The organism is Salinivibrio kushneri (assembly GCF_027286325.1).
GTDB lineage: Bacteria > Pseudomonadota > Gammaproteobacteria > Enterobacterales > Vibrionaceae > Salinivibrio > Salinivibrio kushneri_A.
This window is the reverse complement of sequence record NZ_CP114588.1, coordinates 113,831-171,501: the sequence shown is the minus strand read 5'-3', so window position 1 is coordinate 171,501 and position 57,671 is coordinate 113,831. Positions and strand designations below refer to the sequence as shown.

The window sequence follows — 57,671 nt, the reverse complement described above, 5'->3', positions numbered from 1 at the left end:
CAGTCAGATCCACTGGTGAGTCTTGGCACAGGGTTTCCAGCCGGCGCGGGTAAACACGCACATCATGATGGGCCAGTACCGGCTCATCATCTGCGCATGCCTCAGTCACAGTGACGGCCTGCGTGCGGCGCAAAATAGCACGCATCCTTGCCAGTAGCTCTCTATCGCTAAACGGTTTTGCTAAGTAATCATCCGCACCCAACTCTAGCCCCATCACGCGATCCACTTCCTCACCTCGTGCAGTGAGCATCAAAATCGCCACGTTGGAGGTGGCGCGTAGCTGGCGCAAGGTTTCCATCCCGTTGAGCACTGGCATCATCACATCCAGCAAAATGATATCGGGCGGTGACGCACTGGCCATCTCCAAACCCACTTGGCCGTTATCCGCGCAGCGCACCGAAAATCCTTCCAAGGACAGCAGTTCGCTCAGAAGACCTGTTAACGCTGTGTCATCATCGATGATTAAAACTTGATACATGCTTTTACACTCATTCCCAACGTGGCGTGTTTGTGACACCGCACAGGGTGTATTTCTATCATAGCGGCTCACGCACATGCGTGACTTTACCCATCTTTACACCCAATAACGTCACTTTACATCCCAGCACGTAGGCTAACAGGGTAAACAACCCACTAAAGGAGAAAGATGATGAAACGCTTGACCATTGGCTTGGCACTTGCGGCAGTGACCCTTCCCACCTTGGCTGCCCCGCACTTTGGCGGTGGCATGGACCGCGGTATGTGGCGTGACCTGAACTTGACCGCTGAGCAAAAGACGCAGCTTGAAGCATTGCGAGATGACTACCGAGCCCAGCGCCAACAAGCACGAGGCGACTTCCATACCAACATGCATACACTGCTCACCCAAGAGACGTTCGATGAAGCAGCGGTGCGCGACCTATTGTCGTCTCAGTCACAACCTAACCTTGAGAGTCGTTTGGCTCACGCTCGTCACCAACATGCGATGTTGCAAGTGCTAACACCTGAGCAACAAAGCGCCTTTTTCGATACCATGATGGAAAAACGGGACCAGCGCGGTCACGGTCACCGTGGCAAAGGGGGGCATCACCAGTCGGGTCAAAAAGGTGACTGTTGGCGCTAAACCTGCGCCGTGTCATACGTTTGCCGTCAAGGGCATATATACTTGAGGGCAGTGTTGATTAACCGACTGCCCTTAGTATGACAAAAAAGTATGCGTTTTGGGTCGAAGCCGCGGCGTGGGCAGCCACCTGTGTTGCGACCCTCCTCCTATTAGCCAAACTCATCGCGTGGTGGCTCACCGGATCGGTCAGTGTGCTGGCCTCGTTTGTTGATTCACTGCTCGACTTGCTTGCCTCCGTCACTAACTTGCTCGTGGTGCGCTATGCGGTTCAGCCCGCGGACAGTGAACACAGCTTTGGTCATGGTAAAGCGGAATCACTGGCCGCGTTGGCGCAATCCACCTTCATTATTGGCTCCGCCTCATTCTTGCTGCTCAGCGGGCTCGAACGTTTGTTCAAGCCCGTACCGATTGCCGCTCCTGAACTTGGCATTATGGTCAGTGTCGGTGCCACCGTGATCACCCTTGGTTTGGTACTGTTTCAAAAATGGGTGATCCGTAAAACCGCCAGCCCCGCCATCGCCGCCGATGCGCTTCATTACCAATCTGATTTATTAATGAACGTTGCGATTATTATTGCTCTCGGCCTCAGTTGGTACGGCTGGACGCAAGCCGATGCCTGGTTTGCGATTGCCATCAGTCTATTTATCTTATCGCAAGCGCTTAAAATGGCTTACGAGGCCATCCAATCACTGCTCGATAGGCAGTTACCGCTTGAAGAACAAGAAAAAATTGCCGTGCTCTCGAGCTCAGTGGTAGGGGTGCATGGCATTCATCAACTGCGCACTCGGCAGGCGGGCATGACAAAGTTTATCCAATTACACATAGAGCTGGATGACGAGCTACCCTTAGTGGATGCACACACAATTGCCGATGAAGTGGAAGATAGATTGCTCGTCGCCTTTCCCGGGGCAGATGTGATCATCCATCAAGACCCCAAATCCGTGGTGCCAAAAGAGGCAAAAGCGTGATTGATGGCATGAACAAAAGCTCATCGGGCTGACATGTATCAACTTTTTTTCTATAGCAATTGTAATACTATTACAGAAGTAGGAAAATTACAGTTTAAGCGATCGTCATTGCGGGTTCACTGGGGCAAGCAGGTTGCCATTACCGCAATCGGCACGAATTAAGTGACGAACAGTTAGAGGGTAACCATGGTTAGAAAAATTGGTGTTTTGACCAGTGGCGGTGATGCGCCAGGTATGAACGCAGCGATTCGCGGTGTGGTTCGCAGCGCGCTCAGCGAAGGCTTAGAAGTATATGGTATTTATGATGGCTTTCTCGGCCTGCATCAAAACCGTATTGAGCGCCTCAACCGCACCAGTGTTTCCGACGTGATTAACCGCGGCGGTACGTTTTTAGGCTCGGCACGTTTCCCTGAATTTGCCGACGAAAAAGTCCGTGAGCAAGCGATCCAAAACCTCAAGATGCACGGCATCGACGCCTTGGTCGTGATCGGTGGTGATGGCTCCTTTATGGGAGCGAAAAAGCTCACCGAAATGGGCTACCCCTGTATCGGCCTACCTGGCACCATTGACAACGACGTCGCCGGGACGGACTACACCATCGGCTATATGACGGCAATGAACACAGTGATTGACGCCATTGACCGCCTACGCGACACCTCATCGTCTCACCAGCGTATCTCAATTGTTGAGGTGATGGGACGCCATTGTGGTGACTTAACCTTGATGGCATCGATTGCCGGTGGTTGTGAATACATCATCACCCCAGAGATCGGCTTGGATAAAGACAAGCTTCTCGCCAAGGTTAAAGAAGGCATCTACAAAGGCAAGAAACACGCGATCATCGCGATCACTGAGCTGATGACCGACGCTAATGAACTCGCGAAGTTCATTGAGACAGAAACCGGCCGCGAAACACGTGCGACCATTCTTGGTCATATTCAACGTGGTGGCCAGCCCGGCGCCTTTGACCGCATTCTTGCCTCGCGCATGGGCGCTTACGCCGTTGACCTTCTTCAGCAAGGAGAAGGTGGCCGTTGTGTCGGTATTCAGAATGACAAAATGGTGCACCACGACATCATCGATGCGATTGAAAACATGAAGCGCCCATTCCGCGACGACCTGTACGAAGTCGCCGAAAAGCTGTTCTAAATAGCGGCATCATGATTTATGCATAACAAAACGGAGCCTGACGGCTCCGTTTTTTATTCTGAGATGGCTTGGGTGAGGCCCGCGCTTATGCATCGCGCTTATGCAAGCCGCGCTTCTGCAAGCCGCGTTATATCCCATCTCCCGAGATAAATGTCTTGTGCGAGCCATTAAATTCTTGATCCATATCCAGCGATGGCATGTGCGAGCTGGGCCGACCCACAATCTTTGCCGGTACGCCAGCCACCGTGGTATGAGGTGGTACTGGGTTAAGCACCACGGAGCAGGAGCCAATTTTCGCCCCCTCACCAATATCAATATTACCCAGAATTTTCGCCCCAGCACCGATCATCACGCCCGTGCGGATCTTCGGATGGCGGTCGCCGCCCTCTTTGCCGGTGCCGCCCAAGGTGACATCTTGGAGAATAGACACATTGTCTTCAATGACCGCGGTTTCACCGATAACAATACCCGTGGCGTGGTCGAACATAATGCCACGGCCAATACAGGCCGCAGGATGAACATCCACTTGGCTGGTCACCGAAATTTGGTTTTGTAAGTAGGTGGCCAACTCTTTTCGTCCTTGACGCCATAGCCAGTTAGCGACCCGAAAGCCTTGCAACGCATGAAAGCCTTTTAGGTATAAAAGTGGCGTTGAATACAATTCGACAGCCGGATCGCGCTCAACGGTGGCACAGATATCACACGCCGCGGATTCCGCCACGCAAGCATCATTAGCATAGACTTCTTCTATCACTTCTCGCACCGCCATTGAGGGCATCGAGGGCGTGGAAAGCTTGTTAGCGAGAATATAACTCAGTGCACTGGCTAAATTGTCGTGCTTAATAATGGTGGCATGGTAAAAACTCGCCAACATCGGCTCACGCTCTGAATGCTCACGCGCTTCTTTTTTCACTGCTTGCCAGACACGATCTTGTTGGCATTGTTTTTTGGCCTGATTCACTGCCTTCATCCTTATCCCAAATGATCTACCACTCAGGCGACAACACCGCCTCACGCCAGTGTATAAAAAAAACGCGCGGTTCTCACCCCGCGCGTTACTCTGTTCGTCTTTGCTGTTATTCGGACTTTTTGTCTCGTGCCAGCAAATCTCGCGCAGCATGATGGGCCAGTTTGCCTTGATACAGCACCTGGTAAATCTGCTCGACGATTGGCATTTCAACCCCCGCACGTTGGGCCAGTGCCCATACTTCTTTGGTGTTGCGATACCCTTCGACCACTTGCCCGATGTTGTCTTGGGCACCTTGCACATCCTCACCTTGACCCAAGGCCAAGCCAAAGCGTCGGTTACGTGATTGGTTATCGGTGCACGTGAGCACCAAATCGCCTAATCCCGCCATCCCCATAAAGGTATCTCGAGAGGCACCCAGCGCTTCACCCAGCCGGGTCATTTCGGCAAGCCCTCGGGTAATCAATGCCGTTCGTGCGTTTGCGCCAAAGCCAATACCATCGGAAATCCCAGCACCAATCGCAATCACGTTTTTCACCGCGCCGCCAAGCTGCATACCAATGAAGTCATGGTTTCCATAGACGCGAAAGCTGTGTTGGCAATGAATGGTCTCTTGTAAATCACTCACGAACTCTGCATCGGGCGAGGCCACCGAAATCGCGGTCGGCATGCCAGCGGCGAGCTCTTTCGCAAACGTAGGGCCAGATAAAACCGCGAGCGGAATATCGTCACCCAATTGTTCCCGCGCCACCTCTTGCAATAGGCGTCCAGTCTCGGGCTCTAGGCCTTTGGTCGCCCAACATATGCGAGAGTCGGCACGTAAGTGAGGGCGCACTTGGCTCAGTACATCAGCAAAAACATGGCTGGGCACGACCACAAGCAAATCGCGACTGGCATTGACTGCAACAGAGAGATCCGCACAGAGCACTAACGAGTCTGGAAACGCAACATCTGGGAGAAAAGCATGGTTGGCGCGATCAATCTCTAGCTGCGCGACATGACTCGGATCGTGCCCCCATAACACCACGTTGGCACCATTTCTGGCCAACGAGATCGCCAGCGCCGTCCCGTAAGAGCCAGCGCCCAGAACCGTAATGGCCGCATCTTGAGTGGGAGCAAGATCTGTCATCATCACACCTTATGCTTGTGCGTCTTCTTCGCTTGATGCCTCGCCCGCCTGCTGCTGCAGGTAGTTCATAAACAAGGCATCAAAGTTAACCGGTGCCAGGTTTAGCTGTGGGAAGGTACCTTTAACGACCAAGCTCGAAATCGTTTCACGCGCATACGGGAAGAGGATGTTTGGACAGAATGCGCCCAAGCAGTGTGCCAATTGTGGCGACTCCATCCCTGACACAGAGAAAATACCACCCTGCTGTACTTCACAAAGGAACGCATTGCTGTCTTGGTTTTTCACCGTCACGGTCAAACGCAAGATCACTTCATAGATACCTTCACCCAACTCACGGCTTTGCGTGTCCAAATCAAGGTTAACGTCTGGCGCCCAATCTTGCTGGAACACTTCTGGAGAGTTTGGTGCTTCAAAAGACACGTCCTTGAGAAAAACGCGTTGAATGGCAAAATTTTGCTCGGCTTGTTGGTTGTTTTCGGCTTCAGCCATGATGGTTCGTCCTTATTTAAAAAATTGCTAATGCGCCAGCGCACATTAAAAAATGCGAGCCACCGCGTCATGCGGTCGCTCGAGAATTGAGTGAAGGATCACTTTTTCTTTTTGCCTTTGCCCTTGCCGCTTTTGGCGCGAACAAGTGGCATTTTGGCATCGTTCCAAGAGGTCAAACCGTCTTTGAGAATATACACGGATTCGAAGCCAGCTTTTGCCAGTTGGTTGGCACTGTCAGCCGCCGTTTGACCGGTTTTGCATACCACAATGATGGGGTCATTTTTGTGTTTTTCAAGCTCACCAAACGACTGTGATTTGATTTCACTCGGTAACACATTAAGCGCGCCCGTGATGTGGCCAGCACGGAAATCATCGTGGCCACGAATATCAACGAACACCCCATTCTCTCGGTTGTTGAGGATCGCCGCTTCGTTGGGGCCCACCACTTTGTACGCTGCGTTTTTTTGTTTAATCAGCGACATCAATAACGTGGCCGCCAAACCCACCCATACCAAGGTGAGAATCATGTTGTTGGAGACAAAATCAATATATTCCTGCATAACCTTTGCTCTATACTGCTTGCTTGTCTCGCCGAGGGCGAGAGTCCATCAAGGGGTGAAAATGGTGTCGAGTATAACCTGCTCGCCATGGTTTTACAGCCTGCCGAGACGAAATCGCGCGTTTGCTCACTCATACGCACGCCCCCGCGTTTTCACCTTCCGCTCAATAACTTGAAAAGAAAGAAGGTTTCATCAATCGCAGAAATCGAGCCAAGCCATTCGCGCACAGCGGCGATCTTCGCCATAATGAGGGGAGTCAAGGGTCGAAGGCAAGTGAACCAAGGCTTGCTGGTTAACTTGTCAGCTGGGATAATTGATCTTAGCCTACATATCAGCCCGTAAAATGTTGTAAAATTACGCACACACTGAGTCCTGAAGCTAGCCATGCATCTGGCTCCATGCCTCAGTGGTTGCTCCATGACATCCAATGTCATTGGCATCCAATGTCAGTCTTTTGCTTGAATTAAGAGGACGTAACATGTCTGCGAAAAAACCACTTGCACTGGTGATTCTCGATGGCTGGGGTTATCGCGACCCTAAAAGTGACAATGCTATCACTAACGCCAGCACCCCTGTGATCGACAGCCTCATGGCCGAGAACAGCACACTGATTTCAGCGTCCGGTTTCGATGTGGGTCTGCCTGATGGTCAAATGGGTAACTCAGAAGTTGGCCATGTCAACATCGGCGCAGGTCGCGTGGTTTACCAAGACTTGACCCGTATTGGCAAATCCATTGCGGACGGTGAGTTTAACCAAACCCCAGCACTGACAGCTGCCGTTGATAAAGCCGTCGATAAGGGCAAAGCCGTACATATCATGGGCCTGATGTCGCCAGGCGGTGTACACAGCCACGAAGATCATATTGCCGCCATGGTTGAACTGGCCGCAGAGCGCGGTGCCGATCAAATTTATCTGCACTGCTTCTTGGATGGCCGTGATACACCGCCACGCAGTGCAAAAGCATCGCTAGAGCGCTTCGATGCCCTGTTTGAAAAACTGGGTAAAGGCCGTACCGCGTCGCTGGTTGGTCGTTATTATGCCATGGACCGTGACAACAACTGGGACCGTGTCGAGCGCGCTTATGATTTGCTCACCCAAGCGCAAGGCGAATTCACTGCGACCAGCGCTGTAGAAGGCTTGGAAGCCGCTTACGCACGTGAAGAAAATGATGAATTTGTCGCCCCAACGGAAATTTACCGTGACGGTGACAACAAAGCGACCATCAACGATGGCGATGCGGTCGTTTTCATGAACTTCCGTGCCGACCGTGCTCGTCAAATGACGCGCGCCTTTATGCCTGATTTTGATGGCTTTGCGCGTAAAAAATACGCGGAACTGTCTGACTTTGTGATGCTGACGGAATACGCCGCTGACATCGATACCACGGTGGCTTTCCCACCTGAGAGCTTGTCGAACACCTTGGGTGAATGGCTGTCGAAAACCGGTAAAACCCAGCTGCGTATCTCTGAAACCGAAAAGTACGCACACGTGACCTTCTTCTTCAACGGCGGCATCGAGACCGTGTTTGAAGGCGAAGAGCGTGCCTTGGTCGCCTCACCAAAAGTCGCTACCTATGATCTGCAACCTGAAATGAGTTCAGAAGAGCTGACCGATAAGTTAGTTGATGCGATTAAGTCTGGTAAGTTCGATATGATCATCTGCAACTATCCAAACGGTGATATGGTGGGCCACACTGGGGTGTATGACGCGGCAGTTCAAGCTTGTGAAGCCGTTGATCACTGCATCGGCCGTGTGTTGGAAGCCATCAAAGAAGTGGATGGTCAGATGCTGATCACCGCCGACCACGGTAATGCTGAGATGATGGTCAACGAAGAGACCGGCGGTGCGTACACGGCACACACCAACTTGCCAGTACCGCTGATGTATGTGGGTAGTCAGCCGGTCAGCTTGAAAGAGGGCGGTAAGCTGTCTGATCTGGCGCCGACCATGCTGGCCTTGACCGGGATGGAGATTCCTGAAGAGATGACTGGCAAGCCACTGTTCGATCTGAAATAATCCCCCCATGCGGGAGAAACGAACACGCTTACGCCAAACCCTCCGCGCCAGTGCATTATGCACTGGCGTTTTTCTCTGCCTGTTAGTTGGCGCTGCCCATGCTAATTCTGAGCTAGAGGGAGTGAGCGATGAAATTGCCCGCCAGCAATCGCAATTGGCGGCGCACAATAAAAAGCTCAATGCGTTACAAAGCGATCTAAAAGCACAGTCGAAACGCATTGACACCCTGTCTAAAAAAACGCGCCAAGCCCAGCAAACCCTGCAGCAGACTGATGCCCAAATCACGCGCTTGAGCAAAAAACAAGCGCGACTCAAACAAGAGATGATTGCCCAGCAGGCACAGTTGGCCGAATTAATTGACGCCCAATATCGCCAAGGCGAGCACGATCAGCTTAAACGCCTACTGAGCCAAGAGTCTCCAGCGAAACTTGACCGCCTCACAAAGTACGCAGAGGTGCTTGCAAGCACCATGAAGGCGGCGATCGAATCACTAGCCGCTACCCGCACCGATTACCAACTCACGGCCCATCAGCTCAAACAGCAACGTGATAAGCAGGCTAGCTTGGTCGCAGAGTTAACCGAGAAAAAACAAGCATTGGAACAGGAGCAAGCCTCGCAAAGCCAGACCGCGAAAAAAATCCGGGCTAAAATTGCCAGCGACAGTGCTTATTTAGCTGAGCTCAAAGCCAATAAACAACGCCTGCAAGAGCAGATCGCTGCCGCCGCAAGGCGCGCGCAAGTGAAAATGGCGGGCATCGGCAAGGCCAAGGGAAAATTACGTTGGCCGACCAAAGGCAAATTGTTGCACCGCTTTGGCGAGCGCCAATCCGGTGAGGTGTCATGGAATGGTATCGTGATTGGTGCCAAGCGCGGCACCGAGGTCCAAGCCGCCCATGCAGGAAAAGTGGTGCTGTCGAGCTGGTTGCGTGGCTATGGCCTATTGATTGCAGTAGACCACGGTAAAGGTGACATGACCTTGTATGGCTATAACCAAGCTTTGCTCAAAGACGTGGGCGATACCGTGACCGCCGGTGAGCCTATCGCCTTGGTCGGTGACAGTGGTGGCCAATCCACTCCTTCTCTATATTTCGAAATTCGCCGCAAAGGCAACACCACCAATCCGCTACCTTGGCTGGATTAAAAACGCCCACCATGCAGGCGGGCGTTTGTCACTCGTGCCTAGCGCGCATCAACACGGCTAAACATGGTTCCGGCTGTCGGGCATTAGTCTTGCCAATCGAGGATCACCTTGCCAGATTGCCCTGAACACATCACATCAAAGCCTTGTTGGAAATCATCCACGCTGTAGTGGTGGGTGATGATCGGGGTTAAATCCAAGCCAGATTGGATTAGCGATGCCATTTTGTACCAGGTTTCGAACATCTCCCGGCCGTAGATACCTTTGATCACGAGCCCTTTAAAGATCACCTGATTCCAATCAATGCCCATATCACTCGGTGGGATGCCAAGGAGGGCGATATTGCCACCATGATTCATGGCCGTCAGCATGCTATTAAACGCCGACGGTACGCCGGACATTTCGAGGCCAACATCAAAGCCTTCACTCATCCCCAGCTCTTCCATCACTGATTCCAGCGAGGTATTGGCGACATTGACCGCACGGGTTACGCCCATTTTACGCGCTAATTCGAGGCGATACTCGTTCACATCGGTGATCACCACATGACGCGCCCCAACATGACGGGCCACCGCAGCGGCCATGATGCCAATCGGCCCCGCGCCGGTGATCAACACGTCTTCGCCCACCAAATCAAATGACAGTGCAGTATGTACCGCATTACCGAATGGGTCGAAAATAGAGGCCAAGTCATCCGAGATCTCATCCGGGATTTTGAACGCATTGTAAGCGGGGATCACTAAGTACTCAGCAAACGCGCCTTCACGGTTAACCCCCACACCAACCGTGTTGCGGCACAGGTGAGTACGACCACCACGACAGTTACGGCAATGCCCACAGGTGATATGGCCTTCACCCGATACGCGGTCACCCAGCGAGAACCCGCGCACTTCTTGGCCAATGCCGACCACTTCACCGACATATTCATGGCCGACCACCATCGGCACCGGAATGGTGTTTTGTGACCATTCATCCCACTTGTAAATGTGCACATCGGTGCCACAAATAGCGGTTTTACGAATTTTGATCAGCAAATCGTTGTGCCCCAGCGCAGGAAGCTCGGTCTCGGTCATCCAAATACCAGGCTCCGCTTTGAGCTTGGCCAAGGCTTTCATGGTTGTTTGTGTCATGACATTACCCAATCAGTTGCATCTCTTTGCCTATTTTAATGAAGGCATCAATGGCACGGTCCAGTTGCTCACGCGTATGTGCGGCTGACATCTGGGTGCGGATACGTGCTTGACCTTTCGGTACCACTGGGTAGGAGAAGCCCACCACATAGACGCCCTCTTCCATCATCCGCTCAGCAAACTCACTGGCCACTTTGGCATCGCCGAGCATCACGGGAATAATGGCGTGATCCGCACCTGCCAAGGTAAAGCCAGCGTCGGTCATGCGTGCACGGAAGTGTTGGCTGTTATCCCAAAGCTGCTCACGCAAATGATCGCTTTCAGCCAGCATATCCAGTACACGAATTGATGCCGACACAATCGCGGGGGCCAGCGAGTTGGAGAAGAGATAAGGACGCGAACGCTGACGCAGCCAATCAATCACCTCTTTTTTGCCTGAGGTGTAGCCTCCTGACGCACCGCCCATGGCTTTACCCAAGGTGCCAGTGATGATATCGACGCGATTCATTACTTGATGGTATTCGTGGGTGCCTCGGCCATGCTCGCCCATAAAGCCCACCGCATGGGAGTCATCCACCATCACCAGCGCGCCATATTGCTCCGCAAGATCGCACACAGCCGGCAAGTTCGCGACCACGCCGTCCATCGAGAAGACACCATCGGTCACAATCAAGATATTTGCCACACCGGCCGCTTTCGCGGCTTTAAGCTGGGCTTCCAGCTCGTCCATATCGTTGTTGGCATAACGGAATCGCTTCGCTTTACACAAGCGTACGCCATCAATGATTGACGCATGGTTTAGCGCATCAGAAATAATGGCATCGTCTGGGCCGAGAATGGTCTCGAACAATCCCGCATTAGCATCAAAGCATGAGGAATAAAGGATGGTATCTTCCATCCCGAGAAAGTCAGATAACTTGGCTTCCAAGGTTTTGTGTGCATCTTGCGTCCCACAAATAAACCGCACCGACGCCATACCAAAACCATGCTCATCCATCCCTGCCTTGGCAGCCTTGACCAACTCAGGATGGTTCGCCAGCCCCAAGTAGTTATTGGCGCAAAAGTTCAGTACCTGCTGTTCATGATTGACGGCGACACTGGCCGCTTGTGGCGAGGTGATAAGGCGTTCACTTTTGTACAAGCCATCAGCTTTTACTTGCTCAAGCTGATGACGAATTTGCTGATAGAAGGCAGCCGTCATCGCAATCTCCGTGCTGTGATGATTACTTTGGGAAGGCCGTCGCACACATTGTGTACGACGAATGAATGCTTGCTATCATGGCACGTTCACGCGTTTTGTGCCAATAAGGGGCACCAGACAGTGATTCATATCGTGTAATCACTGACAAGCTGGACGAATATCGCGCAATGCGACGTCAGCCTAGAGAGATAACTCAGTTCAATGTATCCAGCGAGCGTGAGTCTTGGCGAACTAACTGCTGTTCGTAGTGGTCTATTAACGCACTGATGGCCATTTGCCCCTGTGCTGATGTCAGCGGATGAAGCAATGCCAACATCTGCAAAACGCCTTTGTAAATGACGCCTGCATGAATTTGCGTTTGGGGGGCTTGCGCACTTTGGTAGAAAATCCAGCTCGACGCCACTTGCTTAAGCGTTTCCCCGATCGCGGACAAGGCGCGGTCATTGAGGCTAAGCCAACCGGCTTGCCGATAGTGATGCAAGATGGTCATCAAGTTAGTTTGCAGCTGTTGTTGCGCACCTAGATATTTTTGCTGCAGAGCGTCGTCTCGGCGCAAAATGTCCGGCAAATTGGCGTAAAAAAACCGATAACGCCACATCAAGCTAAAGGTCGCGTCGAGATAATGCTGCAGTAAAGCTTGGGTATCGTCACGAGGCTGACTAGGATCAAAGGCAAGGGCAAGATCTTGCGCGTATTGGTCGAATATACTGTGTATAATCGCTTCTTTATTACGGAAGTGGTAGTAAAGGTTCCCCGGGCTTATCCCGAGATCTGCCGCGATATGGTTTGTGGTGATATTCGGCTCACCATGTTGATTGAATAAAGCCAGTGCAGCATGGATAATTCGGTCTCGGGTTTTCATGTATGGTTCAGTCCTCTGCCCGGTTGATGCTCAACCATACTATCACAGTCAACAGTAATGGCGACGAGGTCTGTCGTCAGATAAAAATGAATTAGGTAACGATATGATTTTTGTGACTGGTGGTGCTGGCATGATTGGCAGCAACTTAGTAAAAGCACTGAACGAGCAAGGCTACCGTGACATCGTGGTGGTCGATAACCTCAAAGACGGCACCAAATTCGTTAACCTGGTTGACCTCGACATCGCGGACTACATGGATAAGGAAGATTTTCTTACCCAAATCATGGCTGGTGAAAATTTCGGCCCAATCGAAGCCATTTTCCACCAAGGTGCCTGTTCGACTACCACAGAGTGGGATGGCAAATACATGATGCTCAATAACTACGAATACTCCAAAGAGCTGTTGCATTATTGTATTGACCGTGACATCCCCTTTCTCTACGCCTCGTCAGCAGCCACCTATGGCGGCCGCGACAGTGACTTCATTGAAGCGCCAGAGTATGAAGGCGCGCTGAATGTATACGGGTATTCCAAACAGCAATTCGACAACTATGTTCGTCGCGTGCAAGAAGATGCTAAGGCCCATGGCGAGACACTGCCACCGATTACTGGCTTCCGTTATTTTAATGTGTATGGTCCGCGCGAACAGCACAAAGGCAGCATGGCGTCAGTGGCCTATCACCTCAATCAACAAATTCTAAAAGGCGAGAACCCCAAACTCTTTGAGGGCAGTGATACCTTCAAGCGTGACTTTGTCTATGTCGGTGATGTCTGCGCAATGAATATTTGGTTCTGGCAGCAACAGATCAGCGGGATCTACAACTGTGGTACCGGCCGCGCTGAGCCCTTTAGTGCGGTTGCCAACGCAGTTATCGACTTCCACGGTCAAGGCGAGATTGAAGAAATCCCCTTCCCCGAACACCTAAAAGGTCGCTATCAAGCGTACACACAAGCTGATCTGACCAAGGTACGTGAAGCGGGGTACACCGCCTCCTTTAAGACAGTGGCAGAAGGTGTCGCCGCTTACCTAGCCGAAATCAATCGCTAATAAAAGCAATTCGTCCCCTTGATGGTGGGACGCGAGAAAGAGCAATGACAAAACAGCGACACGACTACGACACGCACGCGTATAACCCAGCGTTCTCGCGTGCTTACTTAGCGCCTAAATACTGGGGCACGTGGCTGATGCTACTCATCGCAATGCCTTTCAGCCTTCTGGTGCCGGCGCGCGGTAAGCATCGCTTCGCACAATGGGTGGCGCGCAAACTGGTTAAAAAGAAAAAAGGCACGATCCTTAACGCCTGGCTTAATCTGGAAGCCTGCTTTCCCGAGAAATCCGCGCAAGCACGCGAAGCCATATTAGTCGACACCTTGACCACCGCCGGGGCTTTTTTGCTGAGCTTTCCGCTGATCACCTTGCGCAGTCGCCAGTGGCTTCAAAACCACTGTGATGTGACTGGCATGGAACATATCACTCGGCACACTGATAACGGTGAGGCCGTGATCCTCTTTGTGCCCCATACTTGGGCCATTGATGCAGCCGCGATTTTATTTGCCTCACAAGGGCTCCCCGTGGCGGCATTCTCAAAACGGCAAAAAAATCAGCTGCTGGACTGGCTAATGCACCGTCAACGCGTGCAATATGGCGGCAACTGTTATGAGCGCGAAGCAGGAATCAAACCCTTTATCCGCGCAGTTAAACGCGGGTTTTTGGGCTACTACTTGCCCGACGAAGATATGCGAGATGAGAGCAGCGAGTTCGTACCGTTTTTTGCCGCGACCAAAGCGACCTTGCCAAGTTTAGGCAAGTTAAGCAAAGTCACCCGCTCGCATATTGTCCCTGTGCTTTCAGGCTTTGATGCCCAGACGGGACGGTTCGTCATCGAGGTACATCCTGCGTTTAATGACTTCCCAACGGGAGACAGTCGCACCGACGCACGCATGATGAACCAACAAATCGAGACCATGCTCGACGGCCAGTTAGATCAATACATGTGGATCTTACAACTGCTGCGCACCCGCGAGGATGGCCGTAATATCTACCAAGAGGCAAAGAGGAAACGGGCATCATGACACGCATTTTAATCATTGGCCCATCATGGGTCGGCGATATGGTGATGTCGCAGTCTTTGTACAAAACCCTCAAGCAACAGCACCCGGATGCCAAGATTGATGTGATGGCGCCCGCTTGGTGCGCGCCGATTCTCGCGCGCATGCCCGAGGTTAATCGCAGCATTGAAATGCCACTCGGCCATGGCGAATTGGCACTTGGTAAGCGCTACCAACTGGGCAGGCGCTTAGCAAAGCATAGCTATGACCGAGCCTATGTACTGCCTAATTCCGCAAAATCCGCGCTGATCCCCTGGTTTGCAGGAATACCGACGCGGATAGGCTGGAAAGGTGAAATGCGTTATGGCTTGCTCAACGACCTGCGTCCCAACAAGAAAGCGTTTCAATACATGGTTGAGCGTTATGTTGCTCTGGCCCACCCGCGCACCGAGATGCAAAGTTCTGCCTCGCTGGGCGGCCTAGACAGCCTCCCTAAGCCGGCGCTAGACATCGACCCAGACGCCCAAGCGGCCGTCATCGCCAAACTGGGATTAAATCAAGACAAACCTGTGATTGGTTTATGCCCGGGTGCCGAATTCGGGCCCGCCAAAAAATGGCCTGAGCAGCACTATGCTGAAGTGGCACGCCAAGCGCATCAACACGGCTACCAAATCTGGCTATTTGGCTCAGCAAAAGATGTTGAAACCTGTGAAAAAATTGCCGCTCTTGCAGAAAACGCGCCTAACATTCATGTATTGGCAGGCAAAACCAACTTAATCGAAGCCGTCGACCTCTTGGGTACGTGCCAAACCGTGGTCAGCAATGACTCGGGGTTGATGCACATCGCCGCGGCAGTCAACTGCCAAGTGATAGCCATCTACGGCTCAACATCTCCCGATTACACCCCACCGCTGACCAGTAAGGTCGATATTGTGCACACGGATATCGAGTGCCGTCCTTGCTTCCAGCGCGAATGTCCCCTAGGGCACTTAAAATGTTTAAACGATCTCGCCCCGAGCCGAGTTGCTTCTTTAATTAAGGTGGGTAATAACCAATGAGCAAAAACATCAACACGGTTGCTGCTGCACTCATCGTCAAGAATGAGGCAGATAACATTGAACAATGTTTACAGTCGGTATGTAATTGGGTAGATGAGATCGTCATTTTGGATTCAGGAAGCTCAGATAACACTGTTGATATAGCCAAACGTTTTACTGACAAAGTTTACGTTACCACTGATTGGCCTGGCTTCGGGAAGCAACGTCAGCGAGCCCAGTCCCACGTGACCAGTGATTTTGTACTTTGGCTTGATGCAGATGAAATAGTGACGCCTGAGCTTAAAGAGAGCATTCTTCATGCTCTTGATGAAGTTCGACCTAATTGTGTTTTTTATGTTAATCGACTATCTAAAGCTTTTGGAAAAGAGATAAAACATTCTGGTTGGCACCCTGATTGGATTTGTCGCCTTTATAAAGCATCAGAAGCGCACTATTCAGATTCTTTAGTACATGAACACGTTGTTGTGCCAAGCACCCATAAAAAAATATATCTAGGTGGTATATTAAAACACAATACCTTCAAATACCTTCATGAATATACAGCGAAAACCAATCAGTATATTAAGTTGTGGAGCGATCAGCGAGAAGGGAAGAAGACATCAAGCTTATCAAAAGCTATCTCCCATTCTATATTCAGATTTATAAAAATGTATTTTTTAAGGAAGGGTTTTTTAGATGGTAGACATGGGTTGGTTCTTGCACTATTGAGTGCGAACGTTGTTTTTACGCGTTACGCAGATCTATGGTTGAGAGAATATGTGAAAAAGGCGCCCTAAATGCACATTTGTCACGTCAATCTCGCGTCAGGCTTTAGTGGTGGGGAACGCCAAACCCTCACCTTAATCCAGCAACAAGCCCAAATGGGCTACCAGCTCACGGCGGTGGTGAACCCTAAAAGCCAGCTGCTCGACGAGCTTCGCGCGATACCTCAATGCCAAATCGTGCTTTGTCCGCACTACACTCGGCAACATGGGCGCTCAATCACTGCGACATGCGATCTGATCCATGTTCACGAAGGCCGTGCCATTTATTGGGCACTGTTTCAACACCTATTGCACCGCGTGCCCTACATAGTGACACGCCGCATCGATAACCCTTTAAAGAAAAAGTGGTTATCTCAACTGGCGTACCGCAAAGCCAGCGCGCTGGTCGGTTTGAGTTCGGAGATCATCCATCAACTAGAAAAACGCCACCCTGATGCCAAGTTAGTCAAAATCCCTAGCTCTCCTGTCACCTACCCTGTCTCGCAAGATAAGGTTGAGCAAATCAACGCGCACTTTCGTGGCAAGTTCTTGGTGATTCATGCCGCCAATATGTATGCGCATAAAGGCTTTGATGTCACGATTGAAGCTGCACGATTACTGGCTGATACATCACCTGACATTCAGTTTTGCTTACTCGGTGACGGCAAAGAGCGTGACGCTTTAGAGGCGCAAGCTCAGGGGCTCACAAATGTGCAGTTTATGGGTAAACAAGCCAATATGGGAGATTGGTTCGCGGCGGCCGATTTGCTCGTTCACCCGTCCTATACAGAGGGATTGGGCTCAGTCATTTTAGAAGCGATGGCGGCAGGGCTTCCCGTGATAGGCGCTCGCGCGGGCGGGATCCCTGATATCATTGAAGACAGCATTAGTGGCTATTTAATCACACCAGGGGATAGCGCATCTCTCGCTGCGAGAATTCACAATATCAGCAAAGATGATGTCACACTTTCCTACATAAAGGAAAACTCCGAAACGAGGATAGGCCAGTTTGGCATATCTGAATGCGCTAGAAAATATGAAGTTCTATATAAAGAAGTAAAGGATTAGCTTTTCAGCTTGTCGAGGCCATTGGAAGCCCAAAACGCTTCTTCTTGAACGGTTTTATGATAGATATCTTTGTTAGTTGAAGACCTCGGTAATTCGTGGTGATACATGTGTAACAACGCTGCGCCAAACTTGATAGCCTTGGTTCGTACGCCCACACCTTTCAGTCTGAATTCTATATCAGTATCTTCACCCACTGCTGGCGCCTCATAGTTCATATCAAAACCGTTTATCCTTTCTAGGTCTTTCTTATGTATAGAAAAATTACACCCTATAATTGATCTTGGCTTCGAGGAAATACTCATTAAACGTTGTAACCAAGGCAAACACAGGCCATTTTTAAGGTGTTTGCCCGTGTACTCTGTCGTGTTTTTCTCCCTTCGATTAACTAGATAGTCAACTAGCATGGATAGCATATACTTATGACTAAATGTCGACTTTTTATTAGTTTTCACCAGTAAATCCGTGTACTTCTTAGACAGCTCGACTCTACGTCCACACACCACGGTCCCCCGTTCAGCTGCTTGCAGATGATCTCTGACAAACCCATGCTGAGGAACACAATCACCATCAATAAAAATCAAATAGTCACTTTTTGAGGCGAGTATCGCCTTATTAAGAATTCTGTTTTTCCTAAACCCCTTATCCTCATGCCAAACATGTGTAACAGAAAATGGCAGTTGTTCTACTTTTACAGATAGCCAATTTTTCACCTCTTCTTTCGACCCATCATCAGCGACCACAACATTAAAATCATGATTCCACTGCTCAGTCAGCGACTGAAAAATCAACTCTAAAGCGTTTTTGTTATTGTAAAAGGAAATAATCAAGGTGGCAGATTTACTTTTCATAAAGAGCGCTGTTCAATAAATGCTGTGACAACTGTATCATAACACTCTTATTTGTGGTCAGTTCGAGAGCCAACTTGTGCGCTGGATATATACACTGTTACTCACGCTTGCCGCCCCTTTTCTGCTTTTTGGGCTTTATCGCAAACGGCCTGGTAAGCCTGTTGTTGGCGAGCGGTGGCGTGAACACTTTGGTGGCACGCCCAACGTAGACGGTCAGCCTATTTGGCTGCACGCAGTATCGGTGGGAGAAGTCCTCGCCGCAAAGCCGGTGATCAGCGCGCTGCAACAAGCCTATCCAGATGTCGCGATTCTTGTTACCACTACCACCGCCACAGGAGCTGAGCAAGCCAGGCGTATCGATGGTGTCATACACCGCTATATGCCGGTTGATTTCCCTTTTGCGGTAAAACGTTTTCTCCGTGCGGTCTCTCCCCGTTTATGCGTGATTATGGAAACCGAGCTTTGGCCAAATACCTTGCATCATGTGGGTCGAACGGGCATCCCCATCACGGTCATCAACGCCCGGCTTTCTCAAAAAGCTTGTCAACGCTACCAAAAAATCGCACCGCTCTTTCAAGCCATGAGCAAACATATCGACTTAATCGTTTGTCAGCATCAAAACGATCAGGCGCGTTTTGCAAGCCTCGGTGTTGCTGACGACAAGCTCGCGGTGGCTGGCTCGGTGAAATTTGATATTAAAGCCGTGGATCCGGCGTTGGGTGCCGCACTTCGTGAAACACGTGGAGAGCGTCCTTGTTGGATAGGTGCCAGTACTCACGCGGGAGAAGACGCCACCTTGCTCGCCGCTCACAGTGTATTACTGCGCGACTACCCAGACGCCTTGCTGATATTGGTCCCTCGTCACCCAGAACGTTTTGATGATGTCGCCCAGCAAGTGGCCACCCAAGGGCTCAGCGTACAACGACGCACCGAGGGTGAGCCGCTGGCGATCAGCACCCAAGTCTACCTTGGTGACACCATGGGAGAGATGATGACCTACTTAGCAGCCGCGGATGTGGTGGTGATGGCGGGCAGCTTTTTAGGCACAAAAGTGGGAGGACATAACCTGCTTGAGCCCGCAGCGTTAGGCAAGCCCCTTTTAACTGGCCCAAGCTATTATAACTTCCAAGTGATTGGCGACGCGCTGATTGAGGCAGGCGCCCTGCAGGTGTGTAACGACAACCAAGACCTCGCCGCCAAAATAGGGGCCTTTTTTAGTGCCCCCGCCCTTGCCGCACAAGCGGGTAACGCTGGGCTCTCTGTGGTTGAACAAAATCGTGGCGCGGTCGAGCGCACCTTGCAGGCACTCGCCCCCTGGCTTAATCGCCCGCGCTAGCGTCTTACTTACGGATATGATTGTAGCCTTTTAATACGGCAGCCCAGTCTTCGGGTTGCCAACGGATCTGACGCTTCTCTTTTTCTTTTTTAAACGAGCGATGAAGGCGGGCAAGGTTATCCTCTTTCCACTGCTCGCCATCGCGCTGCTGGCACTTATCGAAGTCAATCAGCCACAACTTTCCTTTTCTATCACGGAGAATATTGTGGATATTCAGATCGGTATGACACACACCGGCGTCGTGTAGGCGGCGAACTAACCGACCAATGGCACGGTAATCATGGGCAAGTAAGCTATTTTCACTCAAGACCGCAACCAGATCGCGCGCACCTGGGATTTTCTCCACCAAGATATCGGCACGATAGGTACGGCCATTTTTTACTGCACGCGCGGCAACAGGACGAGGTACCGGCATTTTTTTCTCGCGAAGATAGGCCAGTAAGTTGAACTCAGCGCCACAACGAGTCGCTTCCCACCCTTGAAACCAATACTGATCTTTCACGAATTTACCAAACACGCCACCGCGGTAGTAATGACGTAACGCCATCTCCATTTTCGGCCCTCGAATAAAAAACGTGGTACCGCGCCCTTTCGCTGAGCCGGTGACGGCCGCTTGTTGGTGCCAAAAATGAATATCAAAATACTGACGAGGGTCGCCCTCCACCAAGGCAGGGTCGTACCAAATACACTCGTTGTCACGTTGCTCTACTTCTATACTCACGGTTTTTCCTGTTTGCGCACTGACGCTGGCGCACATCAGTGTACCTTGCTCGTCAATGGATTCACAGGCGAGAGGTCACGGCGCTGCAAGAACAATGCGTGATGGACAAGGATTTGATAACCTCTTCCCAGATCAACGTTTTTAAGGAAAAGCTCGTGACACACAAACAGCATACACGCGTGATTTACCCAGGCACATTTGATCCCATCACGAATGGCCATCTGGATCTGATTGAGCGGGCGGCAAGAATGTTTGATGATGTGATTGTGGGGATCGCGGCTAGCCCAAGCAAAAAGCCATTGTTCGACCTGGATGAGCGAGTGGCGCTCACGCAAGCGGTCACCGCACACCTTCCCAATGTCTCAGTGGTGGGCTTTTCAGGGTTGCTGGTCAATTTTGCCAAGCAGTACCAGGCCAATATTCTGGTGCGCGGTTTGCGCGCGGTCTCTGACTTTGAGTATGAATTTCAGCTGGCCAATATGAACCGCCGATTGATGCCAGCGCTCGAGAGCGTGTTCCTCACTCCCTCCGAGGAGCATTCATTTATCTCCTCGACGTTGGTCAAAGAGGTGGCGTTACACGGCGGTGATACCAGTGAGTTTGTCGCGCCTAGCGTACTGACCGCGTTGCAAGAAAAGCTGCAAGACAAGCGTTCATAAGGGCTGGCATTGCGGGCAAAACACGGTTGCCCGCTGGCCGATAACCATCCGCTCAAGGGTCACGCCACAAGCGGGGCACGGCGCACCCGATTTACCGTACACGCGCAGCTCTTGAGCGAAATAACCGGCTTTACCATCTACCTGGGTAAAGTCTTTTAGCGTGGTGCCGCCTTGCGTAATTGCCGCCGCTAACACGGTTTTTATCTCATCCACCAGCTTTGTCGCCTCGGCAAAGGAAAGACTCCCTGCAGGACGTTTAGGGTGGATACCAGCACAAAACAGCGATTCATTGGCGTAAATATTCCCCACGCCTACCACCACCGCGTTGTCCATGATAAAGCTTTTCATCGCCATTTTTTTACCCGCCGCCTTGGCCAATAAATAGTCTGGGTTAAACGCATCAGTGAGTGGTTCGGGGCCCAGCTTGCCTAATACAGGATGCGGTAAATCCCCTTCCTGCCACAGCCAGGCGCCAAAACGGCGCGGATCGTGATAACGAATCACACGACCATTACTTAGCGTGACATCCACGTGATCGTGCTTTTCCGGTGCAAAAGCGGTTGGCAGTACGCGTAAACTGCCCGACATGCCAAGATGCACAATCGCAGTACCGACGTCGGTCTCCAATAAAAGATACTTGGCGCGACGCGTGACGCGACGTATCACCTGGCCTTTCAACTGTTGTAAGGTTTCGGGGATGGGCCAACGTAGCTTGGGCTGACGAATGGTAATCTCGGTGACCGTTTGCCCTTCGACATACGGCATGATACCTAAACGGCTTACTTCTACTTCCGGTAACTCTGGCATAAAGACAGCTCTTAATATTTACGACTTTGATAGCGGAAAAAGATACCGACTATCTACCGATACCGCTAGCCATTGGCCGTGCTCGTTTTGCATCAACCAAAATTGGGGTTGTTGATAATAGGTAATGCGGATGGGCTCTTGGTCGGGGCGACGGGTGAGCTCCAACGTACGGGGAGACGTTAATTGGGGTCGCAATGACTGCATGGTGGTGTCATCGACTTGCGTCCCAGTCAGCCCTAGCCAGCGCTGAGCAAGCTCTGTCGGGCTAATCACCAAGGGTTTATCCGATTGCCAGCCCTCTAACGTACGCGTCAGTGTTAAATGGGAAAACCGCAACGACAGCACGTCACTGCGCGACTCAACCAGCGCAATCACCCCCTCAGGTGTTGCCCGTGCTTGGCGTTGATGACGCAAATAATCTGGCAGCAGCATTAAGCCAAAAAAAACCACCACTGAGAGAATCAGGATGTTATTCCATGTCTGCCGCTTTAGCTTCATGTCTGTTCACCTGAGGACGTTACGCTTGTCCTCCGCAGTATAACCACAAATGCGGCCAGATTTTAGTTATAAAAAAACCCAGCCTAAGCTGGGTCTTTCTCAAAGCGTCAATCAAATTACTTGATTTTGGCTTCTTTATACATAACGTGCTTGCGAACTACAGGATCAAATTTTTTGATCTCGAATTTGCTAGGCATGTTACGTTTGTTCTTGTCTGTGGTGTAGAAGTGACCAGTACCTGCAGAGGATACTAGACGAATCTTCTCACGAACGCCGTTTTTAGCCATTCTCTAATTCCTCTTATACGTTCTCACCGCGGGCACGCATTTCTGTAAGTACAGAATCAATGCCTTTTTTGTCGATGATGCGCATACCTTTAGTAGATAGACGCAGTTTAACGAAGCGTTTTTCGCTTTCTACCCAGAAACGATGAGTTTGCAGGTTCGGCAGAAAACGACGCTTGGTGGCGTTATTAGCGTGAGAGCGGTTGTTACCAACTACAGGACGCTTGCCAGTTACTTGGCATACTCGTGACATGAAAGTCTCTCCAAAATCGTTTCGGCTCGATATCAACCTTGTCCGCCAGTCCTGCATCGTTAAGGTCAGGTCGAAGGTCAAGGCTATCAAAGGTGGCGCATTATACTAACTGAATTCACATTGCTCAAGTCCCGAGCAGATCCTTTTATGCGCTTTTTGATCGTTTTTTTCGCCAATGGCGATCCTTAAGGGGATAACAACCAACCTCGTTCGGCGAACGATACCACATCTCCGTCCCCAATCACTAGGTGATCAAGCACGCGAACATCCACTAATGACAAGGCATTGGCAATTCTATCGGTAATATGTCGGTCTGCCTGGCTCGGCTCTGCCACGCCGGATGGGTGGTTATGGGCCAAAATCAGTGCTGCCGCATGCAACTCGAGCGCGCGACGGACAATTTCTCGTGGATAGACGCTCGCCGCATTGTGTGTGCCTTCAAAAAGCTGTTCATCGGCGATCACGCGATGCTGATTGTCGAGAAATAAAACGTAAAATGCCTCGCGAGGTCGGTCACGCAGCAAGGTCGAAAGGTAACGGCGAGTATGGTCTGGGCTGGTGAGTGCGTCGGTTTTGCTCAAGGTTTCTTTTAAATAACGTCGACTCAACTCCAATACCGCCTGCAACTGGGCGTATTTGGCGCTACCCAGTCCTTTTCGCTGACAAAACGCCCCTTGGTCCGCGCCCATCAGCGCCCGGAGCGAACCAAAATCCTGCAACAGATGGTCAGCCAGCGCTACCGCACTCATCCCTGTGACGCCCGTGCGTAAAAAAATCGCCAACAGCTCGGCATCCGAGAGGCTTTCCGCTCCCCGTGCTAACAAGCGTTCCCTGGGGCGACAATCTTGCGGCAAGGTTTTTAGGCTCATGGTGATTCCTCTTCAACGTTGCCGCCAGTTAAAGTAAGCGCCTTTCATGCCGCAATGACTTTTCCGTGTAACTGCGGCGCGTTCGCGATTTTATCATGAGCCACCATCAACGCTTTCAGCCGTGCGCTAGCCATATCACACCCAACGCACATCACACCCCATGCGGATTCATGCGCTCAAACAAGCTTTTTGCGCTAAGGATTATGGTATGGTTTTATCATTCATGTTCCAACACACAGAGCATTATGGCCAATAGTTCACAGCAGCCAGCCCAGACGCTGGCCGGTAAACGTATTCTGCTTGGCATGGGCGGCGGGATTGCCGCGTATAAGTGTGCCGACCTTACCCGCCGCCTCATCGAGCGTGGCGCTACCGTCAAGGTGGTGATGACTCATGCTGCAAAAGAGTTTATTACCCCACTGACCCTGCAAGCCGTTTCCGGTCATCCGGTATCGGATAGCTTACTCGACCCCGCGGCTGAGGCCTCTATGGGGCATATTGAACTGGCTAAATGGGCCGACTTGGTGCTGATTGCCCCCGCAACCGCCGATTTAATTGCCCGGATCCACGCTGGCATGGGCAATGATTTGCTCACCACCGTGTGCTTGGCCACCGATGCCCCCCTGGCGATTGCGCCGGCGATGAACCAGCAAATGTATCGCGCCCACGCCACCCAAGCGAACTTAAGTGGGCTACGTGCACGCGGCTGCCTGATATGGGGCCCAGACAGTGGCGCGCAAGCCTGCGGTGATGTGGGCCCCGGGCGCATGCTCGAGCCTTTGGCCTTAGTGGGTGAATGCGAACGTTGGGCCGGTCCCAAGCCGCTCTCAGGCAAGCGCGTGATGATTACCGCCGGCCCTACCCGCGAAGCGCTAGACCCAGTCCGATATCTGTCTAACCACAGTTCAGGGAAAATGGGCTATGCCCTCGCCGAGGCGGCAGCCCGTTTAGGGGCCGATGTCACCTTAGTCTCCGGCCCGGTGGCTTTGGCAGTGCCGACAGGTGTCACGCGTATTGATGTCACCAGTGCCCAACAAATGCATGATGCGGTGCATGCGAGCATCACCGATCACGACATTTTTATCGGCTGTGCCGCGGTCGCGGACTACCGTCCACAGACCATGGCCGAGCAGAAAATGAAAAAGCAGGCCAATCAAGACACAATGACGGTCACCATGGTGAAAAATCCCGACATTATTGCTTCGGTAGCGGGCTTAACAACACATCGTCCATTTACGGTCGGCTTTGCCGCCGAAACCCAAGATGTAGCGGCCTACGCGCGTGACAAGCTGACGCGCAAAACGCTTGATATGATTTGTGCTAACGATGTATCCCAATCCGATCAAGGCTTTAACAGCGATCGCAATGCCTTGCACCTGTTTTGGCCTGGGGGAGACAAAGCCCTACCGGTCACGGAAAAGCGTACATTAGCTCACGAGGTGATGGCGCACATACATGCCCGCTATTTACAGCAAACCATCCAGGATGAGCACTGAGGTGCGTGAAAGGGGCAACCTACTTATCGCCAAAATACAAGTTCAAAAGCGTGCGCCATGGCCACGCTTTTTGCTTTTAATACAGAGACCTCGTCGCTAAGATAGGGGAAAAATCCACACATGGCGGCACCTCTCCATGATGCCTCCTTTACCGGTCGCCAGTGTGACAGATAAAAAGACAAAGGAATCGCATCCATGGCAGCCCCAAAAAAAAGTAATCGCCGCGAAGAGATCCTTCAAGCGCTCGCGCAAATGCTGGAATCCAACCAAGGCAGCCAACGCATCACCACGGCCAAACTCGCCGAGCAAGTCGGGGTGTCTGAGGCAGCTCTCTATCGCCACTTCCCCAGTAAAGCGCGGATGTTTGAGGGGCTAATCGAGTTTATCGAAGATTCCCTGTTATCCCGCATCAACCTGATCATTGAGGAAGAAAAGGATACCTTGGTGCGCCTCAAACTGATTTTGCAATTGCTGCTGGCCTTTGGTGAGCGCAACCCGGGGCTCACGCGCATCATGACAGGCCATGCCTTGATGTTTGAGCAAGATAGATTACAAGCGCGCATCAACCAGCTGTTTGAACGCGTCGAAGCGCAGCTTAAGCAAGTACTGCGCGAGCGTCGTTTACGCGAAGGAAAAGGGTTCCCATTGGATGAGGCAGTGCTCGCCAGCCAATTGATTAGCCAAGTGGAAGGTGGCTTTTGTCGCTACGTGCGTTCGTCATTTAAGCAGTTGCCGACTGCCAATTTCGAGCAATACTGGCAACTGCTCACCAATCAACTGCAGTAAATAGCGCAGTGCAACTGGCGTAGTGCAACAGGCCACCTAAATGGCTCTGCCAGCTGCACGCGCGTAACTTAAATCCCGTAGCTCGCCTGGTACGCTTTCACCGCCGCTAGCTGAGCCGGATCGGCTTGGCTTTGCTCTAAATAAGTGACCAAGTCCGATAAGCTAATAATGGAAACCACCTGACAACCAAAGTCACGCTCGACTTCTTGGATCGCCGACAACTCTCCTTGCCCACGCTCTTGGCGGTCAATGGCCACCAATACACCGGCAAGCTGTGCCCCTTGCGCTTGAATCAGTGTCATTGACTCACGAATGGCGGTACCTGCGGTGATCACATCATCCACCAACATCACACGGCCACTCAGCGCGCTGCCGACCAAGTTGCCGCCCTCACCATGGTCTTTGGCCTCTTTGCGGTTAAAACAATAAGGCGTATCCACATCATGATGCGTAGCAAGTGCCACCGCCGTGGTGGTCGCAATCGGGATCCCTTTGTAAGCCGGACCAAACAACACATCGTAATCAATCCCTGCATCCATCAACGCGGCCGCATAAAATTCACCCAGCTTTGCCAAATCGCGCCCGGTGTTAAACAAGCCGGCATTAAAAAAGTACGGACTCTTCCGCCCTGATTTAAGGGTAAACTCGCCAAACTTTAATACCTCACGCTCTAAGGCAAACTCAATAAACTGGCGCTGATAGGCTTTCATTCGTTCCTCTCTTGGTTGTCTGGGTAACACGCCACATGTCACCCGGGGTCGGATAGATAAAAAAATAGCCCCCGATGCGGGAGCTACTTAATCTGTTATGCGTCGGCGAGTGCCGATTTTTGCGCGACGACAATGTCATCGATGCCCTTACTGGCCAACGCGAGCATCGCGTTTAGCTCATCGGGGGTAAACGGCTCGGCCTCGGCAGTGCCCTGCACCTCAATCATGCGGCCATCTTCGAGCATCACCACATTCATGTCGGTATCGGCCGCCGAGTCTTCCACGTATTCAAGGTCGCAAATCGGCGTTTGCTGATAAATACCCACCGACACGGCGGCCACATGGCCACGCATTGGGTTAGCTGCAAGCTTGCCGTCGCGTACCAGCGCGTTAAGTGCGTCCGCCAGGGCCACGCTCGCGCCAGAAATGGATGCAGTGCGTGTGCCACCGTCTGCTTGAATCACGTCACAGTCAACCGTAATGGTGCGCTCACCCAGTGCTTTTAAATCGACCGCGGCGCGCAAACTGCGGCCAATCAAACGTTGAATTTCGACGGTACGGCCACCTTGTTTACCGCTTGATGCTTCACGACGGTTACGGGTGTGGGTTGCACGTGGCAACATGCCATACTCGGCAGTTACCCAACCTTGGCCCTTGCCTTTTAAAAAGCGCGGCACGCCCTCTTCAATCGTGGCGTTACAGATCACCTTGGTATCACCAAAGCACACCAACACAGAGCCTTCTGCGTGGGCCGTAAAACCGCGGGTAAAGCTAACGGGACGAATTTGGTCGAGTGCTCTTCCACTTGGGCGCATGCAAGTTACCTTATTGACTGTAAGAATGTGGTCGCGATTATACGTGTTTCTCCGCTCGCTTGCGATCCCTGTCCACCCCACAGACCAAGAGAGCTGACGGCAAGGGTATGGATGCGTATAATCTTTGCCATTGACCTTCAGCACATAAGAGCAGGTACACATGATCCACAGTATGACCGCCTACGCCCGTCAAGAACTCAAGGGCGATTGGGGCAACGCGGTTTGGGAAATCCGCTCCGTCAACCAGCGCTATCTCGAAACCTACATTCGCATGCCTGAGCCGCTACGTAGCCTTGAGCCTGTGGTACGCGAGCGTTTTCGCAAGCGCCTAGCCCGCGGCAAAGTGGAATGCAACCTGCGCTTTGATACCTCACAAGCCAGCCAAGATAAGCTCACCATTAATGAAGCCTTGGCCAAACAAGTGATTCACGCCGCCAAATGGGTGAAAGAGACCGCGGGTGAGGGCAACATCAATCCGTTTCAAGTACTGAACTGGCCAGGGGTGATGGAAGCGCCGGAGCAAGACACCGACGAGCTACACCGCGCCTTATTGGCCGGTCTTGATGAAGCACTTGATGCCTTTATCGCCGCACGTGCCAGCGAAGGCGAGAACATGAAAGCCCTGATTGAGCAGCGACTCGATGCCATTAGCGCTGAAGTGATCAAAGTGCGTGAAAAGATGCCCACCGTGATTGAGTGGCAGCGTGAACGTTTAACCACGCGCTTAGAAGAAGCACAAGTGGAACTCGACCCAGCCCGCGTAGAGCAAGAAATGGTGATGCTGGCGCAAAAAGTAGACGTTGCGGAAGAGCTTGACCGCTTGGACTCACACGTTTCAGAGGCGCGCAAGATCCTCAAAAAAGGCGGCGCCTGCGGCCGACGCTTGGACTTTATGATGCAAGAGTTCAACCGCGAAGCCAACACCCTCGCCTCCAAATCGATCAGCACCGAGATCACCGCCTCCGGCGTCGAGCTCAAAGTGCTTATCGAACAAATGCGCGAGCAGATCCAGAATATTGAGTGATCAATAACGGTTCGCGGCGCTTAACTATCAGCCATATAAAGACAGCTCGGCTCTACATGTCGGGTTGTTTTGTATCGCCTATAGCGTTATGCGAATAGACCCCTTTTGCGGGAGCGGTAAAGCAAATCTGTATTAACCGCTTGTGTTATCCCGCTTTTCACTGTTTTGACTCATTTTTTGGATTTTTAGGCTGAGCCCACACCACGCGAATACCGCAGTAAAAAATAGCCAGAGCCCAATCAATGCCCACGTAGTCTCAGTCATCGCTTGCTCTACCCTCCCACATTATTCATCCAACCAGTGTCTACAAAAGATTCGCCATCCCCTAGCCTACCGCCAACTTCGCCGCTTGCTGCCACATAAAGTTTGGCATCGGGGTGACCAGCTCCCACGTAATATCCCTCAGTTAAGCGTTCGCAGAAAACACCTCACAGTCATACGACAATCCCTGCCTCAAATACTCTCCCCGTGTTCGATGCGGTAGCCAAGATCGATGTGACTCGGCCAGGTGTCGGCGCCGCGGAGTCGGGCGATAAGCTCGGTGGCAGCGACGCGGCCGATTTCTTCTCGGGGGGTGATCACTGTCGCCAGTTTAGGGAGCATGGCTTGGCTGATATCGTGGCCGTGAAAACCGGCAATCGCAATATGTTCCGGCACCTTGATCCCGCGTCGTTGGCATTCATATAAAGCGCCAATCGCCAAGTCATCGTTGGTGCAAACAATGCCATCCACCTTGGGATGTAACTCAAGGATCTGGCCGAGTAACTTGGCCCCTAAGGTAAATGACGAGGCGTCTTCAGTTTGCAGACTGATCGGCATTTGCTGGGTTTGAGCAATCGCTTGATGATAACCCTCAAGCTTTAAGCGCGTGCGCTCATCCATACGGGCGGCAAAATACGCAATGCATTGGCGCCCTTTTTCAATCAGGGCGTTGGTCATATCCCGCGAGGCTTGGGTGTTGTCAAAACCGACCGCTTGCTCGAGGCGTGGCGACACGCTGTCCATGATTTCAATCACCGGAATCGAGGCGGTTTGCAACATTTTGCGCGCTCTATCGGTATGCACATTTTCGGACAGAATGATTGCATCGACGTTATACGATAGCAAAGACTCAATGCTCTGCTCCTCAAGCGCGGCGCTGTAGCTGTAGTGGGCAATCATGGTTTGATAGCCCTCTGGTGAGGTAACCGATTCAATCCCGCGGATCACTTCGGCAAAGACTTGGTTGGTCAGGGAAGGCACCAGTACGCCAATCGCGTGGGATTTCGCATTAGAAAGAATATCGGGGGCGCGGTTGGGAATATAACCCAGCTCCTCTACCGCCAATTGGATTTTTTCACGGGCGGCGTCCGAGACCATCGCCGGATCGCGCAAACAACGGCTTACTGTCATTTTGGTGACGCCGACTCGGTCGGCAATGTCTTGTAATGTCGGTCGCTTTTTCTTATTCGCCATCTGGGTCTGTCATTGATGCAGTCTTGTTTTGGCTCCATCATACCCACTCTTTGACCCTTTTTGTTGTTACGTGTAACAAAAAGGCGCGCCCATCACAGCGCGCCTTCTATTATCGTATTCGCTGGCGCTTTGGTTGCTCACTCCAGGTTAAATGGTACTGGCGTGACTCATCGTCATCCACACGTGCATAGCCATGAGCGCCAAAATAGTCGCGCTGAGCCTGAAGCAAGTTAGCGGGTAACACCTCGCTGTACAGGGCATCAAAATAACTCAATGACGCCGCCATCGCGGGAATAGGTACCGCCGCTTGCGCGGCACTGGCAACGGTCGCACGCCAGCCGGGAGCTTGGCGGTTCATCGCTTCGGCAAAGGGCGCGACAAGAAGTAAATTAGCGACATCTGGCGTCTGTTGATACGCGCTGGCAATCTCGCTTAAACATTGCGCGCGGATAATGCACCCTGCGCGCCAAATCTTGGCAATTTGCGCAAAGTCCAGTGTCCAGCCTTGTTGCTGCGCGGTGGTGTTGATCAGGTCAAACCCTTGGGCATACACCGATAATTTGGCGTAATACAGGGCGTCGTGCAGGTTTTCAAGCTGTGTATCAATATCATCATACGCAACTGCCGCTGAGTTGGTACGGGTTTTCGCTGCCGCCACTCGCACCGTTTTTAAGCCACTTTGGGCGCGAGCAAACACCGCCTGGGCAATGGTCGGAGCCGCGACACCGGTTTGCAGCGCATTCACTGCCGTCCACATGCCTGTCCCCTTTTGGCCGGCTTTATCCAGCACCACCTCGACGAACGGCTTACCTGTGATAGGGTCTGGGGTTTGCAAGATCTCGGCGCTGATTGCCATCAAGTAGCTATTGAGTGGCCCTTGGTTCCAACGAGCAAAACATTGGCCAATTTCCACCGCTGACAGTCCTAGTGCTTGCGACATAAAGTGGTACGCTTCCGCAATTAACTGCATGTCCGCATATTCAATGCCGTTATGTACCATCTTGACATAATGACCCACACCCGCACCGCCCAAATAAGCGGCACACGGTTCACCCTGCTCAAACTGGCTCACAGGCTGACCAGCGTGATCCACTTTTGCCGCAATCGCCAACCACATGGGTTTAACCTGCGCCCACGCTGACGCATCGCCACTGGCCATCAGCGAGGGGCCGGTGCGAGCGCCCACTTCCCCGCCGGAAATGGCGGTGTTAAAAAATCGAAATTGCTCTTGGTAGTCGCGGGCGCGCCGCTCACTATCCGTCCACAGGCTGTTGCCGGTGTCGATAACAATATCGTCAGGTGCGAGCCCCGCTGCTAGCAACTCATCGATCACCGTGTCGACCACCTCGCCGGCGGGCACCGACAAGGCGATAACGCGCGGCGTTTGCAAACTGGCCAGCAGCTGAGAGAGCGAATCAACCACCGTTAGCAGCCCCTTGTCCGACGCCTGATTGAGGGGTAACGCGGCCTCAAGCGCCGCTTGGCGGTGATGCGGGTCAATATCAAAGCCTGCGACATTAAAGCCATGATCGACCAGGTTTAAAGCCAGGCTTTTCCCCATCACACCTAATCCAACCAGACCTATCTGTGATGGCGTCATGACTCCATCTCCTTTATTTGTTGCAACGCGTGCGCGACCACGGTGTCGACGGGGTAAGAGATATCGACAAACAAGGCCTCTTCGGGGCTGGGCTCGACCAAGGCGTCAAATTGGCTACGCAGCATGGCCTCACCATGAAAATAATGGTTAGCCCGTTTTTGTAGCCGCGACCAAATCGTAGCGTAATCCCCTTGCAGATAGACAATCACTAACTCTGGGTTGTTTTGTCGCAGCACGTCGCGGTACTCCGGCTTTAATGCTGAGCAAGCAATCACCGCTGCCTCATTGTCGGTATACAGACGGTTCAAGGTACGTAACCAACCGCTGCGGTCAGCATCAGTCAGTGGGATCCCTTGCCGCATTTTTTCTACATTGTCAGCGGGATGATAATCGTCACCGTCATAAAAAGGCAGGTCGAGTGCACGGGCAATTTCACTGCCAATCAGGCTTTTGCCGCACCCTGAAACCCCCATGATTAATAGTTTTTTTACTTTCATTGCACACCACAACCCTTAGCCAAGCCACACGCTAGCGATAACACCTTGAGAACTCGATATTGCTGTTTTAATACCATGATCATTGCCACCACATTGCCAACTCAGGGAAGATAATCACCAATGACAGCACGAACACTTGCAGGGCGATAAAAGGCAGCAGTGAGGTAAAAATCTCACCAAGACTAATGTCTTTCGGGGCGACTGATTTAAGGTAGAAGGCAGCGGGTCCAAATGGCGGCGAAAGGAACGACACCTGCATGTTGAGGCAGAACACCACCCCGAACCAAATGGGGTCAAAACCAAGCCCGGTGATGATGGGCACAAAAATCGGCATGGTTAACAGCGCCACCCCGACCCAGTCTAAAAACATCCCTAAGACGAGTAAGATCACCATCATGATAAGCAAGGTACCTATCGCACTGCCGCCGCTTAGGCTCAGGATCACTTGTTCAACAAAATCAATCCCGCCCATCAGGTTGTAGATTCCCACCAGGGCGCTGGCACCAATGCCAATCCACATGATCATCCCGCAAGTACGCATAGTGGCAATTGCGCTCTCTTTGAGCATCGAAAGGTTCATCTCACCACGGACAATCGCAGACAGCATGATCCCCACCACGCCAAGCGCCGAGGCTTCAGTGACCGAGGCCACTCCAGTGTAAATACTGCCAAGTACCACGGCTACCGAGAAAAGTGGGAAAAACAACGCTTTAAAGTAGCTCACTTGCGGCTCATCGTCTTCCCCGCTGTCACTTGGGATCGGCGCCAGTGACGGGTTTAACTTACAACGAATCAACACATAAGCGATGTAACAAGCGGCGAGAATGAAGGCGGGGAGAAAGGATGCCTTGAACAAATCACCAATCGACACACTGGCGGTCATACCATAGATGATCAGTACGATACTGGGCGGCAGCATGGTCCCCAGCGCACCCCCGGCACAGGTGGTCCCGATCGCCAGCTTGCGATCATAACCAAGGCGGAGCATTTGCGGTAACGCCAAGATCCCCAATAGCACGGTTTCACCGCCAATCACGCCAGACATAGAAGCCAGCAACACCGCGACTAAAATGGTTTGTACCGCGACCCCGCCTCTCACCTTGCGCCCTAGGGACTTCATGGCATCGAAAAGATCTTTGGCGATGCCTGAACGGTCAAGTAGTGCCGCCATTAATACGAACATCGGCACGGCTAAAAAGACGTAACCAGAGGCAAAACTGTAGGTACGGCTGGCAATTAATGGCATCGCCTCGGGGCCAAACCAAAAGAGGGTAAAAAAGATCGCCACAAACCCAGACACAAACGCCAATTGCATCCCAGTGAGTAGCAATCCAATCAGCATCACCAGCATGAGCAGGCTTCCCCACGCCAGTCCAATCGAAGATAAATCAAACATCGTCTTTGTTCCTCAGCCCGACCAGCTCTTGGATGAGATGCAATACAAACTGGAGCACAAGAATGCACAGCGCGATAAAAATCAGCCCTTTAAGCAGCGCCGGATAGGGCGCATTGAGCACAGACCCCGAGGTCTCAAGTCGTAGCTCGCCCCAAGGTGCAAACCAGGCTTCCTTGGCAAGCGAGTAGGATGAATAGGCCAGCATGCTGGCAAACGCGAGTCCGACGAGGTGATGAACCAGGTTGAGGTATTTGCGCGTTTGTGACGATACCGCGTCGTAAACTAAGACCACACGCACATGGCGGTTGGCCGCAAAGGCATAAATCCCACCGATAATGAACAAGGAGCCGCCGATAAATGAGGCAGTTTCATGCACCCAGGTGGTGGGCGAATCAAACAGGTAACGCATCACCACTTCGTAAAACGAGATAAAAACGGTGGCGATAAATAGCCAACTTAATAAGTGGCTCACCTTAATGATCGCTCTATCGAGTACGTTTCTTGGGTGCTCGTCGGGCTCGGGCGGGGTATGAGGCGTTTGTTCAGTCATAAAATAGGTCCACAATCAGGAGGGCGATGCCCTCCTATCACTGACAAGACAAGGATGAATGCTTACAACAAGCCATTGGTTTCTAAGAAATCAGTGACTGAGTCATACACTTTTTGTGCATTGGGTGAGCGCTCGGCAAACACCTTCCATTGGGTTTTGGCGATTTCACGAAACTTCTTGCGCTCTTCGTCAGACCAATCGTGGATAGTGATCTCTGGGTTGGCTTTGGCCTCTTTCACTGCCGCCATATCTGCCATTTTCAGCTGGGTGGTCATGTCGTAAGAAAAATCCCGCACCGAGGTTTTCAAAATGGTCTGCAAGTCTTCCGGCATCTTGTCCCATTTTTTCTGCGCAATAGAGATATCAATCAGTGGCAACGAGTGGAAGCCTGGTTGCACTGGGTGCGGTGCAATGTCATTCATGCCTGCTTTTTGGTTGGTGGAAAACACGGTGTAATCGGCCGCATCAATCACCCCTTTGCTCAGACCGGTAAACACTTCCGAGCCCGGCAAGTTAACCGGTGTGGCGCCAGCGGCGGCAAACACTTGCTGCACCAAGCCTTCTGGGGCACGCAGCTTGAGTCCTTTAAGATCAGCCACGCCGTCAATCGGTTTTTTGGAAATAAACGACTCAACGCCCGTGGTCGATGCGCCTACAAACTGCACACCATACGGGGCGTAAAGCTCGGTCATCAGCTCATTCCCGCCACCGTAATTCATGTATTGCAGCAGCTGGGTTGTATCGGACCAAGCACCGACCATATTACCAATCAAGCCAAAGGCCGGATCTTTGCCGGAAAAGTAGCCCGTGGCGGTGACATGTCCGTCCAGGATCCCCATTTTTATCGCCCCGAGCGTCTCGGTGTGTTTCACCACAGAGCCAACAGGCAATAAATCAATATTGATTTGGCCATCAGACATGGTCTCCACACGGTCAGCCCAGCGCTGCTGAACCTTAAAGTTGAGATCACCTGAGGGATCAGACGATTGGATTTTCAGATTAAAATCCGCCGCCATCGCTGACATAGAGAACAAGCCAGAGATAGAGGCAGCGAGCAGGGTTTTCGTTATTGCTTTCATAGTAGGATGTCCTTGTTTTATTTCCATTTATTCCATCAAGCTGGAATGCGAGTGGTCGAAATGCTGGATGTAATTGTTATGTTACCAACCTTCTACGCTGTAAAGTTACCGGTAACACTGATGCATGAACAGAGATCGCACTCACAGTTATTGATTAATTTGTCACAAGGATAAAGCAAAGAGGAAGAAGTGTGAGACACACCACATTGGCGGTTATCGGGATATCGCCCTCGGCAAAAAGCGCAAGCATGAGCCGATGCCCACCCTGAAACAGGGTGGGGAAACGGTGCTAGCGGGTGGTTTCAGGCTTTTTTTCGTCCACCGACTCATCCCTTGCGTCCGCGTCAGCGGCCGGTTGCTCAGCGCGGCGCTTGTGCTTGCGGTATTTAGGGTGGGTGATCGGAATGGCAGAGAGTAACTTTTGCGTGTACTCATGCTGCGGCTGATGATAGACGGTTTCGGTCGGACCCTCTTCCACCACATGACCAAAGTACATCACTGCCACCTTATCGGAGATATGACGAACCACCGATAAGTCGTGGGAGATAAAAATCATCGCCAAGTTCATCTCTTGCTGGAGTTTCAGCAACAGGTTAAGAATCTGGGCCTGCACCGATACATCCAAAGCGGAGACGGATTCGTCACAAATAAGCAGTTTCGGTTTAAGGGCAATCGCCCGCGCAATACCAATCCGCTGGCGCTGACCGCCCGAAAACTCATGCGGGTAGCGGTTGACCGCATCGTGGGGCAATCCGACTTTATCTAGCAGCTCAAGTACCCATTGGCGACGCTCTTTCGCGGTGCCTATATTGTGAATAATAAAGGGCTCTTCTAAGATCCCGCCGATGGTGTGACGCTGGTTTAGCGACTCGAGCGGATCTTGAAAGACAATCTGCATGTCTTTACGCAGTGGCCGCATCTGACGTGGCGATAAATGGGTGATGTCTTTACCTTCAAAGAAAATTTTCCCTTCGGTAGGCTCAAACAGCTTAAGCATGGTACGGCCAAGGGTGCTTTTGCCACACCCCGACTCACCCACCAGCCCGAGGGTTTCACCTTGTGACACCGAGAGCGATACGCCATCGACGGCTTTAATGGTGTAGCCTTGACGAAGCAGGCCTTTGCCCGAGACAAAATACTGCTTCAGGTTTTCTACTCTGAGGACTTCCTTGCTCATCGCGTTCTCCTGCAACTACGGGGATGATGGCGCGGCATCAAACGCTTCCAACGGGCGAATATCAATCATCTGTTTGGGTTGATGGTGACGCCCCGGCATTAATCCCAATAAACGCTTGGTATACGGATGGGATGGGTGATCAAAGAGGGTGAAAATATCCGCCCGTTCACGAATTTGGCCATCGTACATCACCGCCACATCGTCACACACCTCGGCGACTACCCCCAGATCGTGAGTGATAAAAATCACCGCCATGCCGGTTTCTTCTTGCAGCTCGTTAATCAAGTCCAAAATCGAGGCCTGCACAGTTACATCCAAGGCGGTGGTTGGCTCATCACAAATCAAGATATCGGGCTTGCAGGCCAGTGCCATGGCGATCATTACCCGCTGACGCATCCCACCGGATAGGTTATGCGGGTACTCGTTCAGTCGCTTTTCTGGCATCGGGATTTTCACCTTGGCCAGCATATCGAGCGCACACGCCGCGCGCGCTTTTTTATCCAGCTCTGGGCGGTGTAGCATCAAAACTTCATTGATTTGCCGACCCACGGTATGCACCGGGTTCAGTGCCGTCATCGGGTCTTGAAAGATAATCGAGATCCGATTGCCACGCATCGCGTAGCGCTCTTTGGCGGGCAAGGTCACCAAGTCGGTCCCGCGGTACAAGATTTCGCCGCCCGTCACCTGGCCGTAGGGCTTGGGGAGCAGGCCCATGATCGACATCGCTGTGACACTTTTGCCACTGCCCGACTCGCCCACCAAGCCGAGCGTGCGCCCGGCTTTTACGTCAAAGCTTACCCCGTGAAGTACCTCACGGGGGCCGTCGTCAGTGGTAAAACTAACGGTCAAATCCTTAACCGAAAGAATGACATCCTGCGTCATAATCGCCCCTACAGCTTGTATCTGTCATCAATGATGGTCACCGGCTCAAAGGCTTTATCGTCATCCATCGCCTCTTCGGTGGCGTCTTTCATCTCTTCATCAATCCAGAAGGTACCAAAGCCCATCACCCGGCCACTGGTGACCATTTTTTCGGTGCGCTTGGTCATTGCGTTGTCTGGGATTTGTACATAACGCCAAAAACCTTGACGCACATACGGCACCATGTACCCAGGTACAATCACACTGGCTTCTGAGATCTTAGCGCGGATCTGGTGCGACAGCTGGTATTTCTTCGCCATGTCGAACTCGGTTTTGTACGCCATGATCAGCTTATCCAACGCCGGGGAGCTGTAATTGGTGTGGTTGTTGGTTTGCTTTTTATTAGCGTTATCCGAGTGGAAGTATTCCCAATAGGCCGGGATTTCTGAGGTGCCCATATTGAGAAACGCCAGCTGATGCTTTTTCTCCAGTATGTATTTAAACGCCGATGAGCCATCAACCAGGTGAATGGTAAAGTCCAACCCTGCTTTTTTCGCTTGCTCTTTCAAGTAAGCGATGCGTGGGGTGTGGTGTTGGTACCCATAAGTGATGGCAAAGCTTAAACGCTCGCCTTTGTCGTTAATACGAATGCCATCGGGGCCCACTTGGTCAAAGCCAGCTTTTTCGAAATAGCTGATCGCTTTTTCAGGGTCAAACGCTGGCGGTGTCGCACCATCGTTGTCGTACTCACCATGACCATGCCCCATTGCATGTGGCTTGCGTGAGTAGTCACCACGGGTAATATTTTCAATCATGCCATCAAAGTCCGTGGCATAGATGATGCCTTTGCGCACATTGATGTCATCCAGTAGCGGCATAGCCGTATTCATCCATAAACCACCCGCGCCAACCGGTAATTCGTTGTGGCCCCAGAATTTGGTGATATAGCCTTTTTTATAAGGTTCAGATTGGGTTTTGTCGTGCCACACATCCGGTAATAGCAAGTCGAACACATCCAAGTTGCCTTTTTCAAAGTGCTTCATGGCGATATCGTTATCCCGGATCACCCGCAGACGGATCTTATCGACGTTATAACGGTGTTGATAATACGGGTTGGTGTAGCCCCACCAGTCATCGACATGCTCAAAGGTGACGCTACGGCCTTTTTGCACCCGCGCTAACTCGTACGGGCCCACGGTGGGGGTCGCTTTGAAGTTATAGCGGCGTACAAAGTCGTCGGCAATGCCATCTTGGTTTTCATCTTTGCTCGGATTGGCGTAAAAATGCGCGGGACGTGGGACCAAACTACCCAAGGTATACATCAGATCTTCGTCGCTTTTCTCTATTGCAGTCGATATAGCAATGGTGTGTTGATCAATTTTCTCGACCCCACCAATGGTGTTGGTGTAGTACTCGTTGTACCAAGGCGCAACAATGTCTTTCGAGCGGTAGAACTGCATCATAAAGACAAAATCATCGGCGGTGACGGGCTCGCCATCCGACCAGGTCGCCTCTGGGTTCAGCTTGAAGTAGATGGTTTTGTGGTCGTCGCCAAACGCCCACTCATTGGCCAAATCCGGGATCCATTCCAGTGTGTCTGGGTGGCGCTTTACCAATGAAGGCATTTCATCGAGAAAATAACTGCGCAGGCCTGAGTTGGAGTCTGGGCCAACCGTGCGCAGCGTCTGGGGAAAGGAGCTTAAGTGTGAGCGCAAAACGCCGCCACGTTTGGCGTTGGGAGAGCCGATTTTAGGTGCATCCCAATTGGTTTGCCAATTAAGGTTTTCAGGCAAATCCGCCGCCCAGCCAGTCAGGCTAAACATCGAAATTGAGGTCGCAAGGATCAGTTTTTTCATCGTGATTTCCTTATCGTGATTCAAACATTGCACATTGTGTTTAACGTTAGTCGTAACGGGTGAATTTTTTCGGGTCGAACGCCGCGCGCACCGCTTCACCAATGAAGGTCACCATCACTAATACCACCACCAGTGAGGTCACCACGGACGCAACAATCCATGGTGCGTCCAAATTCGATTTGCCTTGCTGTAACAGCTCGCCCCAACTGGGCGTCGGCGGCATCAGCCCAAGGCCGAGATAATCCAGCGCTGTTAACGCGGTAATATTGAGTGCGATGGTAAAGGGCGCCAAAGTCACAATCATCACCATGGTATTGGGCAAAATATGCCGGAATAAGATCCGGCTGGTCGAGGCACCGAGTGCGCGCGCGGCCATCACATAATCACGCGCTGACTCTTTATAGGTCATGGTGCGCATATACCAGGTGATCGCCATCCAGCCAAATAGCACGTTAATCCCTACAAACAGGGCAAACGTGGGCTGAAGAATCGAAACCAAAATCATGATCACGTACAAAAACGGCACCATCGACCAGATTTCGATAAAGCGTTGGAAGAAAAGGTCAAACTTGCCGCCCCAAAAACCCATCGCACAGCCGACGGCTGTACCAATCGCATAGGAAGCGGCCATGGTGAGTAACGCAAACCCCATGGCGATACGAAAGCCGTACACCAAGCGAGCGAGGATATCGCGACCAATCTCATCGGTGCCAAGGTAATGCTGATGCTCAGCGCTCGGCGCTGTCGGTGGAAAATCCCCGCTAAAATCTTGCTCCAGTGGGTTCCATGGCACTAGGGGCATCACCACATAATTGTCACCGCCTTGTGCCTCAAAGGCTTTGGCAAGTTGACGATAGTTGGCTTCGCTGGTCCCCACTTGACCAAAGTCGCTCGCCAAGTACACATCACTCAGTACCGGGAAATAATATTCACCGTCGTATTTGACCATTAACGCTTTACTGTTGATAAAAAGCTCGGCAAACAGCGACAACACCAGCATGGTGGTCAAGATGATAAACGACCAATAACCGCGTTTAATTTGCTTAAAGCTGCGGATTTTCTTTTGAGTTAAAGGGCTAAACGTCAACATATCAAGATCCAAACTTCACGCGAGGGTCAACCAAGGCAACACAGATATCGGAGATAATATTGCCGGCCAGCAGTAATAGCGCATTGATGGCGACAATGCCCATCACCACCGGATAATCGCGCTCCATAATTGACTCATAGCCAAGTAAGCCGATGCCATTGATATTGAAAATGACTTCAATCAAAAACGCGCCGGTCATAAAGAACAACAACGAGTTGCCAAAATGGCTAGCAATCGGGATCAAGCTGTTGCGCAGCGCGTGCTTGCGCACCGCCGAGCGGAACGGTAACCCTTTGGCAATCGCCGTACGGATATAGTCCGCCGAGAGGTTTTCCATTAGGTTGTTTTTCATCGTCATGGTCAGGGTGGCAAAGTCACCAATCAGATAACAAATCAGCGGCAGTACCGCATGCCACATCACATCTTTGGCGCGTTCCCAAAAGCTGGTCGCGTCGTAGTAGGCATCGCCCACAAAGCCCCCCATCGGGAACCATTCGAGGTGATAGCTAAACAAGGTGATCAGTAATACCCCGACCACATAGCCAGGCAAGGCAAACCCAATAAAAATCAGCACAGAGGAGGACGAATCAAACACTGAACCGTGTTTGAGGGCTTTGTAATACCCGAGCGGAAGAGAGATAAAATAGCTGATGAAGAAGGTCATGCCGCCGTAAAACAAGGAGACGGGCAGACGCTCGGCGATCATGTCGGTGACCGGCTCGTAGTAGCGCGTCGACTCACCCAGATCGAAGTTGGCGAGCTTGCCCAGCCAATCGACATAGGCTTCTAGCACGGGTTTATCGAGGCCGTAAAATGCCTTAAGTTCGGCAATCTGATCGTCCGATAACGCCGAGCTGTCACCAGCACGTTGCAAGCTCGAGCCGCCATCGGCTTGTGCCTGCATTTGCGTCATCATTCGCTCGACCGGCCCACCCGGCACAAGACGGGTGATACCAAAGATCAAAATGGTAATGCCGAGAAATGTCGGGATCACCAACAGTAACCGGCGTAAAAAGTACGACAGCATAGCCACTACTCCCTGTCCACTGTCTGATATTTTTGCAGGTCATGGAACCTGCCGTTGTGCTCTCTTGGCCATCCTAAGCACTGAAAGCAACACTACGTATTACACACTCACATAAAGTGGTCTATATTTATCTCGATTTTTAGTCACGATCAACGATAACGGCCTGTTAGAAGTGATTTTTTTGCTACAAGACAGCGAAAACTATGCCGTTTTTCTACTGCGTTGTGCTAGCTTCCTTATCACCAAAAGCAATAAATATTTCACTCAATAGTCACAAAAGTTTGGTTTAAAATGCAATAAAACTGACATTTCACCGAAACATTGTCTCTTTTCGTCACTTCACTTACCAATAACCCACCGCGACAGCCTGTCTTGGTAAAAAGACAATCCATCTTCCCGCCTCATCTATTCTCATATTCATTCACCAAAACCGGCGCAACAGTGATAGTGATTTGTTTCACCATAACCTAGACCACCAGCACAAATCACCAACATCAATTATGGTATGCAGTAGCGCCTCTAATCACCCCTTGCACACTTAGGGTCAGGAGTTCAAACACTGAATACCCGCATTTATTAGGGGTTGGTAATTTTTAGCAATCCTCTACAATTGGTCAGGTTATGCCGAGCCGCTTCCTGCTCGGCTTTTTTCCCTTTATTAACGCAAAGAGTGCCTGATGGAGTCTGCTTCTCGCGCAAAGCGCTTGTTCTCGACCACCTTACCCATGCTGTTTGGCGTACTGTCACTAATGAGTTTTCAACTTGTCGATAGCGCCTTCATTGGTCAGTTGGGCGTGCTACCTCTCGCGGCACAAGGCTTCACCTTGCCCATTCAGATGATCATTATCGGCATTCAAGTCGGCCTCGGGATTGCGACCACGGCGGTGATCTCACGCGCGCTCGGGGCCGATCAGTGCCGCTATGCCAAACAATTAGGCGGCCTGATTCTATTTATTGGCACCGCAGGCGTTGCTCTGTTTGCCGGCTTGCTCTACGCCTTGCGCCATCCAATCTTGATGTTGCTCGATGCGCCGGACAAGGTATTTCCGGTAATTGATAGCTATTGGCAAATTTGGTTAGTCAGTGCCTGGACAGGCGCAGTGCTTTACTTCTTTTATAGCCTGGCACGCGCCAATGGCAACACCATGTTGCCCGGCTCCATGATGGTGGTCACCAGCTTATTAAACCTTGCGCTCGACCCGGTATTTATCTTTTGGCTCGATTGGGGCATTAATGGCGCGGCCGTGGCAACCTTGATTGCGTTTGGCGCTGGCATTGCCATTGTCGCGCCTCGCGTGTTCGGCAAAGGCTGGGTTTCGTTTGACTGGCAGGACTTAAACATCAAACAAAGTGTGGGTTCGATTGGGCATATTATGGGGCCGGCGATGATAAGCCAGCTGCTGCCGCCGGTGTCATCCATGCTGGCCACCAAGCTGCTCGCCAGCTTTGGCTCAGCGGCAGTGGCCGCCTGGGCACTGGGTTCACGCTTTGAATTCTTTGCCATTGTCTCGGTGCTGGCATTAACCATGTCGATGCCACCCATGGTGGGTCGTTTGCTGGGTAAAGGCGATCTGACCGAAGTGCGCCATTTGGTTAAGTTAGCGTGTCAGTTTATTCTCGGCTTTCAATTGCTGATTGCCGTGGTGACCTGGCTTGCTGCCGCTCCCTTGGCGGACTTGATGACCAGCGATCAACAAGTCACCGATATCTTGTACACTCACCTTACGCTAGTGCCGTTTAGCCTGGGCGCGCTAGGGGTGTGTATGTTGATGGTGTCAATTACCAATGCATTAGGCCGCTCATACACCGCGCTGACCATTTCTGCGCTCCGCCTATTTGCGTTTTTCCTGCCCTGCCTCTGGCTAGGCGCACAAATTGGCGAGCTATTTGGCCTATTTGCCGGTGCCTTAATCGGTAACCTCCTTGCGGGCGCAGTGGCTTATGCCATGTACCGACGTACGCTGGCTAAACTGATGGCGCATCAGTCCCGCTAAACTGAGTCGATGCTCGCTGCTATCATCGACTGGATTCGCTTAGCAGACCCTCCGCGCCAAGGATGGCGCGGCGGAGCCTCCAGGGATGGATTAACGGCGTGTCTGCGTGCGGCTCCAGTCGATGCACATAACTAAAAAAGCCCGCTAATAACAGGCGGGCTCAAAAGGTAAATACAGTTGACGCGCGGGGTTAATAACCCAGTTGCGTTAAGGTCGCTTCAATGTCTTTACCGTCGCTGTCGGTTAAGGCTTTAACCGCCACGTTAGGACGGTTGGTAAAGAAGCCATCCACACCGCGCTCGCGGTAACGAATCAAATCTTCGCGATCGTCCAAGGTATACATGTGCATCAGCAAGCCTTTTTCATGGCTCATATCCACCATCCAAGACTTCGCCAAGTCCATATAGCTAAACTGGCTTGACCAAGCATCATCAAAGTTGGCTTGGGTGCCCGACGGCCCCACACCGATGGCGCCATGCTCCTTGGCATAATCCAACCATTCTGCGTAGCCGGATTTTGAGGCCACTTCTTGACGCGCGTAGTACTGAGCGTAAGACTCATCATCCGCTTTCGGCGCGCTGTCTTTAGTGGGAATGTAGCCATCACCTGCCCACAGCAGCAAGATTTTTGGCACATTCGGCATCACATCCTGCAGCGCTTCAAGGCTCGATTTGTTAAAGGTCTGCAGGATCACTTTGCCTTTGGCGTCGTCATCTAACCAACCATGCTCGGTCAAGTCTTGCTTCAAATCCTGCTCAATCCCCGGGAAGAACTCAGGCACCTTGGTTTCAATATAAAGCCCAGGCTGGTGCGCACAGTCTTCCGCGATTTCACGTACCTGATCCAGCGTCACTAGCTTCAAGCCGCTAAAGCTTTCTCGTGCGCGCTCGGGATAGGCTTGGTTATACCAGCTACCGGCATCCAGTTTTTCCAGCTCTGCCCAAGTAAAGGTATTGACCGGATCGTCGGCACGCTCAGGATAGACTGTCTCAATATTGGTGTTGCGCTTAAGGTTGTCGTCATGCACCGCGATCAATTTGCCGTCTTTGGTGCGCTGTAGGTCAAGCTCGAGATAATCGGCTCCCACTTCACAGGCAAGCTGGTAAGCCGGCAAGGTCGACTCTGGTGCATTGTAAGAATCACCACGGTGGGCAATGACCGCGTGATCGGCAATGCCAAGTTGTGCGCTTAACGCCGTGTCACTGGCTTGAGCAAAAGAAGAGAAGGATACGGCACTGGCCACACTCAGGGCAGTAGCTGTCACGCTCAGGGTCGCTTTTAATGATGTGTTCAACGGAAACTCCTTAATGTCGTTGAAGTTGGCGAGATAATTAAACGCTTGTTCAATTATCGAGACAGCATAGCAAAACCCTGATTTAAAGCGAAAAAATAAAAACGCCCACAAAGAGGTGGGCGTCAACACGGTTAGGAAGCCAGCGGCCAGAGTGACTCTACTGCCTGCAGGGGGCGTTGGTCGGGGTTAGATAAATAGTGTGGGCGCGGTGGCAACCCACTAAATGGCTTCACCGTTTTGTTTTCCACACTGTTATAAACGAACATTAAAATCGAACGTGGGTCGTTGGCGATATTATCGGGTGAGCCATGCATCAAGTTACAATCATGGAACACCAAGGTACCGGCTTGTCCCGTTACCGAGGCAATGCCATTGTCTTCTAACAATGCGTCCATGGTCTCTGGCTTGGGCACGCCCAGCATTTGTTTTTTCAGCGATTGCTGATAGTTTTTTTCGCCGGTGTTGCCTTCACAAGACGCATAATGATGGTGCGAGCCGGGGATCACATACAAAGGCCCATTGTGCTCGGTGTTGTCGGTTAACATCAGCCATACGGTCACGGCTCGCATCCGTGGCATTCCATCCTCAACGTGCCAAGTCTCGAAGTCAGAATGCCAAGGAAACGACTTGCCTTTAAACGCAGGCTTAATATTGACACGCGATTGCATCAAATATGCATCCGAGCCCAAAATTTGCCGCACTTTATTGAGAATGCGCGGATCGCGTGAGAAGCGATCGATCAAATCACTGTAGGCAAAAGGTTTAAAAATAGTGCGCAACTCGTCACTATCCGGCTCGGTATATAGCTCTTCATAGCCGGCCATATCATCGCGCAAACGGGTTATTTCACGCTTAAGCGGTGCCACCATTTCCGGCATGTAATCCTTCATAACCAGAAAGCCTTGGCGCTCGAACGTATCCAGCTCGTGCTGGCTTAAACTATGCGGTACCTCTGGCTGCGCACTGCCGTACACAACAGGGTCTAGACGTGGGGAGAGGGTTTCTTTTCCATTGACGCGTGAGGGATACAAATCGGGTGTACCTTCCATTATTGACACCTCCTTCATGTCGTTCGTTTTTTAGTGATATCTTCTCGCTGTTTGAGGCCCTAAAGGGCGTGAATTGCACACAACACAGGTGTGGGCGGCTAATCTAAAATCAACCCCCAACGCGTGCTATGCATCTTCTTAGATAACTGCGCGCTACCCTACCAGCTCCACATCGAACAGTGAACCTTTGTAAACCCACAACCGCTATGCGTCATGACAAGCCATCTTAATGATCGCTTTCACCGCGATCCCGTTCAAATCCAAATGAGTTCGTGCTACCCTGCGCGCCTCCCACGGGGAACAACTATCTATTCGTCGATCGACGCCTGTACGTATACGCTATACTGCGGATGGGCATCAGCCAGTGAAAGTGATCAATCCATGAGCCAAGGTACGCTTTACATTGTTTCCGCCCCAAGTGGTGCGGGCAAATCCAGTCTGATTTCAGCGTTGCTGAATGATAACCCTCGCTATGACATGAAAGTGTCTGTGTCTCACACGACGCGCGCCATGCGCCCAGGTGAAGAAGATGGCGTGCACTATCATTTTGTCTCCGTGGAAGAGTTTCAGTCACTGATTGCGCAAGAAGCGTTCTTAGAGCACGCACAGGTATTCGGCAACTACTACGGCACATCCCGGGTATGGATTGAAAAAATGCTCAATAATGGTGTCGATATTTTCCTCGATATCGATTGGCAAGGCGCTGAACAAATTCGTCAGCAAATGCCGAACAGCAAGAGTATTTTCATTCTCCCTCCCAGCCGAGAAGAGCTAGAAAGACGCCTGACCACTCGTGGTCAAGACAGTGAAGAGGTGATCGCACAGCGCATGCAAGAAGCACGCTCCGAAATCTCTCACTATGCTGATTATGATTACCTGATTATTAATGATGACTTTGATGTCGCATTGATGGATATTAAGGCCATCATCCGTGCCGAGCGGATGGCACTAGCCAAACAAGCCAGCAAGTATCATGCGATGATCGACGAACTGTTGGCTGACTAACCACCACATTGAGACGTGACCATTGCCCCAGCCAAGGCTGGCAATAGGTCGCGGCCTTTTGTATACTTTTCGGTCATTTTGAATGACCTATTGATGACATAGCTGGAGTCCTTCATGGCACGCGTAACTGTTCAAGACGCCGTTGAAAAAATTGGTAACCGCTTCGATCTCGTTCTGGTTGCGGCTCGCCGCGCCCGTCAAATGCAAACCGGCGGCAAAGATGCCCTCGTTGCAGAAGAAAACGACAAGTACACAGTGATCTCTTTGCGTGAAGTTGAAGAAGGACTGATCAACAAAGAAGTCCTCGACGCACGTGAGCGTCAGGAAAAGCAAGAGCAAGAAGCCGCTGAAATGGCCGCGGTAAGCACCATTTCTGGTCAACGTTAAACGCTGCATTTATCAGGGACAGGCCGTTTGTATCTATTTGATAGCCTGAAAGAAGTTGCTAGCCAGTATTTGCCGGAGTCGCAGCTTGAAGCGCTTCGGCAAGCCTACCTAGTAGCCAGGGATGCCCACGACGGGCAAACTCGCTCAACCGGCGAACCTTATATCATTCACCCCATCGCGGTGGCACGTATCTTAGCGGAAATGCGCTTGGACTGTGAAACCCTGATGGCGGCATTGCTGCATGATGTCATTGAGGACACTGAGGTGACCAAAGAGGACCTGCAGCAACGCTTTGGTGATGTGGTGGCCGATTTGGTCGACGGGGTGTCTAAGCTTGATAAGCTTAAATTTCGCGACCGTAAAGAAGCCCAGGCCGAGAACTTTCGCAAAATGGTCATGGCGATGGCCCATGACATTCGCGTGATCCTGATAAAACTGAGTGACCGCACCCACAATATGCGTACCTTGGGCGCCCTCCGCCCAGATAAAAAGCGCCGTATTGCCCGTGAAACGCTAGAAATCTTCGCCCCCCTCGCCCATCGTCTGGGTATCCATAATATAAAAGTCGAGCTGGAAGAGCTCGGTTTTGAAGCCTTGTACCCCAATCGCTACCGCGTGCTTAAAAAGGTGATCGCGCAGGCACGGGGTAACCGCAAAGAAATGATCCAAAAAATCCATGCGGAAATTGAAGGCCGCCTGGAAGATGCGGGGATTAAAGCCCGTGTACTGGGCCGAGAGAAAAACCTCTACTCCATCTATAACAAGATGAAGAATAAAGAGCAGCGTTTCCACACCATCATGGATTTGTACGCGTTTCGGGTGATTGTGGGTGATCTCGATACCTGCTACCGCGTGCTGGGGCAAATGCATAACTTGTATAAGCCACGCCCAGGCCGGCTCAAAGACTATATCGCGGTGCCCAAAGCCAACGGATATCAGTCACTGCACACCTCTATGATTGGTCCGCACGGTGTCCCGGTTGAAGTACAAATTCGTACCGAAGACATGGATCAAATGGCAGATAAAGGGGTTGCTGCACACTGGGCGTATAAAAGTGGCGCCGACAGGCCTTCTGGCACCACCGCGCAAAAACGGGCGCAACGTTGGATGCAGAACATCATCGAGCTGCAACAAAGCGCAGGCAGCTCGTTTGAGTTTATCGAGAGCGTTAAATCCGATCTCTTCCCCGACGAGCTGTACGTCTTTACCCCCAAGGGGCGGATTGTCGAGCTGCCTGTCGATGCGACCGCGGTCGACTTTGCCTATGCCGTCCACACCGATGTGGGCAACACCTGTGTCGGCGCGCGGGTTAACCGTCAGCCTTATCCGCTGAGCCAGCCGCTCAAAAATGGTCAAACGGTTGAGATTATCACCGCTCCGGGGGCGCGTCCGAATGCCGCTTGGCTCAACTATGTGGTCACGGCGCGGGCACGGACAAAAATCCGTCAAGTGCTAAAAACCATGCGTCGTGAAGAGTCGGTAACCTTAGGGCGTCGCCTGCTCAATCATGCGCTTGGAGAGCAAAACCTCCCGGATATCGACCCTGAGCGCGTTGACGCAGTATTGAGTGACTTGAAGCTAAAAACCAGCGACGACTTACTCGCGTCGATTGGCCTTGGCGAACTCATGAGCGTGGTGATTGCACGTCGCCTGCTTGACCAAGACCCGGCTGCCCCCACCGAGGGTAAAATGCCGATTCGTGGTGCCGATGGCATCTTGGTGACTTATGCCAATTGCTGTCGTCCGATCCCAGGTGACCCGATCATTGCCCATGTCAGCCCAGGTAAAGGCTTGGTTATCCACCGTGAAACCTGTGCTAACATCCGCGGCCACCGCCAAGAGCCGGACAAATATATGCCCGTCGAGTGGGCGGACGATTTTGAGCAAGAGTTCAGCACCCGGGTACGCGTGGATATGCAAAACCACCAGGGGGCATTGGCCGACCTCACCAATACCATCGCCGCAACCGGATCCAATATCCAAGGGTTAACCACCGAGGAGCGCGATGGTCGCCTGTACACCATTTTTGTTCGCTTAACGACCAAAGACAGAGTGCATTTGGCCAACATTATGCGCCGCCTTCGCGTGATGCCTAATGTGGTGAAAGTGAGCCGCCAGAAAAACTGAGTGCCCCAACCCATCATTACCTGTCGCCCGCCTTTTGGCGGGCGTCACCGTTTTTTGCCTGTTATTGACGGAATTGAATCATGACCCCTGAACGCTTTGAACGCATTCATCAGGTCTTGGCCCAACGCCAGCCTGATCTCACTGTCTGCATGGAGCAAGTTCACAAGCCCAACAATATTTCCGCCATCATTCGCACTGCCGACGCCGTGGGAGTCCACCGCATGCATGCGGTGTGGCCAGAGGGCACCAAGATGCGCACCCTCGGTGGCACATCGGCCGGCTCGCGTAACTGGATAGATGTGGTGACTCACAACACCACGGAAGAAGCCTTTGAGACCATGCACGCCCAAGGGATGCAGGTGTTAGTCACCAACTTATCGGATACCGCGGTCGATTTTCGCGAGATTGACTACACCCGTCCGACGGCCATCGTGCTGGGGCAAGAAAAACAAGGCATCAGTCGCGAAGCACTGGATAAAGCAGACCAAGACATCCTCATTCCTATGGTGGGTATGGTACAGTCACTCAATGTGTCAGTGGCCAGTGCCTTGATTTTGTACGAAGCACAGCGCCAACGCCAAGCGGCTGGCATGTACCAGTTGGATAAGACACGCTTGCCCGACCACGAGGTTCACCACATTTTGTTCGAGCGTGGTCACCCGGTGCTTGCCCGCGTGGCAAAACAAAAAGGCTTGCCTTATCCGCCCCTAGATGAACACGGTCAAATTGTGGCCGACGAGGCGTGGTGGGCACAGATGCAGTCGGCCAAACATCCACGTTAGCCCGACACGCGAGCCAGAGTGAATCAGTAGAGAAACGGATGCGATCTTCGATGCTAAGTGCGGTGACTGTTGATACCTTAAGTGGCGTTGGCAGCAAAATGGCGGAAAAACTGGCGAAAATAGGCCTGCATACGGTGCAGGATGTATTGTTTCACCTGCCTTATCGTTATGAAGATCGCACTCGTGTGTGGCCGGTCGCGAGTCTCTTACCGGGTCAACATGCCACCATCGAAGGGGAAATCACCCACAATGACACCGTGTTTGGCCGTCGCCGGATGCTCACCGTCCGAGTGCAAGATGGCAGCGGCGCGTTAACGCTGCGGTTTTTCAATTTTAATGCCGCGATGAAAAACAGTTTAGCGGTAGGCAAGCAAGTAAAAGCCTACGGCGAGCTCAAACGCGGAAAGCACGGGCTGGAGATCATTCACCCCGAGTATCAGGTATTTTCTGAGCCCACCGAACTGGTGATGGAAGAAACCCTCACCCCCGTGTATCCCACGACGGAGGGGCTGCGCCAAGCGACGCTGCGTAGCCTGACCGATCAAGCCCTGGCTTTGTTAGACAAAAGTGGCGTCGACGAGCTGCTACCCGAGGGCTTATACGATAGACAGCTTTCGCTGCGCGATGCATTACACCTTTTACATCGTCCGCCGCCCGAGACCGTGTTGGAAGACTTACTAGCAGGGCAACACCCTGCTCAGCGACGCTTGATCATTGAAGAGCTTCTTGCCCAGCATCTGTCGATGCTGTCTGTGCGTCATCATGCCCAACAAGTGAAAGGCTTTGCCCTCGCGCCCAGTCAGTCATTAGGGCAGCGTCTGTTAGACAACTTGCCTTTCACTCCCACCGGCGCGCAAACCCGAGTGGTGAGCGAGATCAGCGCAGATTTGGCCAAGCCGTTTCCAATGATGCGCCTCGTGCAAGGCGATGTGGGTGCAGGTAAAACCTTGGTCGCCGTGCTCGCCGCCTTGCAAGCCATTGAACAAGGCCATCAAGTCGCGTTGATGGCACCGACCGAGCTACTGGCCGAGCAACACGCCACTAACTTCGCTCAGTGGCTCGAGCCACTGGGCATTCAAGTCGGTTGGTTGGCCGGCAAGCTAAAAGGGAAAGCGCGGGAGCAAACCCTAGCAAGCATCGCTGACGGCGAAGCGAAAATGGTGGTCGGTACCCATGCTTTGTTTCAAGCGAGCGTCCACTTCGACAGCCTAGCGTTGGTGATTATTGATGAGCAACACCGCTTTGGCGTTCACCAACGTCTCGCGCTGCGAGAGAAAGGCGAGCAGCAAGGCGCCCACCCGCACCAGCTTATCATGACCGCGACCCCCATTCCCCGTACCTTGGCGATGACCGCCTATGCGGATCTTGAAACGTCCGTCATCGATGAATTACCCCCAGGGCGCACCCCCATCCAAACCGTCGCCGTCCCCGACACCCGCCGCGACGATATCATCGCCCGCGTCAGTGCCGCGTGTGCAGCCGGTCGACAAGCGTATTGGGTGTGTACCTTGATTGAGGAGTCCGACGCCTTAGAAGCGCAAGCCGCCGAAGACACAGCCACCGCGCTTAAAGAAGCCCTCCCCAACCTGAAAATTGGCTTGGTTCACGGGCGAATGAAAGCGGCAGAAAAGCAAGCGATAATGGAAGCGTTTAAGCAAGGCGAGTTACAGTTATTGGTGGCGACAACGGTGATTGAAGTGGGTGTAGACGTGCCCAATGCCAGTTTGATGATCATTGAAAACCCCGAGCGGCTCGGACTCGCCCAGCTACATCAGTTGCGTGGCCGTGTCGGCCGTGGCTCCGTCGCCAGTCATTGTGTACTGCTTTACCATGCCCCTTTATCCAAAACCGCCAGTCAGCGGCTTGGGGTGCTGCGCGATAGCAATGACGGCTTTGTGATTGCGCAGCGCGATCTCGATATTCGTGGACCCGGCGAGCTTCTCGGCACCCGCCAGACTGGGCTGGCTGAGTTTAAGATTGCTGACTTGGTCAGAGATCAGGGGCTGATCCCTGAAGTGCAAAAACTGGCCACGCACTTACATCAACACTACCCACAACATGCTCAAGCGATTATTCGCCGCTGGCTGGGGCATAAAACCCACTATTCTAATGCCTGATCGGCGCTGTAACGCTCCCAGTGCGTCATGATCAGCGCCATAGTTTCTGACTTGCTGTATCCCGCTTCACTGGCCGCCTGAATAAAGTGCGCCAGTGCGCCTTCAACGTAGTGCAAACGCTGCTCGGGCTCAGCCGGGCGCATGGTTTCACTCACCTGCATACCCACACCGGGTAAACGCTCAAGCCAGCCTTCGTCGGCCAATTGTTGATAGCTGCGCGACACCGTCATTGGGTTCATCGCCAATGTTTTGGCCAGTTGCCGCACCGAGGGAAGTCGCGCACCGGGGTAGAGGGTGCCGCTGGCAATATGCCGTTGAATTTGGTCAATCAGCTGCTGAAATTTAGGTGTCGGATCCTGACTGTCTAGCGATAAACGCATGGCCGTTTCCCAGTGTATTGAGTCTCTATGACAGTATGGCCTACCCCCCTGTTTCCGCGACTTCCGCGGCCAAAAACGTGGTCACACGCACACAAGGACGTTATTTTTTATTGCCCACAGGAAACGTCATTTGAATTCTTAACCCACCTTCAGTGCGTGACGACAAGCGAATATCACCGTGAAGTTGTTCCACAATGCGTTTCACGATCGCCAGCCCTAAGCCTGTCCCTTCGCTACCACGAGCGGTGTCACCGCGGGTAAAAGGTTGAAATAGCGAATTCTCTAAACTCGCCTCGATCCCCGGGCCATTGTCTTCCACTTCCACCCACTGATAGGTGTGATCGGCATTGCTGCCACAACCGAGACGGACCCAACCATGGCCGTATCGCACCGCATTAACCACCAAATTGGTCACCGCACGCTTTAACGCTACCGAGTTAGCAAATAACTCTCCGTGCAATGCCCCTAGGTCGAGATCAATATCGACCCCCATTTGTTGCTGATTACTCGCCACATCGCGGCAAATGCTCGCTAAGTCGACAGGATCAGGGTCTTGCTGCTGCACGGCGCGCAAGTAATCCATAAACTGGTTGATGATTTCATTACACTCTTCGGTGTCCTCGGTAATGCTATCGGCCAAATAGGCATCATCCGATGACATCATTTCAGTGGCAAGGCGAATGCGCGTCAGTGGCGTGCGCAAATCATGGCTAACCCCTGCCATCAGCAAGGCGCGGTCTTCTTCCAACTTACGGATACCCGCTGACATTTTATTAAATGCTACCGTCACCGCCTGAATTTCTGACGCCCCTCGTGGCGGCACAGGATCGGGAAAACGGCCATCTGCCACATCTAACGCCGCGCGCTCAAGGGCCACAAGTGGGCGGTTTTGCATCTTGATAAATAGCCACCCGCCCGCAATCACCAACAAAGCAATCACTAAGCTGTATTGAAACAAAGGGGCAAAATCGTCTTGATGCAGCTCGGAAAGCGGGATCCGCATTAAAAAGTCATCAATCTGGTCAAACTTCAGCCACAGCACGTAGCTGTCTTCACCACTGACCAAGCGTACTTCGGTTTGGGTGCCCAACTCCTCGCTGATATGCTCGCTTAAATAATCAATTTCCATGGCATCTTTAAACGCCACCGCTTGCTCACTATTGGGCGCATGCAAGGTGACGCCAATCTGCTCCAACAATTGCCGCCGCACAGGTTCACCAAGATGAAGCACTTCACCGTCTTTGAGGTACCAGTCCTCCTCCAGCATCAGGCGCACTTCAAAGGCGAGGATTTTGTTGAACTGCTGCAAACTGGGCAGCAAGGCATAATTGACGATGGTCAGATAAGAAAAAACTTGGCTGGCAATTAACAAGCCAGCCAAGATAAACAAGGTACGTGCAAAGTTAGTCCGCGGTGACATCCGCATCGCTACACCTCTCCATCTGGCACGAATACGTAGCCGAGCCCCCATACGGTTTGGATATAACGCGGTTTACTCGGGTCTTCTTCTATCATCCGACGCAAACGCGAGATTTGCACATCAATCGAGCGCTCCATCGCCGAATACTCACGGCCACGCGCCATGTTCATCAACTTGTCACGTGATAACGGCTCGCGCGCATTGGTGACCAAGGCTTTAAGCACCGCGAACTCGCCGGATGTGAGCGTCATGGGCTCATCATTGCGAAACATTTCCCGGGTGCCGAGGTTGAGACGAAACTCGCCAAAGGTCACCGTGGTAGAGTCTGCACTCGGGGCGCCTGGCGCTTCAATGGTCTGCCGGCGCAATACTGCGCGTACCCGCGCCAATAGCTCTCGCGGGTTAAAAGGCTTGGGTAGGTAATCATCGGCACCGACTTCTAAACCGACAATGCGATCAATCTCATCGCCCTTCGCGGTCAGCATCAAAATCGGCAATTGGTTATTCGCTTGACGCAAACGGCGACACACAGACAGGCCATCTTCACCCGGCAACATCAGATCTAGCACCATTAGGTGAAAGGCTTCACGCGCGAGTAAGCGATCCATCTGCTCGGCATTGGCGACACTGCGTACCTGAAAACCTTGCTCGGTCAGGTAGCGTTCCAGTAGCGAGCGCAGACGCATATCATCATCCACCACTAGAATTTTATAGTTCTCTTGCATGCTAAGCCCTCAATGCTGATCGTTGCCCGGCCATCGATTGGCCGTCACGTATATCATACTGAATTTTGCCACAGTTCTCTTTCAGACCGCGTGTTTGTCTGCCGCCAAGCGAGGGGTAAATTGTTACCGAGTGTTGCCTCGACAAGTTTGCCCGCTTCTTGTACTTTCCTGGACAAGGTTATATCGCGCGACGCCGAATGGCTAGCGAAAGGAGAGGTAACGTGAAAACCAAATTGGTGACCCGAGAAGGGTTTAACGCGCTCAAAGCCGAGCACGATCACCTGTGGCACGAACGGCGCCCAGAAGTGACCAAAATTGTCAGCTGGGCCGCCAGTTTGGGTGATCGCTCAGAAAATGCAGACTACACCTACAACAAACGTTTGTTACGTCAAATAGACCGCCGTGTTCGCTATCTGCGTAAACGCCTCAATGACTTAACCATTGTCGATTACGCGCCCGAGCAAGAAGGACGGGTCTTTTTTGGCGCCTGGGTGGAAATTGAAAACGAAGCCGGCGACACCAAGCAATTTCGAATTGTTGGCCCTGATGAGATTTATGAACGCAAAGATTACATTTCTATCGATGCCCCCATGGCCCGTGCGCTATTAAAAAAAGCCGTTGATGACGAAGTGGTGGTCTCAACCCCTGAAGGCGAAAAGCAATGGTTTGTGAATACCATTACCTACCCAAAGCCCAGTGACAGCGACGCTCAGTAACACCTGACGGAACCTTCGTCCCCATCGCGGTCAAAAATGCTATCCCTTGGCAGGGCGTTCCCCTGCCGTGCTTGTAGAGAAAAGGAAACACATGCACACATCTATTACACACACCCTGGCGCACGAGCTCAATGTGGCGCCAGGCCAAGTCAAAACAGCGGTTGAATTACTTGATGATGGCAACACGGTTCCCTTTATCGCCCGCTACCGAAAAGAAGCCACCCAAGGGCTGGATGACTCGCAGTTGCGCACCCTTGAGAGCCGTTTGGTCTATTTGCGCGAATTGGATGCCCGGCGCGATACCATCCTGAAATCGATTGACGAGCAAGGCAAACTCACCGACAGCTTGCGCAGCGATATTCTCGCCGCGGAGAGTAAAAACCGCTTAGAAGATCTCTATCTGCCTTACAAACCCAAGCGCCGAACCAAAGGCCAAATTGCGATTGAGGCCGGCCTCGCCCCCTTGGCCGAGGCCTTATGGCAAGACGCCTCGCACAACCCTGACGCGCTTGCCGAGCAATATATCAATGCTGAAAAGGGCGTCGCCGACACTAAAGCCGCGCTGGATGGCGCCCGCGCGATTATGATGGAGCGCCTTGCCGAGGATGCGAGCTTATTAGAGACGCTGCGCCAGTACCTTAAGCAATATGCAGTGCTGCGCGCCACCGTGGTTGCCGGCCAAGAAGAAGCCGGTGCCAAGTTCAAAGACTACTTTGCCCACCAAGAGCCGATAGCCAAGGTGCCCTCTCACCGCGCGCTGGCGATGTTACGTGGTCGCAATGAAGGCGTGTTACAGCTAGCGCTGGTTGCCGATCCCGACCAAGCACCAGACAGCAAGCAAAGCGTGTGCGAAACCATGATTGCTCAACACTACCAGCTGTCTTTGGGCACCGCACCGGCAGATCGTTGGCGCAAACAAGTCATTGCCTTTGCTTGGCGGGTCAAAATCTTAATGCATCTTGAGACCGAGTTCATGGCCAACCTGAAAGAGCGTGCGGAAAATGACGCTATTGATGTGTTTGCGGCCAACTTAAAAGATGTATTGATGGCCGCACCGGCTGGCCCTCGCTGCACCATGGGCATTGACCCAGGCCTGCGTACCGGCTGTAAAGTGGCGGTGGTGGATGGTACGGGCAAATTGCTCGACACCGCCACTATTTATCCCACCGCACCTAAACACGATATTGATGGGGCGAGTAAAACGCTACGCCGTTTTATTGACCGCCACAGCGTGAACTTGATTGCGGTCGGCAATGGCACCGCCTCACGTGAAACCGAACACTTTGTCACCACCATGCTCAAACAAGCCGACTTAAGCATTCAAACGGTGATGGTCAGTGAGGCCGGTGCCTCGGTTTATTCGGCGTCAGAGCTGGCAGCCAAAGAATTTCCCGACCTCGATGTCTCGCTACGTGGCGCGGTTTCTATCGCCCGCCGCCTGCAAGACCCTCTCGCCGAGCTGGTTAAAATTGATCCTAAGTCGATTGGCGTCGGTCAGTATCAGCATGATGTCTCTCAACACCAGTTGGCGAAAAAGCTTGATGCGGTGGTGGAAGACTGTGTAAACGCCGTAGGGGTCGATGTAAATATCGCGTCCGCACCACTGCTCACCCGGGTGGCAGGCCTTAGCCAAACCATGGCACAAAACATTGTTGCCTTTCGCGACGAAAATGGCCGATTTGGCGATCGTAAAACCTTACTGAAGGTCCCGCGCCTTGGCCCGAAAGCCTATGAGCAATGCGCTGGCTTTTTACGGGTGATGGATGGCGCGAACCCACTCGATCGCTCAGGTGTCCACCCAGAAACCTACCCTTTGGTTAAACAAATCGCCCAAAAGACCGGCAAAGCCATCGATGCCTTGGTGGGCAATGCGGGTATGCTACAAAGCTTAAACGCAAGCGATTATGCCACCGAGACCTTTGGACAGATCACGGTCACCGACGTATTGAACGAGCTGGCCAAGCCAGGCCGCGATCCGCGCCCTGAGTTTAAAACCGCGACCTTTGCCGAGGGCGTGAATCAGATCAGTGACTTAAAACCAGGCATGCAACTCGAAGGCGTGGTCACTAACGTCACGCACTTTGGTGCATTTGTTGATATCGGCGTCCACCAAGACGGCCTCGTGCACATCTCCGCGCTATCGAACCGCTTTATTAGTGATCCCCGCGACGTGGTCAAAGCCGGGGACGTGGTGAAAGTCAAAGTCATGGAGGTGGATGCGCCGCGCAAGCGAATTGGGTTATCGATGCGCCTTGACGATACGCCGGCTGCTAGCGAACCCCCAGCAGCCGCCCCTAAGCCGCGTGAGAGAAGTCCGAAAAAACGCCAGGACAAACCCGCCGCAATGGGCA

Annotated in this window: 56 protein-coding genes (2 of these 56 running past the window's edge); 23 read left to right on the top strand and 33 right to left on the bottom strand. The window is 52.2% G+C overall.

Going from position 1 to position 57,671, the window contains the following annotated elements; genetic code table 11:
- A protein-coding gene (locus N8M53_RS00840; protein WP_269579157.1) for a response regulator crosses the window boundary here: on the bottom strand, positions 1-478 show its 5' portion. It extends 218 nt beyond the left edge of the window; the window shows 478 of its 696 coding nt (coding positions 1-478); it begins with the start codon at positions 476-478; its stop codon lies beyond the left edge, outside the window.
- 168 nt (positions 479-646) lie between these two features.
- Between N8M53_RS00840 and N8M53_RS00835 the strand changes: the two genes are divergently transcribed.
- The 3 genes from N8M53_RS00835 to pfkA all read left to right on the top strand — a co-directional run bounded on the left by N8M53_RS00835 (position 647) and on the right by pfkA (position 3,219).
- Positions 647-1,102, top strand: a complete 456-nt coding sequence (locus N8M53_RS00835) for a Spy/CpxP family protein refolding chaperone (protein WP_269579156.1) — start codon at positions 647-649, stop codon at positions 1,100-1,102.
- Between the two features lie 77 nt (positions 1,103-1,179).
- Positions 1,180-2,070 carry a CDF family cation-efflux transporter FieF gene (gene fieF, locus N8M53_RS00830; protein ID WP_269579155.1) on the top strand — a complete coding sequence of 297 codons (891 nt, stop codon included), beginning with the start codon at positions 1,180-1,182 and terminating at the stop codon, positions 2,068-2,070.
- A gap of 186 nt (positions 2,071-2,256) precedes the next feature.
- The gene (gene pfkA / locus N8M53_RS00825) at positions 2,257-3,219 is read left to right on the top strand and encodes a 6-phosphofructokinase (protein ID WP_269579154.1); all 963 of its coding nucleotides are present in this window, start codon (positions 2,257-2,259) and stop codon (positions 3,217-3,219) included.
- Positions 3,220-3,346: 127 nt separating this feature from the next.
- Here pfkA and cysE read toward each other — a convergent pair whose 3' ends face one another.
- The 4 genes from cysE to N8M53_RS00805 all read right to left on the bottom strand — a co-directional run bounded on the left by cysE (position 3,347) and on the right by N8M53_RS00805 (position 6,364).
- Positions 3,347-4,180 (bottom strand): serine O-acetyltransferase, encoded by an 834-nt coding sequence (gene cysE / locus N8M53_RS00820; RefSeq protein WP_231637427.1) that lies wholly within the window; start codon positions 4,178-4,180, stop codon positions 3,347-3,349.
- Positions 4,181-4,295: 115 nt separating this feature from the next.
- A complete protein-coding gene (gene gpsA / locus N8M53_RS00815; RefSeq protein ID WP_269579956.1) occupies positions 4,296-5,315 on the bottom strand; it encodes an NAD(P)H-dependent glycerol-3-phosphate dehydrogenase in 1,020 nt (339 codons plus the stop codon).
- Between the two features lie 9 nt (positions 5,316-5,324).
- Positions 5,325-5,804, bottom strand: coding sequence for a protein-export chaperone SecB (gene secB / locus N8M53_RS00810; RefSeq protein WP_269579153.1), 480 nt, complete (start codon positions 5,802-5,804; stop codon positions 5,325-5,327).
- Positions 5,805-5,902: 98 nt separating this feature from the next.
- A complete protein-coding gene (locus tag N8M53_RS00805; RefSeq protein ID WP_269579152.1) occupies positions 5,903-6,364 on the bottom strand; it encodes a rhodanese-like domain-containing protein in 462 nt (153 codons plus the stop codon).
- A 478-nt stretch (positions 6,365-6,842) separates the two neighbouring features.
- Here N8M53_RS00805 and gpmM point away from each other — a divergent pair, with 478 nt between their 5' ends.
- Complete coding sequence (gene gpmM / locus N8M53_RS00800) at positions 6,843-8,381, top strand: 2,3-bisphosphoglycerate-independent phosphoglycerate mutase (protein ID WP_269579151.1); 1,539 nt, start codon at positions 6,843-6,845, stop codon at positions 8,379-8,381.
- A 7-nt stretch (positions 8,382-8,388) separates the two neighbouring features.
- Positions 8,389-9,522, top strand: a complete 1,134-nt coding sequence (locus N8M53_RS00795) for a peptidoglycan DD-metalloendopeptidase family protein (RefSeq protein WP_269579150.1) — start codon at positions 8,389-8,391, stop codon at positions 9,520-9,522.
- 83 nt (positions 9,523-9,605) lie between these two features.
- Here the strand turns inward: N8M53_RS00795 and tdh are convergent, their stop codons facing one another.
- The 3 genes from tdh to N8M53_RS00780 form a co-directional block, all read right to left on the bottom strand.
- Positions 9,606-10,634: an L-threonine 3-dehydrogenase gene (gene tdh / locus N8M53_RS00790; protein ID WP_269579955.1), complete on the bottom strand. Its 1,029-nt coding sequence runs from the start codon at positions 10,632-10,634 to the stop codon at positions 9,606-9,608.
- A gap of 19 nt (positions 10,635-10,653) precedes the next feature.
- On the bottom strand, positions 10,654-11,850 hold the full coding sequence (locus N8M53_RS00785; RefSeq protein WP_269579149.1) for a glycine C-acetyltransferase: 1,197 nt from the start codon (positions 11,848-11,850) through the stop codon (positions 10,654-10,656).
- Positions 11,851-12,043: 193 nt separating this feature from the next.
- A complete protein-coding gene (locus tag N8M53_RS00780; RefSeq protein WP_269579148.1) occupies positions 12,044-12,712 on the bottom strand; it encodes a TetR/AcrR family transcriptional regulator in 669 nt (222 codons plus the stop codon).
- A 103-nt stretch (positions 12,713-12,815) separates the two neighbouring features.
- Between N8M53_RS00780 and rfaD the strand changes: the two genes are divergently transcribed.
- Genes rfaD through N8M53_RS00755 form a run of 5 tightly spaced genes read left to right on the top strand, consistent with a single transcriptional unit; the run spans position 12,816 to position 17,630 of the window.
- A complete protein-coding gene (gene rfaD / locus N8M53_RS00775) occupies positions 12,816-13,760 on the top strand; it encodes an ADP-glyceromanno-heptose 6-epimerase (protein WP_269579147.1) in 945 nt (314 codons plus the stop codon).
- Positions 13,761-13,804: 44 nt separating this feature from the next.
- A complete protein-coding gene (gene lpxM, locus N8M53_RS00770; protein ID WP_269579146.1) occupies positions 13,805-14,785 on the top strand; it encodes a lauroyl-Kdo(2)-lipid IV(A) myristoyltransferase in 981 nt (326 codons plus the stop codon).
- Positions 14,782-15,819 carry a lipopolysaccharide heptosyltransferase II gene (waaF, locus tag N8M53_RS00765; RefSeq protein ID WP_269579145.1) on the top strand — a complete coding sequence of 346 codons (1,038 nt, stop codon included), beginning with the start codon at positions 14,782-14,784 and terminating at the stop codon, positions 15,817-15,819. The genes lpxM and waaF overlap by 4 nt, the downstream gene beginning before the upstream one ends.
- Positions 15,816-16,595: a glycosyltransferase family 2 protein gene (locus N8M53_RS00760; protein ID WP_269579144.1), complete on the top strand. Its 780-nt coding sequence runs from the start codon at positions 15,816-15,818 to the stop codon at positions 16,593-16,595. The genes waaF and N8M53_RS00760 overlap by 4 nt, the downstream gene beginning before the upstream one ends.
- Positions 16,596-17,630, top strand: a complete 1,035-nt coding sequence (locus tag N8M53_RS00755; protein ID WP_077667427.1) for a glycosyltransferase family 4 protein — start codon at positions 16,596-16,598, stop codon at positions 17,628-17,630.
- On the opposite strand, the gene N8M53_RS00750 is transcribed toward N8M53_RS00755, so the two are convergent.
- The gene (locus N8M53_RS00750; RefSeq protein ID WP_077667426.1) at positions 17,627-18,478 is read right to left on the bottom strand and encodes a glycosyltransferase; all 852 of its coding nucleotides are present in this window, start codon (positions 18,476-18,478) and stop codon (positions 17,627-17,629) included. The genes N8M53_RS00755 and N8M53_RS00750 overlap by 4 nt on opposite strands.
- A 76-nt stretch (positions 18,479-18,554) precedes the next feature.
- On the opposite strand from N8M53_RS00750, the gene waaA reads away from it, so the two are divergent.
- Positions 18,555-19,814, top strand: a complete 1,260-nt coding sequence (waaA, locus tag N8M53_RS00745) for a lipid IV(A) 3-deoxy-D-manno-octulosonic acid transferase (protein ID WP_269579143.1) — start codon at positions 18,555-18,557, stop codon at positions 19,812-19,814.
- 4 nt (positions 19,815-19,818) lie between these two features.
- On the opposite strand, the gene N8M53_RS00740 is transcribed toward waaA, so the two are convergent.
- Entirely contained in the window at positions 19,819-20,529 is a 711-nt protein-coding gene (locus N8M53_RS00740; RefSeq protein ID WP_269579954.1) for a 3-deoxy-D-manno-octulosonic acid kinase, read from the bottom strand.
- 119 nt (positions 20,530-20,648) lie between these two features.
- On the opposite strand from N8M53_RS00740, the gene coaD reads away from it, so the two are divergent.
- Complete coding sequence (gene coaD, locus N8M53_RS00735; RefSeq protein ID WP_392397585.1) at positions 20,649-21,194, top strand: pantetheine-phosphate adenylyltransferase; 546 nt, start codon at positions 20,649-20,651, stop codon at positions 21,192-21,194.
- Here coaD and mutM read toward each other — a convergent pair.
- The 5 genes from mutM to radC form a co-directional block, all read right to left on the bottom strand.
- The gene (gene mutM, locus N8M53_RS00730) at positions 21,189-22,001 is read right to left on the bottom strand and encodes a bifunctional DNA-formamidopyrimidine glycosylase/DNA-(apurinic or apyrimidinic site) lyase (RefSeq protein ID WP_269579142.1); all 813 of its coding nucleotides are present in this window, start codon (positions 21,999-22,001) and stop codon (positions 21,189-21,191) included. The genes coaD and mutM overlap by 6 nt on opposite strands.
- Positions 22,002-22,019: 18 nt before the next feature.
- The gene (locus N8M53_RS00725; protein ID WP_269579141.1) at positions 22,020-22,499 is read right to left on the bottom strand and encodes a hypothetical protein; all 480 of its coding nucleotides are present in this window, start codon (positions 22,497-22,499) and stop codon (positions 22,020-22,022) included.
- A 116-nt stretch (positions 22,500-22,615) separates the two neighbouring features.
- Entirely contained in the window at positions 22,616-22,786 is a 171-nt protein-coding gene (gene rpmG, locus N8M53_RS00720; protein ID WP_046074696.1) for a 50S ribosomal protein L33, read from the bottom strand.
- 13 nt (positions 22,787-22,799) lie between these two features.
- Positions 22,800-23,036, bottom strand: a complete 237-nt coding sequence (gene rpmB / locus N8M53_RS00715) for a 50S ribosomal protein L28 (RefSeq protein ID WP_046074695.1) — start codon at positions 23,034-23,036, stop codon at positions 22,800-22,802.
- Positions 23,037-23,221: 185 nt separating this feature from the next.
- Positions 23,222-23,905: a RadC family protein gene (gene radC / locus N8M53_RS00710; RefSeq protein ID WP_046074694.1), complete on the bottom strand. Its 684-nt coding sequence runs from the start codon at positions 23,903-23,905 to the stop codon at positions 23,222-23,224.
- Between the two features lie 245 nt (positions 23,906-24,150).
- Here radC and coaBC point away from each other — a divergent pair, with 245 nt between their 5' ends.
- On the top strand, positions 24,151-25,401 hold the full coding sequence (coaBC, locus tag N8M53_RS00705) for a bifunctional phosphopantothenoylcysteine decarboxylase/phosphopantothenate--cysteine ligase CoaBC (RefSeq protein WP_269579140.1): 1,251 nt from the start codon (positions 24,151-24,153) through the stop codon (positions 25,399-25,401).
- Positions 25,402-25,596: 195 nt separating this feature from the next.
- Complete coding sequence (gene slmA / locus N8M53_RS00700) at positions 25,597-26,187, top strand: nucleoid occlusion factor SlmA (RefSeq protein ID WP_069361925.1); 591 nt, start codon at positions 25,597-25,599, stop codon at positions 26,185-26,187.
- A gap of 68 nt (positions 26,188-26,255) precedes the next feature.
- Here the strand turns inward: slmA and pyrE are convergent, their stop codons facing one another.
- Together pyrE and rph are read right to left on the bottom strand one after the other, a co-directional pair.
- Positions 26,256-26,897 carry an orotate phosphoribosyltransferase gene (gene pyrE, locus N8M53_RS00695; protein WP_269579139.1) on the bottom strand — a complete coding sequence of 214 codons (642 nt, stop codon included), beginning with the start codon at positions 26,895-26,897 and terminating at the stop codon, positions 26,256-26,258.
- A 95-nt stretch (positions 26,898-26,992) separates the two neighbouring features.
- A complete protein-coding gene (gene rph, locus N8M53_RS00690; RefSeq protein ID WP_046074690.1) occupies positions 26,993-27,712 on the bottom strand; it encodes a ribonuclease PH in 720 nt (239 codons plus the stop codon).
- A 160-nt stretch (positions 27,713-27,872) separates the two neighbouring features.
- Between rph and N8M53_RS00685 the strand changes: the two genes are divergently transcribed.
- On the top strand, positions 27,873-28,736 hold the full coding sequence (locus N8M53_RS00685) for a YicC/YloC family endoribonuclease (protein ID WP_269579138.1): 864 nt from the start codon (positions 27,873-27,875) through the stop codon (positions 28,734-28,736).
- Positions 28,737-29,189: 453 nt separating this feature from the next.
- On the opposite strand, the gene gntR is transcribed toward N8M53_RS00685, so the two are convergent.
- The 11 genes from gntR to N8M53_RS00630 form a co-directional block, all read right to left on the bottom strand.
- Positions 29,190-30,191: a gluconate operon transcriptional repressor GntR gene (gene gntR, locus N8M53_RS00680; protein WP_269579137.1), complete on the bottom strand. Its 1,002-nt coding sequence runs from the start codon at positions 30,189-30,191 to the stop codon at positions 29,190-29,192.
- A 109-nt stretch (positions 30,192-30,300) separates the two neighbouring features.
- Positions 30,301-31,791, bottom strand: coding sequence for an NADP-dependent phosphogluconate dehydrogenase (gene gndA / locus N8M53_RS00675; RefSeq protein ID WP_269579136.1), 1,491 nt, complete (start codon positions 31,789-31,791; stop codon positions 30,301-30,303).
- Positions 31,788-32,288, bottom strand: a complete 501-nt coding sequence (locus tag N8M53_RS00670; protein ID WP_269579135.1) for a gluconokinase — start codon at positions 32,286-32,288, stop codon at positions 31,788-31,790. Before N8M53_RS00670 ends, gndA begins: the two co-directional genes overlap by 4 nt.
- 79 nt (positions 32,289-32,367) lie before the next feature.
- On the bottom strand, positions 32,368-33,684 hold the full coding sequence (locus N8M53_RS00665) for a TRAP transporter large permease (RefSeq protein ID WP_046074672.1): 1,317 nt from the start codon (positions 33,682-33,684) through the stop codon (positions 32,368-32,370).
- Positions 33,677-34,234, bottom strand: a complete 558-nt coding sequence (locus tag N8M53_RS00660) for a TRAP transporter small permease subunit (protein ID WP_269579134.1) — start codon at positions 34,232-34,234, stop codon at positions 33,677-33,679. The genes N8M53_RS00665 and N8M53_RS00660 overlap by 8 nt, the downstream gene beginning before the upstream one ends.
- A gap of 62 nt (positions 34,235-34,296) precedes the next feature.
- Entirely contained in the window at positions 34,297-35,313 is a 1,017-nt protein-coding gene (locus N8M53_RS00655) for a TRAP transporter substrate-binding protein (protein ID WP_269579133.1), read from the bottom strand.
- Positions 35,314-35,602: 289 nt separating this feature from the next.
- Positions 35,603-36,490: an ABC transporter ATP-binding protein gene (locus N8M53_RS00650; protein ID WP_077771880.1), complete on the bottom strand. Its 888-nt coding sequence runs from the start codon at positions 36,488-36,490 to the stop codon at positions 35,603-35,605.
- A 15-nt stretch (positions 36,491-36,505) separates the two neighbouring features.
- A complete protein-coding gene (locus N8M53_RS00645; RefSeq protein WP_269579132.1) occupies positions 36,506-37,372 on the bottom strand; it encodes an ABC transporter ATP-binding protein in 867 nt (288 codons plus the stop codon).
- Between the two features lie 8 nt (positions 37,373-37,380).
- Positions 37,381-39,207: an extracellular solute-binding protein gene (locus tag N8M53_RS00640; RefSeq protein ID WP_269579131.1), complete on the bottom strand. Its 1,827-nt coding sequence runs from the start codon at positions 39,205-39,207 to the stop codon at positions 37,381-37,383.
- A gap of 46 nt (positions 39,208-39,253) precedes the next feature.
- The gene (locus tag N8M53_RS00635; RefSeq protein WP_269579130.1) at positions 39,254-40,297 is read right to left on the bottom strand and encodes an ABC transporter permease; all 1,044 of its coding nucleotides are present in this window, start codon (positions 40,295-40,297) and stop codon (positions 39,254-39,256) included.
- A 1-nt stretch (position 40,298) separates the two neighbouring features.
- Entirely contained in the window at positions 40,299-41,324 is a 1,026-nt protein-coding gene (locus N8M53_RS00630) for an ABC transporter permease subunit (RefSeq protein WP_077771876.1), read from the bottom strand.
- Between the two features lie 677 nt (positions 41,325-42,001).
- Here N8M53_RS00630 and N8M53_RS00625 point away from each other — a divergent pair.
- Positions 42,002-43,318 (top strand): MATE family efflux transporter, encoded by a 1,317-nt coding sequence (locus N8M53_RS00625; RefSeq protein WP_269579129.1) that lies wholly within the window; start codon positions 42,002-42,004, stop codon positions 43,316-43,318.
- Positions 43,319-43,508: 190 nt separating this feature from the next.
- Here the strand turns inward: N8M53_RS00625 and N8M53_RS00620 are convergent, their stop codons facing one another.
- Entirely contained in the window at positions 43,509-44,612 is a 1,104-nt protein-coding gene (locus N8M53_RS00620; RefSeq protein WP_241837203.1) for a glycerophosphodiester phosphodiesterase, read from the bottom strand.
- Positions 44,613-44,743: 131 nt separating this feature from the next.
- Entirely contained in the window at positions 44,744-45,661 is a 918-nt protein-coding gene (locus tag N8M53_RS00615) for a phytanoyl-CoA dioxygenase family protein (protein ID WP_269579128.1), read from the bottom strand.
- Positions 45,662-46,042: 381 nt separating this feature from the next.
- Between N8M53_RS00615 and gmk the strand changes: the two genes are divergently transcribed.
- From gmk to recG, 5 genes are all read left to right on the top strand, one after another.
- Positions 46,043-46,666, top strand: coding sequence for a guanylate kinase (gene gmk, locus N8M53_RS00610; protein ID WP_269579127.1), 624 nt, complete (start codon positions 46,043-46,045; stop codon positions 46,664-46,666).
- Positions 46,667-46,780: 114 nt separating this feature from the next.
- Positions 46,781-47,053, top strand: a complete 273-nt coding sequence (gene rpoZ, locus N8M53_RS00605) for a DNA-directed RNA polymerase subunit omega (protein WP_046074663.1) — start codon at positions 46,781-46,783, stop codon at positions 47,051-47,053.
- A gap of 27 nt (positions 47,054-47,080) precedes the next feature.
- Complete coding sequence (spoT, locus tag N8M53_RS00600; RefSeq protein ID WP_269579126.1) at positions 47,081-49,180, top strand: bifunctional GTP diphosphokinase/guanosine-3',5'-bis pyrophosphate 3'-pyrophosphohydrolase; 2,100 nt, start codon at positions 47,081-47,083, stop codon at positions 49,178-49,180.
- An 80-nt stretch (positions 49,181-49,260) separates the two neighbouring features.
- A complete protein-coding gene (trmH, locus tag N8M53_RS00595) occupies positions 49,261-49,962 on the top strand; it encodes a tRNA (guanosine(18)-2'-O)-methyltransferase TrmH (RefSeq protein WP_269579125.1) in 702 nt (233 codons plus the stop codon).
- A 38-nt stretch (positions 49,963-50,000) separates the two neighbouring features.
- Complete coding sequence (gene recG, locus N8M53_RS00590; protein ID WP_269579124.1) at positions 50,001-52,079, top strand: ATP-dependent DNA helicase RecG; 2,079 nt, start codon at positions 50,001-50,003, stop codon at positions 52,077-52,079.
- Here the strand turns inward: recG and N8M53_RS00585 are convergent.
- From N8M53_RS00585 to ompR, 3 genes are all read right to left on the bottom strand, one after another.
- Positions 52,064-52,459: a GntR family transcriptional regulator gene (locus tag N8M53_RS00585; RefSeq protein WP_077771870.1), complete on the bottom strand. Its 396-nt coding sequence runs from the start codon at positions 52,457-52,459 to the stop codon at positions 52,064-52,066. The two genes, recG and N8M53_RS00585, sit on opposite strands and share 16 nt — an antisense overlap.
- Before the next feature lie 100 nt (positions 52,460-52,559).
- Complete coding sequence (gene envZ, locus N8M53_RS00580; RefSeq protein ID WP_269579123.1) at positions 52,560-53,885, bottom strand: two-component system sensor histidine kinase EnvZ; 1,326 nt, start codon at positions 53,883-53,885, stop codon at positions 52,560-52,562.
- Positions 53,886-53,887: 2 nt separating this feature from the next.
- On the bottom strand, positions 53,888-54,604 hold the full coding sequence (gene ompR / locus N8M53_RS00575; RefSeq protein WP_046074657.1) for a two-component system response regulator OmpR: 717 nt from the start codon (positions 54,602-54,604) through the stop codon (positions 53,888-53,890).
- Positions 54,605-54,825: 221 nt separating this feature from the next.
- On the opposite strand from ompR, the gene greB reads away from it, so the two are divergent.
- Together greB and N8M53_RS00565 are read left to right on the top strand one after the other, a co-directional pair.
- Positions 54,826-55,320, top strand: coding sequence for a transcription elongation factor GreB (greB, locus tag N8M53_RS00570; RefSeq protein ID WP_269579122.1), 495 nt, complete (start codon positions 54,826-54,828; stop codon positions 55,318-55,320).
- A 91-nt stretch (positions 55,321-55,411) separates the two neighbouring features.
- Positions 55,412-57,671: the 5' portion of a Tex family protein gene (locus N8M53_RS00565; protein WP_269579121.1), read on the top strand. The gene runs 38 nt beyond the window's last position; only the first 2,260 of its 2,298 coding nucleotides appear in the window; it begins with the start codon at positions 55,412-55,414; its stop codon lies beyond the right edge, outside the window.

Coding starts and splice junctions, on each gene's coding strand:
- N8M53_RS00755 (WP_077667427.1), top strand. CDS start 16,596: ATGCACATTTGTCACGTCAATCTCGCGTCAGGCTTTAGTGGTGGGGAA.
- gndA (WP_269579136.1), bottom strand. CDS start 31,791: ATGACGCCATCACAGATAGGTCTGGTTGGATTAGGTGTGATGGGGAAA.
- N8M53_RS00835 (WP_269579156.1), top strand. CDS start 647: ATGATGAAACGCTTGACCATTGGCTTGGCACTTGCGGCAGTGACCCTT.
- gntR (WP_269579137.1), bottom strand. CDS start 30,191: ATGGCGAATAAGAAAAAGCGACCGACATTACAAGACATTGCCGACCGA.
- N8M53_RS00615 (WP_269579128.1), bottom strand. CDS start 45,661: ATGGAAGGTACACCCGATTTGTATCCCTCACGCGTCAATGGAAAAGAA.
- waaF (WP_269579145.1), top strand. CDS start 14,782: ATGACACGCATTTTAATCATTGGCCCATCATGGGTCGGCGATATGGTG.
- N8M53_RS00635 (WP_269579130.1), bottom strand. CDS start 40,297: ATGTTGACGTTTAGCCCTTTAACTCAAAAGAAAATCCGCAGCTTTAAG.
- N8M53_RS00760 (WP_269579144.1), top strand. CDS start 15,816: ATGAGCAAAAACATCAACACGGTTGCTGCTGCACTCATCGTCAAGAAT.
- ompR (WP_046074657.1), bottom strand. CDS start 54,604: ATGCAAGAGAACTATAAAATTCTAGTGGTGGATGATGATATGCGTCTG.
- rpoZ (WP_046074663.1), top strand. CDS start 46,781: ATGGCACGCGTAACTGTTCAAGACGCCGTTGAAAAAATTGGTAACCGC.
- radC (WP_046074694.1), bottom strand. CDS start 23,905: ATGAGCCTAAAAACCTTGCCGCAAGATTGTCGCCCCAGGGAACGCTTG.
- recG (WP_269579124.1), top strand. CDS start 50,001: ATGCGATCTTCGATGCTAAGTGCGGTGACTGTTGATACCTTAAGTGGC.
- N8M53_RS00650 (WP_077771880.1), bottom strand. CDS start 36,490: ATGAGCAAGGAAGTCCTCAGAGTAGAAAACCTGAAGCAGTATTTTGTC.
- N8M53_RS00585 (WP_077771870.1), bottom strand. CDS start 52,459: ATGCGTTTATCGCTAGACAGTCAGGATCCGACACCTAAATTTCAGCAG.
- tdh (WP_269579955.1), bottom strand. CDS start 10,634: ATGAAAGCCTTGGCCAAGCTCAAAGCGGAGCCTGGTATTTGGATGACC.
- N8M53_RS00655 (WP_269579133.1), bottom strand. CDS start 35,313: ATGAAAGCAATAACGAAAACCCTGCTCGCTGCCTCTATCTCTGGCTTG.
- lpxM (WP_269579146.1), top strand. CDS start 13,805: ATGACAAAACAGCGACACGACTACGACACGCACGCGTATAACCCAGCG.
- trmH (WP_269579125.1), top strand. CDS start 49,261: ATGACCCCTGAACGCTTTGAACGCATTCATCAGGTCTTGGCCCAACGC.
- rfaD (WP_269579147.1), top strand. CDS start 12,816: ATGATTTTTGTGACTGGTGGTGCTGGCATGATTGGCAGCAACTTAGTA.
- N8M53_RS00685 (WP_269579138.1), top strand. CDS start 27,873: ATGATCCACAGTATGACCGCCTACGCCCGTCAAGAACTCAAGGGCGAT.
- N8M53_RS00640 (WP_269579131.1), bottom strand. CDS start 39,207: ATGAAAAAACTGATCCTTGCGACCTCAATTTCGATGTTTAGCCTGACT.
- N8M53_RS00785 (WP_269579149.1), bottom strand. CDS start 11,850: ATGACGGCTGCCTTCTATCAGCAAATTCGTCATCAGCTTGAGCAAGTA.
- fieF (WP_269579155.1), top strand. CDS start 1,180: ATGACAAAAAAGTATGCGTTTTGGGTCGAAGCCGCGGCGTGGGCAGCC.
- secB (WP_269579153.1), bottom strand. CDS start 5,804: ATGGCTGAAGCCGAAAACAACCAACAAGCCGAGCAAAATTTTGCCATT.
- pfkA (WP_269579154.1), top strand. CDS start 2,257: ATGGTTAGAAAAATTGGTGTTTTGACCAGTGGCGGTGATGCGCCAGGT.
- N8M53_RS00780 (WP_269579148.1), bottom strand. CDS start 12,712: ATGAAAACCCGAGACCGAATTATCCATGCTGCACTGGCTTTATTCAAT.
- coaBC (WP_269579140.1), top strand. CDS start 24,151: ATGGCCAATAGTTCACAGCAGCCAGCCCAGACGCTGGCCGGTAAACGT.
- N8M53_RS00645 (WP_269579132.1), bottom strand. CDS start 37,372: ATGACGCAGGATGTCATTCTTTCGGTTAAGGATTTGACCGTTAGTTTT.
- rph (WP_046074690.1), bottom strand. CDS start 27,712: ATGCGCCCAAGTGGAAGAGCACTCGACCAAATTCGTCCCGTTAGCTTT.
- slmA (WP_069361925.1), top strand. CDS start 25,597: ATGGCAGCCCCAAAAAAAAGTAATCGCCGCGAAGAGATCCTTCAAGCG.
- N8M53_RS00665 (WP_046074672.1), bottom strand. CDS start 33,684: ATGTTTGATTTATCTTCGATTGGACTGGCGTGGGGAAGCCTGCTCATG.
- rpmB (WP_046074695.1), bottom strand. CDS start 23,036: ATGTCACGAGTATGCCAAGTAACTGGCAAGCGTCCTGTAGTTGGTAAC.
- mutM (WP_269579142.1), bottom strand. CDS start 22,001: ATGCCAGAGTTACCGGAAGTAGAAGTAAGCCGTTTAGGTATCATGCCG.
- rpmG (WP_046074696.1), bottom strand. CDS start 22,786: ATGGCTAAAAACGGCGTTCGTGAGAAGATTCGTCTAGTATCCTCTGCA.
- N8M53_RS00670 (WP_269579135.1), bottom strand. CDS start 32,288: ATGAAAGTAAAAAAACTATTAATCATGGGGGTTTCAGGGTGCGGCAAA.
- N8M53_RS00625 (WP_269579129.1), top strand. CDS start 42,002: ATGGAGTCTGCTTCTCGCGCAAAGCGCTTGTTCTCGACCACCTTACCC.
- N8M53_RS00725 (WP_269579141.1), bottom strand. CDS start 22,499: ATGAAGCTAAAGCGGCAGACATGGAATAACATCCTGATTCTCTCAGTG.
- N8M53_RS00805 (WP_269579152.1), bottom strand. CDS start 6,364: ATGCAGGAATATATTGATTTTGTCTCCAACAACATGATTCTCACCTTG.
- N8M53_RS00660 (WP_269579134.1), bottom strand. CDS start 34,234: ATGACTGAACAAACGCCTCATACCCCGCCCGAGCCCGACGAGCACCCA.
- gpsA (WP_269579956.1), bottom strand. CDS start 5,315: ATGACAGATCTTGCTCCCACTCAAGATGCGGCCATTACGGTTCTGGGC.
- N8M53_RS00630 (WP_077771876.1), bottom strand. CDS start 41,324: ATGCTGTCGTACTTTTTACGCCGGTTACTGTTGGTGATCCCGACATTT.
- gpmM (WP_269579151.1), top strand. CDS start 6,843: ATGTCTGCGAAAAAACCACTTGCACTGGTGATTCTCGATGGCTGGGGT.
- envZ (WP_269579123.1), bottom strand. CDS start 53,885: ATGCGGATGTCACCGCGGACTAACTTTGCACGTACCTTGTTTATCTTG.
- N8M53_RS00795 (WP_269579150.1), top strand. CDS start 8,389: ATGCGGGAGAAACGAACACGCTTACGCCAAACCCTCCGCGCCAGTGCA.
- gmk (WP_269579127.1), top strand. CDS start 46,043: ATGAGCCAAGGTACGCTTTACATTGTTTCCGCCCCAAGTGGTGCGGGC.
- N8M53_RS00750 (WP_077667426.1), bottom strand. CDS start 18,478: ATGAAAAGTAAATCTGCCACCTTGATTATTTCCTTTTACAATAACAAA.
- pyrE (WP_269579139.1), bottom strand. CDS start 26,897: ATGAAAGCCTATCAGCGCCAGTTTATTGAGTTTGCCTTAGAGCGTGAG.